We start from the raw sequence: 55449 nt of genomic DNA on the forward strand, positions 1-55449 counted from the left end.
GGCGCGCTCGCAGATTTCGATCTTGCGCGCGAAGGTATCGGCCTGCCCCACTTCGTCGAAGGCCATGACGATCACGGCGGCGCCGTAGCGACGGCACAGCTTGGCTTCGCGCAGGAATTTCTCTTCGCCTTCCTTCATCGAGATGGAGTTGACGATGGACTTGCCCTGCACGCACTTGAGACCGGCTTCGATGACTTCCCACTTGGAGGAGTCGATCATGATGGGCACGCGGGCGATGTCCGGTTCAGAAGCGATCAGGTTCAGGAAGCGCGTCATGGCGGCGACCGAATCCAGCATCGCCTCGTCCATGTTGATGTCGATGATCTGCGCGCCGTTCTCGACCTGCTGGCGGGCCACGGCCAGGGCTTCGTCGTACTGCTCGTTGAGGATCAGGCGGGCGAAGGCCTTGGAACCGGTGACGTTGGTGCGCTCGCCGACGTTGACGTACAGGGATTCATCATTGATGGTGAAGGGCTCCAGGCCCGACAGGCGCATCTCATGAGTGGCTTCCGGGACCTTGCGCGGAGCGATGGTGGCCACCGTCTCGGCGATGGCCTTGATGTGCGGCGGCGTGGTGCCGCAGCAGCCGCCGGCGACGTTGACGAAGCCGCTCTCGGCGAATTCCTTCAGCAGGGCCGAGGTGACGTCGGGGGTTTCGTCGAAGCCGGTGTCGCTCATCGGATTGGGCAGGCCGGCGTTGGGGTAGATGCAGACGTAGGTATCGGCGATGCGCGACAGTTCTTCGGCATAGGGGCGCATCAGGGCTGCACCCAGCGCGCAGTTCAGGCCCACCGTCAGCGGGCGGGCGTGACGGATGGAATTCCAGAAGGCGGTCACGGTCTGGCCCGACAGGATGCGGCCGGAGGCGTCGGTGACGGTGCCGGAGATCATGATGGGCAGGCGCTTGCCGCTTTCCTCGAAGAAGGTATCGATGGCGAACAGCGCAGCCTTGCAGTTCAGGGTATCGAAGATGGTCTCGACCAGCAGCACGTCGGCGCCACCTTCGACCAGCGCGCGCGTCTGTTCCAGGTACGCGGTCACCAGTTGATCGAAAGTGACGTTGCGCGCTGCCGGATCGTTGACGTCAGGAGAAATCGATGCAGTCTTGGGCGTGGGGCCAAGGGCGCCGGCCACGAAGCGCGGCTTGTCCGGGGTCGAATACTTGTCGCAGGCGGCGCGGGCCAGGCGGGCCGATTCCAGGTTCATCTCGTAGACCAGATGCGCCATGTGGTAATCGTCCTGGGCCACGCTGGTGGCGCCGAAGGTATTGGTCTCGATCAGGTCGGCACCGGCGGCCAGGTATTGCTCGTGGATTTCCTGGATGATGTGCGGCTGGGTCAGCGAGAGCAACTCGTTGTTGCCCTTGACGAACATCTCCTTGCCGGGAACGCTGAAGTCGGCAAAACGCTGGCCACGATAATCCTCTTCGGTCAGCTTGTAGCGCTGGATCATGGTGCCCATGGCACCATCGAGGATGAGGATGCGCTGCGACATCAGGTCGCGCAGCAGCAATTCGGTCTGGCACAGTTCGTTCGGCTTCATCTGGCGTTTTTCTCTGGTTGCGGCAACAATGCGGGCCTGTCTGCGGGACTGTCCACGCTTTGGCGGGACAAAAAAACCGGTCTGGACCGACCGGTTTTACAGGCAAAAATGAGAGCCAGATTATACGCGAAAGCGCCCTACCCCCCGAGCCAGCCGGCCTTTGCGGCTGGATTTGCTTGCAATCCATCAACTGTTGACAAAGATGACAGCGCCTCGCCCCATCCTCATCCTGACCGCCCTGGAAAGCGAACTCCAGGCCACTGACGCGCCCGATGGCGTAGAGCTGCTCTATTGCGGCGTCGGCAAGGTCAATGCCGCGCTGCATGCCACCCGGGCCATCCTGGAGCGGCAGCCGCGCCTGGTGATCAACTTCGGTACCGCGGGCAAGATCGATCCGCACCATGACGGCCTGCTGGAAGTGGCGGCAGTGATCCAGCGCGACATGGCGGCCATGCCGCTGGCGCCACGTGGCGTGACGCCGCTGATGAACCAGGAGCAGCAACCGCCGCGCCTGGAATCCGGCCATCCCGGCGTGCTGTGCGGCACCGGCGACAGCTTCGTCACCGCAGCCGACGACTGGCTGGTGGCGCAGGGGGTGGATCTGGTGGACATGGAGTTGTTTGCCATCGCCCGTGTCTGCCACCATTTCGGGCTGCCCTGGCGGGCCTTCAAGTTCGTCACCGACGGCGCCGACGACGATGCCGCCGATGACTGGCAGGCCCGCGTCCACCTGGGTGCGGAGCTGTTCTGGCGGCATCTGCCGCACGTGCTCAAGCAATACGCCTGAGCCCACCCGCTCAGGCGAAGCGGCCGCCTTCCAGCGGGAAGCCCTTCAGGAATTCCGCCGCCGGCAGGCGCTTGCCGCCGGGCTTCTGCAATTCGGTCAGCAGCAGTGCGCCTTCGCCGCAGGCCACCACGATCCCGCCCTGGGCATCGGCCGACAACACCTGGCCGGGTTCACCCTGCTGCGCCACGGTCACCGGACGCGCCTGCCACAGCTTGACCACGGTGTCGCCGAAGCGGCCGGTGGCACCGGGGAAGGGATTGAAGGCGCGGATGCGGCGCGCCAGTTGTTGCGCGCTCTGGCTGAAGTCCAGCGCAGCCTCTTCCTTGGCGATCTTGGCGGCGTAGTTGGCGCCCTCTTCCGGTTGCGGCGTGGCCGGCAATGCGCCCTGCTCCAGCTTTTCAATGGCTTCCACGATCATCCGGCCGCCCAGCGCGGCGAGCTTGTCATGCAGGCTGCCGGTGGTGTCCTCGTCAGTGATGGGCAGGCTTTCGATCAACATCATCGGGCCGGTATCCAGTCCTTCTTCCATCTGCATGATGGTGATGCCGGTCTCGGTGTCGCCGGCCTCGATGGCGCGGTGGATGGGGGCGGCGCCGCGCCAGCGCGGCAGGAGCGAGCCATGGATGTTGATGCAGCCGTAACGCGGGATGTCGAGCACGCTGCGCGGCAGGATCAGGCCATAGGCGGCGACCACCATCACGTCATGCGGGGTCGATTGCAGCAGCGCATGCGCTTCCTGCGCGACCTCGGGGTACTTGCCGTTCAGGCGCAGCGAGACCGGCTGCGCCACCGGCGTGCCGTGCTTCAGCGCGCATTGCTTGACCGGCGAGGCCTGCAGCTGCATGCCGCGTCCGGCCGGACGGTCAGGCTGGGTCAGGACCAGGGTGATCTCGTGACCGGCGGCGTACAGGGCTTCGAGAGCGACGGCGGCAAATTCCGGCGTGCCGGCGAAAATGATCTTCATGAAAAACTCCAGACGCGGCGCTGGGCGCCGCTGGGTCGGGTTGCTAGAGATTGCGGGGCTTGTGCGGGGCGCGGGCGAAGGCCATATCGTACAGCCAGTTCGGCAGCAGTCTGAGCAGCTTGGCCACCACCCCCATCTGCCAGGGAATGACGCGGTAGCTGACGCCTTCGGCGATGCTCTGTACGGCGCGTTCGGCGAAGCGCTCCACCGGCATCAGGAAGGGCATGCGATAGGTGTTCACGCGGGTCATGGGGGTGTCGATATAGCCGGGTGCGATGGTCACGACCTTGATGCCGGAGGTGCGCAATTCCACCCGTAGTGATTCGCAGTAGCTGATCACGGCAGCCTTGGAGGCGCTATAGGCCTCGGCACCGGGCAGGCCACGGATGCCGGCCACGCTGCCGATGCCGACCAGGCGGCAGCGGCGACGCTGTGCCTCGGGTTGTGCCTTCATGCGCGCCACGAAGGGCGTAAAGGTGGCGAAGGTGGCGGTGACATTGACGGCCAGGATGCGCTCGAAGGCGCGCAGGTCTTCCTGGTATTCGGTGAGCGTGCCTTGGGAGATGCCGGCGTTGGCGATGACCACGTCGGCGCCACCGAACTCGGTCATGAAAGACTCTGCGGCAGTGGCCAGGGCGGCGTGATCGGTGACATCGAGCGCATACACGCGATGCCGTTCAGGATGCGGCAGGCTGGCTCGCAAGGCCTCCAGCTCGGCGCCACGCCGTGCCACCAACCCCAGGACCGCGCCACGCTGTGCATAGGCGCGCGCCAGGGCCATGCCGATGCCGCTGGAAGCTCCGGTCAGGAAGACGCGTTCCTGGGCTGCGACGACGGGAAGGGTGGCCATGCCGGCTCCTGAGGGTATGTGAAGGGTTGCGACCGGTCGAACATGCCCGGGCTCAAATGACAACGGTCCGCGGCCTTGCGGACGCGGACCGCGCAGGACAGGTGAAGCTTACTTCTTTTTGGCTGCAGCGCCGCCGGCGGCCTTCTCGGCAGCGACCTTGGCTACCAGGTGATCCATCACCTGCAGGGCAGCGGCCTGCTGCATCGACTCGGGCTGGTTGGCCAGGGCCACACCGACCACGGCCGGCGAGGTCACATAACGGCCGTCGATGGCGATCATGGGCACGCCGTCGACCTTGTAGGCTTCCTGCAGCTGGGCGGCACGGCGGGCCTTGGTCTGCACGCCGAAGGAGTTGTACAGGTCGAGGAATTTCTGCTTGTCCAGACCGATCTTCTCGATGTAGGCCAGGATAGTCTTGTCGGTGTTGATGCGCTGGTTCTCGACGTGGATGGCGTGGAAGATCTTGGGGGTCAGCTCATCCGCCTTGCCCATGGCTTCCAGCGTGTAGTACAGCTTCTGCTGCGGCACGAAGGTATCACGGAAGGCCACCGGCACCTTCTTGAAGTTGATCTTGTCGCCTTGCTTCTTGACCCAGGCGGTCAGCGAGGGGTCCCATGCGGCGCAGTGCGGGCAGTCAAACCAGAAGAATTCGGTGACTTCGACCTTGTTGCCGGAGTCAGTCGGCTGGGCCTGTTCCAGCACGCGGTAGTCGCTGCCCACTTGCGGATTGGCCGGCGAGGCCGAGGCGCCGACGCTGGCGGCGAAGGCCAGTACGCCAAAGCTGACGGCTGCCAGCAGCTTTTGATGGAAACGCATGGTATTACCCTCTCTGATGGATAGTCGTTTGGAACCGGCCTGTGCGCCGGTCTGCACCCCGTGCCGGCCGGTCATCCCTTGCCGCCGGCACCGTGGGTGTGCTGTGGATTACTTGGGAATGCGCACGATGGCGGCATCGACCCCGTTATCGGACAGCTTGCTGCGCGTGCGGTTCATCGCTTCGGCGTGGTCGAAGGGACCGATGCGCACCCGATAGAGCACGCCGCTGTCGGCGGTACGTTCAGTGACGCGGGCTTCGAAACCGAGCAGGGCCAGCTTGGCGCGGGCGCTCTCGGCATCGGCCTGGTCGCGGAAGGCACCGGTCTGCAGGAAGTAGGTCCACTTGTCGTCGTTGCTGTCGTTCTTGGAGGCCGACGGCGCGGCGGCAGAGGGCTTGGCGTCCGCCGTCCTGGTGTCAGGCTGCTTGGCCGGCGGGGTCGCGGCCTGGGGTGTCGGCGCCACTGGCGGCACCGGCTGGGCAGCGGCGGTATTGGGCGGCACCGGGGTCTGCGACTGTTGCTGGTCGCGCGCGGCCTCGCGAGCGATGTCGCGGTTGCCGTAGAGCGGACGGTTGGGGTCGGCCGCCTGGGCCGGGGTCGGATCGGCCCGTTCGGGACGCACCACCTTGTTGACGAAGGGAATGGGCGACTTGGTGATCATCAGGGCCACGCCCACGGCGATGCCCAGGCCGACGATCAAACCCAGGATCAGGCCGAGCAGCGTGCCGCCGGCCTGCTTGTGATGTTTCGCGTTCAACGGTTTCACGTTTCTCTTTAGCTGCTTGTTTACATTCTGGCCGGGGCCGATACGCCCAGCAGGGCCAGGCCGTTGCGCAGTACCTGACGGGTGGCGGACAACAGCGCCAGGCGTGCGGACCTGGTTGGGACATCGTCGACCAGCACGCGTTCCGCATTGTAGTAGCTATGCAGTTCGCCTGCCAGATCGCGCAGGTAGAAGGCAACCTGGTGCGGTCCCAGCTCCTGCAGGGCATGCGCCAGCATGTCCGGGTATTCGGCCAGCTTGGCCAGCAGGGTCGCTTCACGCGGGGCGGTCAGCGGCGACAGGTCGGTCACGTCCTTGAGCTCATCCTCGTTGCCACCCCACTTGCCCAGCACGGTGCAGATGCGCGCATGGGCGTATTGCACGTAGTAGACCGGGTTTTCGTCGGACTGGGCCAGGGCCAGGTCGACGTCGAAGACGAACTCGGTATCGGCCTTGCGCGAGATGAGGAAGAAGCGCACCGCATCGCGGCCGCGGGTGAGGTCGCGTTCCTGGCCTTCGACGGCCTCGCCGGCCGACCATTCGATCAGGTCACGCAGGGTGACGTAGGAACCGGCGCGCTTGGAGATCTTGACCTCTTCGCCATTGCGCATGACGGTGACCATCTTGTGCAGCACGTAGTCGGGATAGCCTTGCGGGATGCCCACGCCGGCTGCCTGCAGGCCGGCACGCACGCGGGCGATGGTGCCGTGGTGATCGCTGCCCTGGATATTGATGACCTTGCCGTAGCCACGTTGCCACTTGTTGATGTGATAGGCGACATCGGGCACGAAGTAGGTATAGGTGCCGTCGGTCTTCTTCATGACGCGATCCTTGTCGTCGCCATAGTCGGTGGTGCGCAGCCACAGCGCGCCATCCTGCTCGTAGGTCTTGCCGGCCTTGACCAGCGCGTCCACGGCAGCAGCCACCTTGCCGTCGGCATAGAGCGAGGACTCCAGGTAGTAATTGTCGAACTTCACGCCGAAGGCCTGCAGGTCCAGGTCCTGCTCATGACGCAGGTAGGCGACGGCGAAGCGACGGATCGACTCGATATCTTCGACATCACCGCTGCCGGTGACGGGTTCGCCGTCGCTGGCGGCGACGGTCTTCTGGTCCAGGAAGTCGCGGGCGATGTCGGCGATGTAGTCGCCGTTGTAGGCCGATTCCGGCCATTGCGCATCGCCCGGTTTGAAGCCGCGGGCGCGCGCCTGCACCGAGCTTGCCAGCGTAGCGATCTGGACACCGGCGTCGTTGTAGTAGAACTCGCGCAGGACATCGTAGCCCTGCACGTCCAGCAGCGACGACAACGCATCGCCCAGCGCACCCTGGCGACCGTGACCCACGTGCAGCGGACCTGTAGGGTTGGCGGAGACAAACTCGACCAGCACCTTCTGGCCCGCGCCTGCAGTGCCGCGACCAAAGGCCTCGCCCTGTTCGTGGATCGCCTTCACCACCGCCTGCTTGGCGGCTGCGGCCACGCGCAGGTTGATGAAGCCCGGACCGGCGATCTCGACCGATTCCACCAGGCCTTCACGGGCCGGGTCGGCCATCACGGCGGCCACGATGGCTTGGGCCAGCTCACGCGGGTTCTTCTTGAGCGGCTTGGCCAGCTGCATGGCGATGTTGCAGGCGATGTCGCCGTGCGAGGCGTCACGCGGGCGCTCCAGGGTGATGGTCGGCGTCAGGCCGCTGTCGGCCAGCAGCGGCTGCAGGGCGGACGAGAACAGGTCGGAGATGCGTTGTTTCTGTTGTGCGAGCATGGGAATGAGGGGTAAAGCGGAAGCGGCCGTGGCGCTGGACCGGCTGTGAGGCGCCGCGCGGAGGGATCGCTTGCAATTGGTTGAGCAGCCGAGATTATACCGGCTAGGCGTACCGTGTTGGCTGCATGAACAAGCGGCTTGCGTGCAGTCCGGCGCCCTGCCGAGGCAAAGATGCCGGAATCACAACAAAAACCGGCCCGGGCCGTCTCAGATATCGACCGGATCGACTTCCAGCGACCAGCGCGCGCGGGTCTTCATCTGCCGCAACAAGGCCAGCCATTCCTTGAGGAAAGCCTGCAGTGTCGGACGCGAGGGACATTCGATCAGCAATTGGGCACGCTCGACATTGGCCACCCGCATCATGGTCATCGGGATCGGTTCGTTGATGGTGATGGCCGGGGCGTCCAGCAAGGTGGCCGCTTCCTTCAGGAAGTCCATGGCGATCTCCAGTTCGCGACCTTCGGCGCGCAACAGTGCCTGGTACATGAACGGCGGGAAATGCGCCTGGCGCCGCTCGTCCAGCAATTCACCGGCAAAGCCATCGTAGTCGTGGCGGATCACGGCCTGGTACAGCGGGTGATGCGGATAGCGGGTCTGGATCAGCACTTCGCCCGAACTGCCATCGGCCGACAGCCCGGCACGGCCGGCGCGGCCGGCCACCTGCATCAGTTGCGCGAACAGGCGCTCGCTGGCGCGGTAGTCGTGCGAGAACAGGGCGGTGTCGGGATTGAGCACGCCCACCAGGGTGAGCTTTTTGAAGTCATGCCCCTTGGCCACCATCTGGGTGCCGATCAGGATATCGACCTCGCCCCGGTGCACGCTGTCGAAAGCGCTCTGGGCCGAGCCCTTGAGGCGGGTGGAGTCGGCATCGATACGCAGGATGCGGGCCTCGGGGAAGATGCCATGCAGGCCCTCTTCGACCCGCTGGGTGCCGCGTCCCAACGGTTGCAGGTCGACGTTGCCGCAGGTCGGGCAGGCGCGTGGAATGTGCAGTTCCAGGCTGCAATGGTGGCAGCGCAGGCGCCGCTCGGGGCGATGCACCACCATGAAGGCATCGCAGCGCATGCAGTTGCTGATCCAGCCGCAGGCATCGCAGGCCAGCACCGGCGCATAGCCACGCCGGTTGAGGAACAGCAGCGACTGCTCGCCCTGCTCCAGGCGCTTGCGCACGGCCGCGATCAAGGTCGATGTCAGGCCGTCGACGGGCTTGTCGCGCTCCATGTCGATCACCTTGACGCTGGGCAGCACTGCCTGCAGGGCCGCGCGCTGGCGCAGTTCCAGGCGGCGGTAGCGGCCGGCCTGGGCGTGCTGCCAGGTTTCCAGCGAGGGCGTGGCCGAACCCAGCACCACCGGGATGCCCAGCTGGTGCGCACGCCAGACGGCCAGGTCGCGCGCGGAGTAGCGCAGGCCTTCCTGCTGCTTGTAGGAGGGGTCGTGTTCCTCGTCGATGACGATGAGCTTCAGTGACGGCAGCGACGACAGGATCGCCAGCCGCGTCCCCAGCACGATGTGCGCCTGCCCCAGGTGGGCCGCCAGCCAGTTGCGGGCACGCTCGCCCTCGGCCAGGCCGCTGTGCAGGGCGACCACGTTCAGATGCGGGAAACGTGCGCGGATGTTGCCTTCCAGCTGCGGAGTCAGGTTGATTTCCGGCACCAGCACCAGGATCTGGGCGGGGGCCGAAGCCGGCGTCGGCTGGCCAGGCTCAGGCGAACCGGATGAGCTGGGCTGCTCTGCCGCGCGACGCAGGATGGCGGCGGCGGCCTGCAGGTAGACCTCGGTCTTGCCGCTGCCGGTGACGCCATACAGCAGCAACGGGGCGAAACCCTCGGCACCGGCGATCGCATCGACCGCCTGCTGCTGGGACGGGTTCAGCGGCGGCGCGGCACCCAGTTGCAGCGGGTCCGGCGATGGGTCGGCCATCACAGGATCGACGATGGCTTCCTCCACCGTGGGGGCCACCGCCGCCTTTTTCCTGGACCTGGGCTTGGCCTTGGTCGCGGGCGCAAGCCGGCCCAGGGCCTTGAGTGCCTTGTCCAGCGCCACCGTGGTGAGGGCCCGCAGATTCTTGGGCAGCCCCGGCAGCATCACCTCACCCAGCGGACGCTGGTAGTAGTCGGCGGCAAAGCCGCACAGTGCCAGCCAATGCGCTGACATCGGCGGCAACTGGTGCCGCACGGCGATGACGTCCTTGATCTTGTCGGCCTGCAGGTCGGTCTGCGCATCCTGGCCGACGACCACGCCGACGGCTTCGCGGCGGCCGAAGGGGACCACCACCAGTTGGCCGATCGCCGGCAACGGCTCATCCGGCGAACTGGCCTTCCAGCGGTAATCAAAGACGGTATGCAGGGGCGTATCGAGCGCGACCTGAAGCAGACGTTGTTCCACGAACTTAATGTAAATCCTGAAAAACCGGCCTAAGCCCCGGTTTAATCGTCATTTTTCAACCTATCCACAAACCCTGTGGATAACTTTGGGGACAAATGCCTCTTGACATCGCCACGAGTAGACTGGGCGAGGCTTACGGCGCGCTGCCCAAATGCAGGGCAAAAAATTAGTCCAATAAAATCAATGACTTAAAATTGTTCGCCTTAGCACGGGAAAAAAATTTGCTTAGACGGTTTGTGCAAATGCGGCATGCCTTTTATGTGCATAAGTCTTGGTTTGCGGATCAGGCGAAGGGCATTTGTCAAGTGCTGGCTGACAAAAAAAACCCTGGCTTTTTCCTGCACCGACCTGCGCGTACTGTCCTACAAACTTAAAGTAATTCTTCAAATACTTCGATAAGCGGCGGTTTTGTAAACGCTTTTGCCCATTATGCACAGCGCCTGTGGATAACTTTGTTGACAAGTGCCTCTTGACAAGTCCGAGACCTAATACCACAGCGGCTTACGGACAGACCAGGCATTTATTCGAAAAAAATAAATCCATGAAAATCAAGGACTTACAAACACCGTCTTGCACTTGCCGTTCATATTCCAATAAGTTTGATTCTCAATCAGAAAACGCCGGCGAATGTGTATAAGTCAGGTCCGACCGGCAAGGATGTGCATATTAGCTTATCCCGCTGCACAGATATGAACAGATAACGACAGATACGCGCACGATCAGCCGCGCATGGCACGACTCATTTCCTGCACCGCCTGCGCCAGGGTCGCCACGGCTTGCGGCGGGGTGTGCTGGGAGATGCCATGGCCCAGGTTGAAGACGTGGCCACTGCCGGGGCCAGGACGTCCGAATGACTCCAGCAGCTTGCGGACTTCAGCGCGGATGGCGTCGTCGCCGGCGAAGAGGACGTTGGGGTCCAGGTTGCCTTGCAGGGCGACCTTGTCGCCCACACGGCGCCGTGCGTCGCCCAGGTTGACGGTCCAGTCCAGGCCTACGGCGTCGGCGCCGATGGCGGCGATCTGCTCCAGCCACAGGCCACCGCCCTTGGTGAAGACAATCACCGGAATCTGCTGGCCATCCTGCTTGCGCTGGAGCTGGCTGACCACCTGCTGCATGTAGGCCAGGGAGAATTGCTGGTAGATGCCATCGGCCAACGCACCGCCCCAGGTATCGAAGATCATCACGGCCTGCGCACCGGCGGCAATCTGAGCATTCAGGTAGGCGGCTACCGCAGCGGCGTTGGTCTTGAGGATGTGATGCATCAGGTCAGGGCGGCTGTAGAGCATGCTCTTGACCAGGCGGAAATCGTCCGAGCCACCACCTTCGACCATGTAGCAGGCCAGCGTCCAGGGGCTGCCGGAGAAGCCGATCAGCGGAACCCGGCCATCGAGCTCGCGCCGGATCTGGGTGACCGCCTTGAAGACGTAATCCAGGCGCTCCAGGTCCGGGGCCTGCAGCGCACGGATCGCGGCTTCATCGCGCAGGGGACGCTCGAACTTGGGACCCTCGCCCTCTGCGAAATAGAGACCCAGGCCCATGGCGTCGGGAACGGTGAGGATGTCCGAGAACAGGATGGCGGCGTCCAGGGGATAGCGTTCCAGCGGCTGCAGCGTGACTTCGGTCGCGTAGTCCGGGTTGGTCGCCAGGCCCATGAAGGAACCTGCGCGACTGCGGGTGGCGCGGTATTCGGGTAGGTAGCGGCCGGCCTGGCGCATCAGCCACAGCGGCGTGTAGTCGGTGGGCTGGCGCAACAAGGCTCGCAGGAAGGTATCGTTCTTCAGCGGAGCGAAGGTGGACTGAGAGGTGGACGGAGACGTGGAAGAAGACATGGTCGGCCTGCAATGCGCTCTGAGGACAATCCGGCATTATCGCATCCTACGGGCGGGGCTTCCGGGCTAATTGTCGCTATCGGCGTGCGCTGATATTGATGCAGGTCGTGGCAGCGGGTTTTGCTATGATGGCCCGGCTGGCGAAGTGCTCGCCCAGCCGGCCTTTCAAATCAACAAGAACCGCACAAGAACCGAACAGAGATCGGGCCGATCCCGCGCAATCATCCACAAGGAGAATCCATGAAGAACACTATCCGCGCCGTCCTGCTGGCAGGTCTGGCTGTGCTGTCACTGACCTTGTCATCGGCCCGCGCCGAGGACAGCGTCCCGGCGTCGCGCCTGGACCAGGTACTCAAGGCAGGCAAGCTGCGCATCTGCATGACCGGCGACTACAAGCCCTTCACCTATTACCGGCCCGACCAGACCTTCGAGGGCATGGATGTGGAACTGGGGCAGGCGCTGGCCAAGTCGCTGGGCGTAGAGGCGCAGTTCGTCAAGACCACCTGGAGCACGTTGATGAACGACTTCATCGCCCAGTGCGACATCGCCATGGGTGGGGTCTCCATCACGCTGGACCGCGCCCGCAAGGCCGCCTTCTCGGAACCCACCATGGTGGATGGCAAGGCCCCCATCATCCGCTGTGCCGACAAGGACAAGTTCCGTAACTTCGACATGATCGACCAGCCGGGTACCCGCGCCATCGTCAATCCGGGCGGCACCAACGAGCGCTTCGCCCGTGCCCGCTACAAGCGCGCCACGCTCCTGCTGCACCCGGACAACGTGACGATCTTCCAGCAGATAGTGGATGGCAAGGCCGACGTGATGGTGACCGATGCCAGCGAGACCCTGTGGCAATCCAAGCTGCATCCTGAACTTTGCCCGGTGACTCCGGACCAGCCGCTGCAGTTCGCCGAAAAAGCCTACCTGCTGCCGCGTGGCGATGTGGCCTTCAAGGCGTATGTGGACACCTGGCTGCACCTGGCCAAGGCCACTGGCGAATACCAGCAGATCTTCGACAAGTGGCTGAAGTAGTCCGCCGGCATCCCGATGGCCAGGCGCTCAGTCGAACTTGAGGTTCTTCAGTTCCGGCTTGGCATCGGGGAATTTCAGCTTCAGCTTCTGCAGTGTTTCCAGGACCACATTGGCCACCAGCAGGTTGCGATGGGTCTTGGAATCCGCCGGCACCACATACCAGGGCGCATGCAGGGTACTGGTGGCACGCAGCACCTCCTGATAGCGCTGCTGGTAGGCATCCCAGAACTTGCGCTCGGCCAGATCCTGGGGATCGAATTTCCAGTGCTTGTTGGGGTCGTCGATGCGGGATTGCAGGCGTGATTTCTGCTCGGCCTTGGAGATGTGCAGGAAGAACTTCAACACCACCGTCCCGGTTTCCCACAGCATGCGCTCGAAATCGTTGATCTGGCGATAGCGCCGCTGGCATTCCTTGTCATCGATCCAGTCATGGACGCGGGTGATGAGCACGTCCTCGTAATGGCTGCGGTTGAACACCGCAATCTCCCCTGCTACCGGTACCTGCGCATGTACGCGCCACAGGTAATCGTGTGCCAGCTCGATGGCCGTCGGCCCCTTGAAGTTGGCGATGCGGATACCTTGGGGATTGACGGCGGCGAACACGTCATTGACGGTGCCATCCTTGCCGCTGGTATCCATGCCTTGCAGGATCACCAGCACCTTGTGCTTGTGACCGGCGTAGAGCATCTGCTGCTGCAGGCCGATCTTGGCGGCCAGGGCCTGGACGGTGGCCTTGTCCTTTTCCTTGTCGCCGCTGGAGAGGGGCTTGTTGGAGGCATCGCTCTCTTTCAGGACGAACTTGGGATGGACGGTGAATGGTGGGCCGATCTTCTTTGCCATGCTGTCTCGCTTTGTCGTTATCAGTGAATGTCCGTATTGCAGGTGGAGCCCTTTACAGCACGCCGTGCAATTCCCCCATGGCGTGCTCGATCTTGATGCACTTGTCCATGACGACCTTCAGGCCTGCGGCGCGGGCGCGGGCCGCCGCTGCTTCATTGACGATGTCCAGCTGCATCCAGACGCAGTCGGCACCGATGGCGATGGCTTCTTCCACCACCGGTGGGATGTCGGCCGACTTGCGGAAGCAATCCACGATGCTCACCCTCAGGCCCTGCCCCGCCAAGGCCGTGCTGGCCTCCTGCAAACTGGCGTGACACTGTTCGCCCAGTATGGTCTGCCCGGCGTACATGGGATTGACTGCAACGATGCGATAGCCCGCCGACTGGAGGTAGGCGGCCACGTCGAAGCTGGCCCGCTCCGGGCGGTTGGACAGTCCGACCACGGCGATGATGGGCTTGCCATTGACGCGTGAGGACAGGGCGGCGGAGGAAGAAGGCGAGACGGCTGAAGACATGTGTGCTCCTGCTGAGGATGAATGGGCGCTCGGGGCCCATATCATCTAAATGATTTACGCACGCCGATTTGGTTCGCCACGGCGCATCGAAGGGCTCACTTTACCCGAACATGAGCATGACGGCAGGCGTGCCGCCAGGCAGCTTGATACAGGTTAAGTAAGGCAGCCAGAAGGAGGTACGTCTGGGACGGGAAAGGTCGGCTTGCGCCGCAAGATGCAGTACAGAGTACGGCGACCGATTCGCGACGAGCATGGATGAGCATGAAAAAAGGCAGCCGAGGCTGCCTTTCGATTTACTGCCTTGGTCCCCACCGGAGTGAGGACACGCCGAGTGATCAGCGCTTCTGACGCAACTTCTGGATCGCAGCCAGCTGTGCCACTGCGGCGGCCAGTTCGGCCTGGGCTGCGGCGTGGTCGATCTTGGAGTCGCGATTGACCAGCGCTTCCTCGGCCAGACGCTTGGCTTCGGCGGCCTTGGCTTCGTCCAGGTCGGCACCACGGATCGCGGTGTCGGCCAGCACGGTCACGGCGTCCGGCTGCACTTCCAGCAGGCCACCGGCCACGAACACGAATTCCTCGTGCGCCTGACCCGACACCTTGATACGGACAGCACCTGGCTTGATGCGCGTGATCAGCGGGGTGTGACGTGGGTAGATACCCAGTTCACCCGCTTCGCCCGGCAACGCGACGAATTCCGCCTCGCCGGAGAAGATTTCCTCTTCCGCCGAGACCACGTCCACGTGAATAGTATGTGCCATGTCGTTTCCTAGTCGATGGACCGCCACCGTTAAGGGTGGCGGCGCCGAAAATCAAAGAATGCTTCCCTGCCCTGCCCGCTCCGCCAAACAGCGGAACCGGCCGGAGCCGGTCAGTCTTAGTTGATCTTCTTGGCTTTTTCGATTGCTTCTTCGATGGTACCGACCATGTAGAACGCTTGTTCCGGCAGGTGGTCCAGTTCGCCGCTGGCGATCATCTTGAAGCCCTTGATCGTGTCCTTCAGCGAAACGTACTTGCCCGGGGAACCGGTGAACACTTCGGCGACGTGGAAGGGCTGCGACAGGAAACGTTGCATCTTACGTGCACGTGCCACCAGCAGCTTGTCTTCCGGAGCCAGTTCGTCCATGCCCAGAATCGCGATGATGTCGCGCAGTTCCTTGTAGCGCTGCAGGGTACCCTGGACCGCGCGGGCGGTCTCGTAGTGTTCCTGGCCGACCACTTGCGGGTCCAGCTGGCGCGAGGTCGAGTCCAGCGGATCGACGGCGGGGTAGATACCCAGCGAGGCGATGTCACGGGACAGAACGACGGTCGAGTCCAAGTGGGCGAAGGTGGTTGCCGGCGACGGGTCGGTCAAGTCATCCGCAGGGACGTAGACGGCCTGGATCGAGGTGATCGAGCCGGTCTTGGTCGAGGTGATGCGCTCTTGCAGACGGCCCATTTCTTCGGCCAGCGTCGGCTGGTAGCCCACGGCGGACGGCATACGACCCAGCAGCGCGGACACTTCGGTACCGGCCAGGGTGTAACGGTAGATGTTGTCGACGAAGAACAGAACGTCCTTGCCTTCATCACGGAAGCCTTCGGCGATGGTCAGGCCGGTCAGCGCCACGCGCAGACGGTTGCCCGGCGGTTCGTTCATCTGACCGTAGACCATGGCCACCTTGGAGTTGGCCGGGTTTTCCAGGTCCACCACCTTGGCTTCTGCCATTTCGTGATAGAAGTCGTTACCTTCACGGGTACGCTCACCAACACCGGCGAACACGGACAGACCGCTGTGCGCCTTGGCGATGTTGTTGATCAGTTCCATCATGTTCACGGTCTTGCCGACACCGGCGCCACCGAACAGACCGACCTTACCACCCTTGGCGAACGGGCAGACCAGGTCAATCACCTTGATGCCGGTTTCCAGCAGCTCTTGCGACGGCGACAGTTCGTCGTATGCAGGAGCCTTGCGGTGGATCGAAGCGGTTTGCTCGTGCGAGACAGGACCGCATTCATCGATCGGGTTGCCCAGCACGTCCATGATGCGGCCCAGGGTCGCGGTGCCGACCGGCACCGTGATTGCCTTGCCGGTGTTCGAGATGGTCAGGCCGCGGCGCAGACCGTCCGACGAACCGAGCGCAATGGTACGAACCACGCCGTCACCCAGCTGCTGCTGGACTTCCAGGGTCAGATCCGAACCTTCCAATTTCAAGGCATCGTAAACCTTGGGCATCGCATCGCGGGGAAACTCCACGTCCACCACAGCGCCGATACACTGAACGATTTTGCCATCAGCCATTTTCGTTCCTTCAATAGATAAAATTTAAATTCTGTTTCGCTGCGCTACGTTAGCTGATCAGCCAACTGCGGCCGCACCGGCGACGATTTCCGACAGTTCCTTGGTAATCGCGGCCTGACGAGTCTTGTTGTAGACCAACTTCAACTCGCCGATCACGCTACCGGCGTTGTCGCTCGCCGCCTTCATCGCCACCATGCGCGCCGATTGCTCGGACGCCATGTTCTCGGCGACGGCCTGATAGATCAGTGCTTCGACGTAACGCACCAGCAGCTCGTCCACCACGGATTGCACATCGGGCTCATAGATGTAGTCCCAGGAGTGCGCACCCTCGTCAGCCTTGAGCTTGTCGCTGGTCAGCGGCAGCAGCTGCTGCAGGGTGGCTTCCTGCTTCATCGTGTTGATGAACTTGGTGTACACCAGGTACACCGCGTCCAGCTTGCCTTCCTGGTATGCGTCGAGCAGCACCTTGACGGGGCCGATCAGCTTTTCCAGGTGAGGCGTATCGCCCAGTTGCGTCACGTTGGCGGCCACGCGGGCGCCGATACGATTCAGAAAACCCAGACCCTTGTTGCCAATGGCGACGGTCTCGATGGACTTGCCTTGGCCTTCCAGTTCACGGAACTTGGTGGTCAACAGACGCAGCGAGTTGGTGTTCATGCCGCCGCACAGACCCTTGTCGGTCGTGACGACGATGAAACCAACGCGCTTGGCCGTATCCTGCTGGACCATGAACGGGTGCACGTACTCCGGATTGGCCTGCGACAGGTTGGCCGCAATGTTGCGGATCTTGTCGCTGTACGGGCGGGCTGCGTGCATCCGGTCCTGCGCCTTGCGCATTTTGGATGCCGCGACCATTTCCATCGCCTTGGTGATCTTCTTCGTATTTTCTACGCTCTTGATCTTGCCACGTATCTCTTTACCTGTAGCCATGAGTAAGACTCCTTATAGCTTCAGTAAAAATTAGTACGCGCCGGATTTCTTGAAGTCAGCGATGGCGGCCGCCAGGGCTGCTTCAGCATCCTTATCCAGTTGCTTGGTGTCTTCGATCTTCTTGAGCAGGTCAGCGTGGCTGGTCTTCATGAAGTTGTGCAGACCGGCTTCGAAGGCCAGTATCTTCTTCACTTCGACGTCGTCCATGTAGCCCTTGTTGACGGCGAACAGGGTCACGGCCATGATCGAGATCGACTGCGGGGTGTACTGAGCCTGCTTCAGCAGTTCGGTCACACGTGCACCGCGGTCCAGCTGCTTGCGGGTGGCTTCGTCCAGGTCGGAAGCGAACTGCGCGAAGGCAGCCAGTTCACGGTACTGTGCCAGGTCGGTACGGATACCGCCGGACAGATTCTTGATGACCTTGGTCTGGGCAGCACCACCGACGCGCGACACCGAGATACCGGCGTTGATCGCAGGACGGATACCGGCGTTGAACAGCGAGGTTTCCAGGAAGATCTGGCCGTCGGTGATCGAGATCACGTTGGTCGGAACGAAGGCCGACACGTCACCCGCCTGGGTTTCGATGATCGGCAGTGCGGTCAGGGAACCGGTCTGGCCCTTGACTTCACCGTTGGTGAACTTCTCGACGTAGTCGGCGTTCACGCGGGCAGCACGTTCCAGCAGGCGGCTGTGCAGGTAGAACACGTCGCCAGGGTAGGCTTCACGGCCCGGCGGACGGCGCAGCAGCAGCGACACCTGACGGTAGGCCACGGCTTGCTTGGACAGGTCGTCATAGACGATCAGGGCATCTTGACCGCGGTCGCGGAAGTATTCGCCCATGGCGCAACCCGAGTAGGCCGAAACGTATTGCATCGCAGCCGATTCGGAGGCGGTAGCGGCCACGACGATGGTGTATTCCATCGCGCCGTGCGCTTCCAGTGCGCGCACCACGTTCTTGACCGACGAAGCCTTCTGGCCGATCGCGACGTAGATGCAGGTCATGTTCTGACCCTTTTGATTGATGATGGCGTCGATCGCGACAGCGGTCTTGCCGGTCTGGCGGTCGCCAATGATCAGCTCGCGCTGGCCGCGGCCGACGGGCACCATGGAGTCGATCGACTTCAGGCCGGTCTGCATCGGTTGCGACACGGACTGACGCGCGATCACGCCCGGAGCGATCTTTTCGATCGGGGCGGTCAGCTTGGCGTTGATCGGACCCTTGCCGTCGATCGGCTGGCCCAGTGCGTTGACCACGCGGCCCTTCAGTTCAGGGCCGATGGGCACTTCCAGGATGCGGCCGGTGCACTTGACAACGTCGCCTTCGGAAATGTGTTCGTATTCGCCCAGGATAACGGCGCCCACCGAGTCACGCTCCAGGTTCAGCGCCAGGCCGAAGGTGTTGCCCGGGAATTCCAGCATCTCACCTTGCATCACGTCGGACAGACCATGGATACGGCAGATACCGTCGGACACGGAAATGACCGTGCCCTGATTGCGAATCTCAGCGGTATCGCCAAGGCCTTGGATCCGGCTCTTGATCAGCTCGCTGATTTCAGATGCGTTGAGTTGCATACTAACTCCTAAAAATTGTTCTTTCGCTTAGCCAGCCAGAGGCACTTACGCGGCCAGAGCAGCTTGCAGCTGCTGCAGCTTCGCGCGCACGGAGGTATCGAACACTTCATCGCCGACCACAACGCGCACACCACCGATCAGGCTGCTGTCCACCGTCACCGAAGGGTTCAGCTTGCGGCCGAACTTCTTCTCCAGTGCCGAGACCACATCCTTGACCTGGGCATCGCTGAGCTCGAAGGCGCTGACGATGTTGGCATCGGCCGAACCTTCCGATGCGTTCTTGAGCGCATGGAATTGTTGGGCGATTTCCGGCAGCAGCACCAGACGGCCATTGTCAGCCAGCGTCTTGACGAAGTTCTGCGCCTCGACGGACAGCGGGGTCTTCAAGGCGGCAGCGAAGACGTCAGCCAGCTTGTCATGGGATACGGAAGGGTTCTGCGCCAGGGCCTGCACCTCAGGATGCGCTGCCACCTGGGCCATCTCGTCGACGAGATCGGACCAGGCTGCCAGGCTGCCTGCCTTGGCCACACGGAACAAGGCTTCAGCGTAAGGACGAGCGATCGTTGCGAGTTCGGCCATATTACAGCTCTGTCTTCAGTTGATTCAGCAAGTCGGCGTGGGCCGCAGCATTCACTTCGCGCTTGAGGATGTGTTCCGCGCCCTTGACGGCGAGCGTTGCGACCTGGCCGCGCAGTTCTTCACGCGCCTGGTTCACTTGCTGTTGGGCGTCGGCACGCGCAGCGGCGACGATGCGGGCTGCTTCTTCAGCGGCCGTCTTCTTCGCTTCTTCGATGATCAGCTGAGCGCGCTTTTCGGCTTCGCCGATACGCTTCTGGCCTTCATCACGTGCCGATGCCAGTTCGCCCTGGATGCGCTTTTCGGCGGCGGCCAGATCGGCCTTACCGCGGTCAGCGGCTGCCAGCCCGTCCGCAATCTTCTTGGCGCGTTCGTCGAGCGCCTTGATCAACGGCGGCCACACGAATTTCATCGTGAAGCCGGCGAGGATGAAGAAGACCACGAACTGCGCAATCAATGTTGCATTTAAGTTCACGGTAATTTCCTTCTCAGAATAACGAGTGCCGGAACCAATCGTCCGGCAGATGAGAATCGGCTATGAAGCGCGAATTACTTGGCGATGAACGGATTTGCGAATGCGAACAGCATGGCGATACCAACGCCGATCAGGAAGGCGGCGTCGATCAGGCCGGCCAGCAGGAACATCTTGGTTTGCAGGGTGTTCATCAGTTCAGGCTGACGTGCGGATGCTTCGAGGTACTTACCGCCCATGATCGCGATACCGATACAAGCGCCGATAGCACCCAGGCCAATGATCAAACCGCAAGCCAGAGCAACGAAAGAGACATCAGTCATGACAATTCCTTAAGAAAAGTTAATTAAATACAAAACCAAAAAACAAACTGAAAAACAGGTACTGCAAGCCTTGTGTTAGTGCGCTTCGTGCGCCTGGCCCAGGTAAACCAGTGTCAACATCATGAAGATGAATGCTTGGAGCAACACGATCAGGATGTGGAAAATTGCCCAGATAGAACCGGCGATCACATGGCCGATGAAGCCGAATGCGGTCGCGGTCGATCCCAGCAATGCGATCAGCAGGAACAACAGTTCGCCTGCGTACATGTTGCCGAACAGTCGCATGCCCAGGGACACGGTCTTGGCGGCGAATTCGATGATGTTCAGCAGCAGGTTGAACGGCGCCAGGTAGATGCCGAACGGTGCTGCGAACAGTTCGTGGATGAAGCCACCGGCACCCTTGATCTTGACGCTGTAATACAGCATCAGGGCCAGCACGCCCAGGGCGATGCCCAGGGTGCCGTTGAGGTCGGCGGTCGGAACGATGCGGTGGTGCATTTCACCCAGGCCGAACAGGCCCAGGATGCCGGAGGCCAGGTCCACCGGCAGGAAGTCCAGCGAGTTCATCAGGGCAACCCAGACGAACACGGTCAGTGCCACCGGAGCGATGAAGGTGCGGTCGCCATGCACGATGGCCTTGGACTGGTCTTCGACCATTTCCACGACCATCTCGACGAAGGCCTGGAAGCGGCCCGGCACGCCCGAGGTCGCCTTGCGGGCGGCCAGGAACATGAAGAAGCAGGCAATCACGCCGCAGAACACGGACCAGAAAATGGTGTCCACGTTCAGGATCGAGAAATCGACGATCTTGGTCTGGTGATGGGTGGAAAGGTGTCCAAGGTGGTGGACAATATATTCAGAGGCTGTCGGCGCGTGCTCAGCGGCTTCTACGGTCATGGTCGGTGTCTAAACAGTAAAATGAAATAACTCTTAAGCACCACGATGAAGCTCAGCAGAAATGCGAGCCAATTGACACCGTGGTACAACCAAACGGTCGCGCCCATGAGCGCAAACGTCGTAGCAATCTTGATAAATTCCCCGAAGAAAAAGGCCATCGGGTTGGTACCACCGGGTTTCTGTGCACTGACATGGAGTCGCAGGGCAAACAGGGCGTTGGGGACGACACAGCAAATCCCGCCCAGCAGAGCAGACCAAAGCGCCGAAAGTCCACCCAACATGCCTGCGACCAAAGCAGCGACGACCGTGGCTACGAGCTGCAAGAGAATGATGCGCAGCATATCTATCCAATATCGTGCATGCGCCGCACCCCTTAAGGGCAGACGGCAGCTTAAAAGCCCGGCGATTATAAAGGTTCGTTTTCCGGTAAGTCAAACCTTTTGCGGCCAGATCGGGGCCTTATCTGGGGCACTTCGCGGCGAGTTGTGGCAAAAAGGCAGCCACTTCGATTTTTTGCACTGCAACAAGAACGATTGCTGATCCATGCATGGCAGCCATCCTCTTTTCGCGCGGAGCGGGTTCTCCCCTGCTGACTGTTTGTTCAGGTTTGCACAAGCTGCACTGAAATTGCTGGCAAGAATGCACAAAAGGCCAAAAACGGCGCCGGTTTTGCGAACAGCGCCCAATTTAATCAAAAATGTCCTGCAGGGCCAGAAAAATATCCCGCAAATTCAATGATTTACGGAAATTAGCCGGGCGCTCGCAATCGAGCGGCGATTGTACTGACATTTTGTCAGGAAGTTGGAAGTTGTCAGACGACCAAGCTCGCGTTCGAGGTCATATGTTGCAGCACAGCGAAGCAACTCAAGAAACGTGAGCCCGGACCGCGACGGGCAGGATCGGCCCGCCTGGCATGCAGTAGAAATACGGTCTTCAGATCAGGCCCAGGTTCAGGCCCTTGAGTGTGGCTGCAGCCCGCGTAGAACAATGCAGCTTGCGGAAAATGCTCTCCACGTGGGTACGCACCGTGGACGGGCTGATCTGCATCACCCGGGCGGCTTCCTTGTTGCTTTCACCAAGGCTGATGCGCCGCAACACCTCGACCTCGCGTTCCGACAGCAACCCTTTGCGGACCGGCACGGGCAAGGAATTGCCGGCGTCGCCTGCGGCGGCAGCGAGCACCCAGCGCACGGCATCGGCGTCGAACAGGCCGTCCGCCGCCTGCTGAGTGAGCAGGTCGGCAGCCTCGCCCATGGTCAACGCGGCCCGCCATGGGCGGCGGGCGCAGAGCGCGGCGTGGGCGGCAGCCACCGCCAGCAGGCGCGCGGGTTGGCCGAGGGTATCGCGGTCCAACCCGCGGAAATAGCCCGTGCCATCCAGGCGCTCATAGAGTTGGGAGGCCAGGGCCGTGTGCTCGCGCAGGGCCGGAATCAATGCGCCGGCGCGCGCCGTCCAGTAGGGTGCCAGGCGGATGCGCTCCCAGTCGTCCACGCCAGGACGCCCCGCGCGCTCCCAGATGGTGTTGGAAACGGAAACCCGACCGATGCCGTGGAGCAAGGCGGCACGCACCAGCCCTTGCTGTTGCAAGGGTGGCAGACCCGCCAGCGCGGCAGCCCGCGCAGCCAGTTCGCTGACGCGACGCGAATAACCGGTCAACCAAGGCAGCTTCAGTTCGATCAGGTCCGCCACGATGCTCAGCGGCACCTCATGGGCGGGCAGCTCACCAGAGGATGCCAGCGTGTCCTGCCCGTCCAGCACAGCCAGCCATGCGCCGGCCTGCGCTGCCACGCGTTCTGCCAACGGTGCCGGGTATTTGATGCCGCCGGAGGCAAGCACCATGCGGATGGCACTGTCGGTACCGTGCGTGCGGCCCAGGATGTCGAGGTCGCCCGCCAGGCTGGTGTAATACACCAGCGCCGGCACCTGGTCGCCGCTCCTTGTTGTTGTGGCGCCCCGCTGCCGTCGAAGTGCTCCCAGACATGGCGCAGTCCGGCCTCCACCGCGGGCGGCAGGCCCAGCATGCCGGCCACATCGCCGGCGACCTCGCAATGGATGCGCGCCAGCGGTTCGATATTGGAAAAGGTCAGCGGATGGTCTGGCGGCAAGCCATGACGCAGCATGGCCTCCCGACCACCGACGTCGTCGCCCAGCAGGTTGGCGAAACCTGCGGCATTGGCGGTGCAGCCCGACCAGCGCAGCAAGGCCACCAGGCGCGCATGCAGGATGTCTTGCGCACCGGCGCCGTCCAGCTGTGCCACCTGGGCCGCCAACCGTGCGGCGCGCTGCGACTGGGCGGGGGGTTGCCCCATGCTGAGATCGCCCACCAGCGCCAGGACATGCACTGCCACCTCGGCGGAAATCATCGGAACACCGCAGGCAAGCGGATCGGAGGCAGCCAGATCGCTGGCTGGGGCAGGCGCGGCACTGCCGGATGAAATGACGTCGGGAAGCATCCCGACACTGTAGCGGCAACTCCGAGCCTGAGGCAATCAACTCTTCGGTTAATGGGCAGGGCCGGCATGAGGGGCCACTATCGCCGCGCACACCCGCTGCCACCCCGGGTCGGTCAATTGACCGATACCGGTGGCCGGAGCGCATTCCTATACTGGCCTCACTGAAACGAACACCCCAACCACCTTCCCAAGGAGAACATCATGAAAGCAACTTCCCGCCTCTTCAGCCTCAAGACCGGCCTCGGCATGCTCGCCGTCGCCGCCGCCTTCACCGGCAGCAGCGCCATGGCTGCCGAACCTGCCGAAAAGCCATCGGTGGTGATCGTCCACGGCGCCTTCGCCGACGGCTCCGACTGGGCCAAGGTGATCCCGTTGCTGCAAGCCAAGGGTATCAAGGTCACTGCCGTGCAGAATCCGCTGACCTCGCTGGCCGACGACGTGGCTGCAGCCAAGCGCGCCATCGACAACCAACCGGGCAAGGTGGTGCTGGTCGGCCACTCCTGGGGCGGCACCGTAATCACCGAGGCCGGCAACAATGACAAGGTCGCCAGCCTGGTGTATGTGGCCGCCTTCGCACCGGACGCCGGCCAGGCCACCGGCGATCTGGGCAAGGACCTGCCGGTTCCCCCGGGCATTGCCAAGCTGTCCGTGGACAAGGCCGGCTTCGCCAGCTTGCCGCCGGCCGCTCTGGCCGCTGACTTTGCCCAGGATGTGCCGGCCAAGCAGGCTGCCGTGATGGCCGCGACCCAAGGTCCGATCGCCCTGAAAGCCTTCGGCGACAAGGTCGAGACCGCCGCCTGGAAGACCCGTCCCAGCTGGTACATCGTCAGCAAGAACGACCGCATGATCCAGCCCGACCTGGAACGCGCCTTCGCCAAGCAGATCAACGCCAAGACCACCGAACTGCCGACCAGCCATGTGCCGCAGCAATCGCGTCCGGCCGACGTGGCCAAGGTGATCCTGGATGCCGTGGCGGCCACCAAGTAAGCAGGCTGCCCCCCCTGCCCCGGCTGCTTCGGCCGGGGCAGCGGCACACCCGGCTGCCTTGCCGGATTTCAGCGCATGCAGACCGAGCCGGCGGACGATTGCGTCCAAATGCTGCGAACCGACCTGCGACTCTGACATAATCGCGCTATCCCGTACCAATCAACAGGACCAGCATGATTACCCTCGTCAACCTGCAGGTTGTCTGCCGCCGTCAACCCTGCTGAACCGGGCCGCCCCATGATTTTCATCACTGGCGGTGCCGGCTTCATCGGCAGCAACTTCATCCTCGACTGGTTGACGCAGAGCACGGCCGAACCCGTGCTCAACATCGACAAGCTGACCTACGCCGGCAATCCCTATAACCTGGATGCGGTCGAGAAAGATACGCGCTATGCCTTTGTGCAAGCCGATATCTGCGATGAGACAGCGATGGCTACCTTGCTCTCGCGCTACCGCCCACGCGCGATCATTCACTTCGCCGCCGAAAGCCACGTCGATCGTTCCATCCGCAGTCCCGACGAGTTCATCCGTACCAACGTCAATGGCACCTTCAATCTGCTCAACAGGGCGTTGCAGTATTGGCTGACGCTGCCGGGCCCGGAAAAAACGGACTTCCGCTTCCTGCACATCTCCACCGATGAAGTCTATGGCAGCCTGGCGCCGGAAGATGCGCCATTTACGGAAGCTTCACCGTATGCGCCCAATAGCCTCTACTCGGCGTCCAAGGCGGCATCCGACCATCTGGTGCGGGCCTATCATCAAACCTATGGATTGCCGACGCTGACCACCAACTGCTCCAACAACTACGGGCCCTTTCACTTCCCGGAAAAGCTGATCCCGCTGGTCATTTCCAACGCCCTCGCGGGAAATCCCCTTCCTGTCTACGGCGACGGCATGCAGATCCGGGACTGGCTGTTCGTGACCGATCACTGTGCCGCATTGCGAACAGTTCTGGCCAACGGTACGGTAGGCGAGACCTACAACATCGGCGGGGGCAACGAACATACCAATCTGCACGTGGTGCACACCCTCTGCGATATCCTGGATGAACTCGCGGCGCGACCGCAAGGCAGCTATCGCGACCTGATCACCTTCGTCAAGGACCGGCCCGGACATGATCGTCGCTATGCCATCGACGCAGGAAAGATCAAACGCGAACTGGGCTGGCAACCGGCGGAATCCTTCGAGACCGGCATCCGCAAAACGGTGCAGTGGTATCTGGCGCATGGTGAATGGGTACGCCAGGTGCGCTCGGGCGATTACCTGAACTGGCTGCGGCAGCAATACGGCGATCATCCACCGGGAGCACTGATATGAGCGATACGACCCCGCCGGTGCGCCGCAAGGGCATCATCCTCGCCGGAGGCTCTGGCACGCGGCTTTACCCGGCCACCCAGGTTGCCTCCAAACAGCTCATGCCGATCTACGACAAGCCGATGGTGTACTACCCGCTATCGAGCCTGATGCTGGCCGGCATCCGAGATATCCTGCTCATTTCCACTCCGCGCGATACGCCGCGCTTTGCCGAACTGCTGGGAGACGGCCGGCAATGGGGCCTGCAGATCCGTTATGCGGTACAGGCCTCGCCCGACGGACTGGCGCAGGCTTTCCTGATCGGCCAGGATTTCATCGGCAATGATCCTTGTGCGCTCATTCTGGGAGACAACATATTCTACGGACGCGACCTGGAACCGCCGATGCGCCAGGCCAATGCTCGCACCGATGGCGCGACCATCTTTGCCTACCATGTACAGGATCCGGAACGCTACGGTGTGGTCGAATTCGACCCGTCACGCCGGGTAATCGGCATCGAAGAAAAACCGGCGCAGCCGAAATCCAATTTCGCAGTGACCGGCCTCTACTTCTACGACAACCAGGTGGTCGACATTGCCCGCACCATCCGCCCCTCGGCGCGTGGGGAGCTGGAAATCACCGATATCAACCGCAGCTACCTGGCAAGTGGGCAATTGCATGTGGAACTGATGGGACGCGGCATCGCCTGGCTCGATACCGGCACCCATGAATCGCTGCTGGATGCAGGCCAGTTCATCGCCACCATCGAAAAGCGTCAGGGCCTGAAAGTCGCCTGCCCGGAAGAGATCGCCTATCGTCGAGGCTATATCGATGCCCTCCAGCTGGAGAGGCTTGCCGAGCCGTTGAAGAACAATGCCTATGGCAAGTATCTGCTTCAGCTGCTGACCGAAATGAGTTATTAACTGCCATCGCGGCTACCATTCCATGCTGGTCACCCCCACTCCCCTAGCGGGCCTGATGCTGATCCAACCCCAGGTCTTCAGCGACAGTCGCGGCTTCTTCTACGAAAGCTTCAACGAGCGCGACTTCCGCGCACGGACCGGGGCCGATGCCCGTTTCGTACAGGATAACCACTCCCTCTCCGCGCGCGGTGTCGTGCGCGGTCTGCACTACCAGCTCCCGCAGGCACAGGGCAAGCTGGTGCGGGTCACCCGGGGTGCAGTGCTGGATGTAGTGCTTGATATCCGTCGCAGCTCGCCTACTTTCGGTCAGTGGTTCAGCCAGGTGCTGAGCGCAAGCAACAAGCTGCAACTCTGGCTGCCTGCGGGATTCGCGCATGGATTCTCGGTCCTGGAAGATGAGACCGAATGCCTTTACAAGACCACCGATTACTGGATTCCGGAACAGGAACACACCATTCTCTGGAATGACCCGGCGTTGGCCATCGATTGGCAACTGCAAGGGGAACCTATCCTGTCCGACAAGGATAGAAACGGGATTCCGCTGGCGCAGGCCGCGGTGTTCGAATGAAGCGCTTGCGCATCCTGCTCACTGGCGCATCGGGGCAGGTGGGCCAAGCGTTGGCGCAACGACTGTATGGCGCAGAACTATTCACTCCCACACGCTCCGAGCTGAATCTTGAAGACAGTGCGGCCATCCTCCGCTACGTGGACCGGACCCGTCCCGACCTGATCATCAATCCGGCGGCCTACACTGCTGTCGACAAGGCCGAAAGCGAACCTGAGGTGGCCATTGCCATCAACGCCGTCGCCCCCCGGGTACTGGCGCGCGCGGCCCGGCACCACGGTATCGGGCTGATTCACTTCTCGACCGATTATGTGTTTGATGGCATGCAGTCTGAACCCTACCGGGAAGATGACCTGACGGCACCACTGAACGTCTACGGTCGCAGCAAGCGGGATGGTGAGATCGCCGTGCTGGAAGAGTGCGATGCCGCCTGGATACTGCGAACGAGCTGGGTCTATTCTGCCCACGGCCGCAATTTCCTGAACACCATCCTGCAACTTGCGCAGCAGCGCAGGCAGTTGAACATTGTTGCCGACCAGTGGGGAGCGCCGACCTGGGCTCGCACGATAGCCGACGTCGTAGCGCGCATGCTGGGGGACGACGGCAGGATGACGCTGAGCTCTCGCATGCAACACACCCGCGGCGTGTATCACCTCAGCTCGCGCGGCGCCACCAACTGGCAGCAGTACGCCTGCCGCATTGTGGAAGCCATGCCTGCCCTGGGCCTGCAGGCACAGCTATCGCCCGCCGAGGTGGCGCCCATTTCGAGTGCGGCGTATCCGACGCCGGCGCAACGTCCGAGCAATTCCCGCTTGTGCACGGACAAGCTCACGCGCGTTTTCGGCATCATTCTTCCCGACTGGGACCAGGCGCTGGATGAGTGTCTGCGCGAAATGAAACAAGAAATGGGACAAGACTAAGCGTCAATGCCGTGCGGCCCATCCGCAGCCTGCAGGCTGAGAGACATATCAAACATCTCACAATGTCGACCTGCGCCGGCTGGACATTGATATCGCGCAAAGTATTTGCCGTATAAGCAAAGGATAATATTTCCCAGCAGAATACGTTGCAGTTTTGATAATTTTGTATCGCGTGGGTGTCTGCTTTGCCGGAATGACCAATCCTTTTCAAGACTGGCTGAAGGCGCTTCCGACAGGACGGCCCGACATTGCAGGGCACAGGGCGGCGGGCAGGTGACGGCGAAGGGGAGAAAGTGGCGCGGCTGGCGGGGATCGAACCCACGACCCTTGGCTTCGGAGGCCAATACTCTATCCACTGAGCTACAGCCGCGCTGACGGGGCGAACCCCGGAAAGGCCTGAAGGATACCCCCTTTCCCTCTGGACGTCCATGGCACTGGCGGTTTTTCCGTGTCAAACGGAAAGCATTGTGACTATAATCAAGAGTTCGGCGAGAGAGCGCAATGAAAGCCCTGCCTGATCCTAGTTCCACGCAATGCCAGGCGATACAAAGGGAACCGACGTTTTCCGCCCCAATTTCGAGGAAACATTACGGAGGGACGCCAATGAGCTCAGCTCAGCATGAACACGAGTCGGCAATCAAGACTCCCAAGCAATTGATCGCAGCGGTAGTCGCAGGTTTTATGGTCCCCATCGTGTGCATCGTGCTACTGGTGCAGTACGTGACCAACGGCCAGAAGACCGGTGCCGGCTCCGACAGTCAGACGCCCGAGATGATCGCGGCGCGCATCAAGCCCGTCTCCGATGACGGCTTCACTTTCCGCGATGCCAACGGCCCCAAGCAACTGCTTTCGGGCGAAGAAGTCTACAAGACCACCTGTGCCGCCTGCCATGGCGCCGGCGTGGCAGGTGCCCCCAAGGTGGGGGATGCCGCTTCCTGGCAAGCCCGGATCGCACAAGGCTATGACACCCTGGTCACGCACGCCATCAACGGTCTGCGCGCCATGCCCGCCAAGGGCGGCAACCCGGACCTGGACGATGTGGAAATCCAGCGTACCGTGGCCTACATGGCCAACCAGTCCGGCGGCAAGTTCAAGGAACCGGAAGCAAAGGCGCCCGCCGCCGCTGAAGGTGCCGCACCCGCTGCAGACACACCTGCCAAGTAAGACCTGCATCCCACCGGAAATCATACGTCCGCAAAAAAAATCCCCGAATCGAATTCGGGGATTTTTCATTTGCGGCCGCCCTGTCATGCTGCCAAGGCGCCAGTTGCCGGCGGTGCGCATGGCACCTTCCAGCTGGCCATCTCAAGCTCAATAACGCGGCGGAGGCGGCGGGGGATAGCCACCCGGCGCATAGCCTGCAGGAGCTTGCTGGGCGGGTGCTGCAGCCTGTTGCTCGGCCACGAAGATTTCCACACGACGGTTCTTGGCGCGGTTGGCATCCGAATTGTTGGGCACCAGCGGCTCATGTGAACCACGCCCCATGATCACGAAACGATTGGCCGCTACGCCGCGCGAGCTCAGGTAGTCGCGGGTACGGGCTGCACGCTGTTGCGACAGCGGGTCGTTGATGGCATCACTGCCGGTGTTGTCGGTGTGGCCAACGATGGTGACCGTGGTCGCCGGATTTTCCACCAGCGTGGCGGCGAAACGATCCAGCACCGGACGCATCTCGGGCTTGATGTCGGCACGACCCGTATCAAAGGAGATGTCACTCGGGATTTCCAGCTTCAGGCGGTTGTCCGCAGTCTGGGTGACCTGCACGCCAGTGCCCTGGGTTGCCTGTTCCATGGCGCGCTTCTGGTTTTCCATACGGTTGGACCAGATGTTGCCCGCTACCGCGCCGATGGCGCCACCAATGGCCGCACCACCCAGGGCGCGTCCGCCACCACCACCACCGGTGGCTGCGCCGATGATGCCACCCAGGCCGGCACCGATACCTGCACCGGTAGCCGTGCCACGTTGCGTCGGGCTCATGTCGGCGCAGCCGGAAAGCGCCAGCACACCGGCGATCGCCGCAATGGAGAGTTTCTTCATGTCATGTCCTTTCTTGTCTTTTAGTTTTGTCGTCCGGGCCATTAGCCGGTCTTCCTCAGAGCATTCGCCGACCCGATATGTTCCTGCTTGGGAGATACACCCGCCAAATTACAAAGGCATCCGGATGAACGGATGCCTTTGGGTGAAACGGCCGGTGCAAACAGAACCAAACAGAACTAGTCAGGCTGCGACGGTCCTTCCAGTTCCACCGTCTCGTTGCCGCCCGACCCGCCGCGCTGGCTGAAATAATAGGCCAGCCCACCCACGGCGGCGATGACGCCTCCCATCATCAGCGGCTTGCGCAGCCAGCGACGCGACAGCAGCGAAGCACCTGTCATCAGCAATGGCGTCACCGTCTGCAGATTCAGGTTGCCCAGCCCGCCGCTGCTGATCGACTTGATCGACTGCACCGTCTTGCCGCCGCCAAACAGCGAAGCGGCAAAATGGCCAACGCGGCTCAAGGCCCCCTTGGCCAGCGACTCGGCGCTGAGATTTTCGCGCACCACCTCACGCGACTCCATCACGCCCAGCCGATACAGCGCACCCTGCGCCAGTACCTTGCGCTTGCGCTCCTCATGGGTCATGCCGTGATCCAGGTCTGTCATGCTGTCCTCGTTCTGATGGAAAACTTGCACTTACAACAGCGCATCACGATCCTTGCGCAGCTCGGTCATGGTCTGCGGCAGCGAAAGCTTGCCCTGCTGCAGCACCGAGCGGGCGTACCACACCAGCCCGACCGTCGCCGCAGTAAAAAAGGCGCCCAGCAGGGCCAGGATCTTCCAGCCCCAGGCGTCCCAGGCCAGCATCACGATCAGCACCGACCAGAAGGCGATGGCAAACCACAAGCCCACCGCCGCCAGCACGAAGATGACAGCAAAGCGCAGCAGGTTGGCACCGATTTCGGACATCTCCAGCGATGCCAGCTCGATACGGCTGATGATCAGGCCGAGCAGGTTCTTGGCCAGGCCCAGGAGCCCCGCCGTCAATCCGGGGTGGGCGGCCTGGGCGGTGGAGGCCGCCGGACTTTCCTTGTGGGGCGTCGCCATCGGCGCGGCGCTTACTTGCTGCGACCGATGACCAGGCCCACCAGCAGGCCCAGCCCGGCCGAAATGGCCACGGCGCGCCACGGATTTTCGTGGACATAGTCGTCGGTCTTGGCAGCCACTTCCTTGCCCTTCTCGATGGCGGCAGCCTGCGCGCCCTGGGCCGCTTCGGCAGCAGCTTCCAGCAGGGTCAGGCCCTTGGCGCGCAATTCGTCAGCCTTTTCACCGGTGGCAGCAGCGGCCTCGGCGAACAATGCCTGGGCGTCCTTGACCAGGGTCTTCATGTCGTTGCGGACGGTCTTCAGTGCGGGGGATTGAGGCATTTAAATTCTCCTTTTTTGCCGGTTATGGAAAAGACTAGCAAGTCGTCGCATCCCTTTCGCCACTTGCCCCATGTCCAGGCTGAGGCGAGCAGGTTTGCTGCGTTGCGACGAGCTTTTGATTCTACAGAGTCCGCTCCCTGGCGGATAGCGCCTTGCCAGCCTGCTGCACATGCATTGGAGCAGGCTTGCGCCAGCGCAAACTGGTTCGATGATGCGGTGGACGTTAGGTTCCGGCGGATTCTCCCGACACAGGGCGTGTCGAGAGGCCATCAGAACCAGAACCGGCCGACCATCAGAAGCGGGTTTCCCGAGCGGCACGCAGGAAACTGTCAAGGATGGGGGTGCAATCCAGCAGCTCGGCTCCACCGGCGCGGTGGAATTCCGGGTGCCACTGCAGGCCCATCACGAACGGCGCCTTGCGATAGCGGATGGCCTCCACGATCTGGTCCGGGCCCGATACCGCTTCCACCGACAGGTCGCGCCCGAGGTCACGTACCGCCTGGTGGTGAATCGAGTTGACGATGGCATTCTCGGTCTTGACCATCCCTGCCAACGACGAGCCCTGGGGGAAATGCAGCGCGTGATAATTGCTGTCGTACTGGTCATTGACGTGCAGGATGGCGGTCGGCACATCGGTAGCGATGTCCTGATACAGCGTGCCGCCGAAGGCCACGTTGATCAGCTGGCAACCGCGGCAGATCCCCAGCACCGGCTTGCCGGCCTCGATGAACTCGTGCAGCAGCTCCAGTTCGTACATGTCGCGCACCCGGTCACCGCTCCACTCCGGGCGCGTGGCAGCCTGGGCATAGCTCTGCGGCGAGACGTCGGCCCCACCCTGCAAGACCAGCCCATCGAGGTGCTTGGCATAGTCCCGCAGGCGGATATTGCTGGGGTGGACCAGGCCATTGGTATTGACGGTCGGGATCATGAAGACCAGCACATCGCGCGACATGACCCACTGCGCGATCGATTCCTCCAGATATTGCAGGGTCTTGCTGCGCAGGCCCTTGGCACCGCTTTCCGGATGGAAGATACGGGCTGACACGCCGATCTTCAACGTCCTCTGCATGACCCGGCGACCGGCCTTGTCTGACAGCTGGCGCAGGCGCGCCGTGAGGAAACGCCAGGTCTGCGCCCAAGGCGCGTCGCCGGCATGATGGGGCGGCGGGGGCAAGGAGGAATAGGGACTTTGCTGCGGACTTTGCTGTGCCTGTGCCTGGGTTGCTTCCGCTGCAGGCTGGGCACCAGGTCCAGGCTGCACGGAAGCGGCGGCAGCAGCAGCAGCAGCAGCAGGATCGACCGGCGTAGGCACTACGGGCTGGACCACGGGGCTGGCGGCAACGCTCACGGTGGAGCCCGCTACCGGCGGCGTCCCGGCAGGATTCTGGGAGGCGGCCGGCGCCCCGGAGGCGTCGGCGGAGAAAGGCTTGGCCGCGGCCGTACCCGGGGTGCGGTCGGGCGGCAGGTTGGCTTCGGAATCTTGGATGTCGGACATGGCTGCAATAAGTGATCTGGATGGATGAACTGCCGCGCGCTTCATGGGCCACGCGCATGGCGACAATCTACGACAGAGGACCCGGGGAGTGGCTGAGTATAAGCGCATTGCCCGGCTTTGGACACCTGTCGCCCGGCAAGGCGGCTATGCCTGCGGCAGCTGGTGCCGGCAAGCAGTTTCATACAAGCCGCCGCTCCCGCTTTCATGGCACACTCCTTTCCCTCGTACTGGCAGACAACACAAAGGCCGTGCATGTTCCGGCCAATTTCACCGGATCTGCCAGGCCCGGCCAGATCAACCGTCCAGCTCCGCCACCATGTCCAAGGTCCTGATCCTCTACGCCCATCCCGCTGCCGAGCTTTCGCGCACCAACCGCCTCATGCTGGAAGCCGCTGCCCGGTTACCCGAGGTACGGGTCCACGATCTCTATGAGCATTACCCGGACTTCCACATCGACATCGAGCACGAACAGCAACTGTTGAGCGAGGCCGAACTGATCGTGATGCAGCATCCCATCCACTGGTACAGCATGCCGGCGCTGCAGAAGGAATGGCTGGACCGCGTGCTCGCACGTGGCTGGGCCTTCGGCCACGATGGTCACGCGCTGCAGGGCAAGCGATTCTGGCTGGTGGCCTCCACTGGCGGCGAGACCGCCTCCTACAGCAGTGACGGCCGCCACGGCCACCGCTTCGAGGACTTCCTCCCGCCTTACCAGCAGACAGCCCGACTGTGCGGCATGCAGTGGGTGGAACCGCTGATCCTGCACGGCGCCCACCATATCCCACCGGTGCAATTCCAGCACCACGTAGAACGCTATCTGGAGGGCTTGCAGGCATGATGCTCCGCACCCGCCCTCCGCACCCGACCCCATTTCTGAAAACTGGACGCTCCCATGGATGAACAACTGCTCATCGCCCTGGTTTATCTGCTCGCCGCGGTGGCCGCCGTACCCATCGCCAAGCGCCTGGGTCTGGGCGCCGTGCTGGGCTACCTGCTGGCCGGCATCGTCATCGGCCCCTGGGGACTGGGGCTGATCACCGAGGTCAAGCACATCCTCGAATTTTCCGAGTTCGGCGTGGTGCTGCTGCTGTTCCTGATCGGCCTGGAACTCGATCCCAAGCGCCTGTGGGCCTTGCGCCGCTCCATCTTCGGCTGGGGCAGCGTGCAGGTCGCCAGTGTCTCGCTGGCCCTCTTCGCAGCGGCCCTGGCAGCCGGCGTACCCTGGCGCATCGGTCTGATCGCCGCACTGGGGATGTCGCTCTCTTCCACCGCCATCGCACTGGCCACGCTGGGCGAACGCAAGCTCACCGCCACCCCGGCCGGCGCCGCCGGCTTTTCCATCCTGCTGTTCCAGGACATCGCCGCCATCCCGATGATGGCCGCCGTTCCCCTCCTGGGCGTGGCGGCCAGCCAGGGCAGCGGCCAGGGCTGGTTGCATGCTGGCCAGGTGGCCCTGGTGATCGCCCTGCTGATCTTCGGTGGGCGCGTGCTGATCCGCCCCATCCTGCGCATCATCGCCAAGACCGACATGCGCGAAATCTTCACCGCCTTCGCCCTGCTGCTGGTGATCGCCACCTGCCTGCTGATGCAGTCGGTAGGCATGTCGATGGCACTGGGGACCTTCCTGGCCGGCGTGCTGCTGGCCGATTCCGAATACCGTCACGCGCTCGAAAGCGACCTGGAACCCTTCAAGGGCCTGCTGCTGGGCCTGTTCTTCATCGCCGTGGGCATGTCGGTGGACTTCGGCGTGTTCCTCGCGCAGCCCTGGCGCATCATCGGCATGGTGCTGGGCTTTCTGGCCATCAAAACCAGTGTGATGTGGGTCCTCGGCCGCTGCTTCGGCATTCCCCGCGGACAGCAATTGTTCTTCGCCTTCCTGCTCTCCCAGGGTGGGGAATTCGCCTTCATCGTCTTCGGCGCGGCGGTCACCGCCAAGGTGCTCACGCCCGAGATCTCTTCCATGCTGGTGGTGGTAGTGGCCTTGTCGATGCTGATCACGCCGCTCATGCTCCTGGTGCACGACCGCCTGCTGGTGCGCTGGCTGGAAGGCGGCAAGCGCCGTCCGGAAGACAAGATCGATCCGCAGGACCATCAGGTCATCATCGCCGGCTTCGGTCGCTTCGGCCAGATCGTCGGCCGCCTGCTGGCCGCCAATGGCATCGGTGCCACCGTGCTGGACCATGACCCGGACCAGATCGATTTCCTGCGCAAGTTCGGCTTCAAGGTGTTCTACGGCGATGCCACCCGCATCGATCTGTTGCGTACCGCCGGTGCCGACAAGGCGCGCGTACTGGTGATCGCCATCGACGATGCGCAAGCCGCGCTGGAGATGGTGGACAAGGTCCGCGAAGAATTCCCGCACCTGCAGATCGCGGCCCGCGCCCGCAACGTCACCCATCTCTACGACCTGATGGATCGCGGCGTAACCGTCCTGGAGCGCGAAACCTTCGAGAGCGCCCTGCACATGGGCCGGCAGGTGCTGCAGCAGCTGGACTTCGGCGCCTATCGCGCCCGCGAGGCCGCCATGAAATTCCGCGCCCATAATCTCAAGACCCTGGAAGCGCTCTATCCGCACTACAAGAACCAGGCGCAGATGGTATCGATGGCCGTGCAGGCTCGTGAGGAACTGGAGGCCATGTTCGCCGGCGACCGCGAGGCGCTTGAGCGCGATCACTCGCACGACCAGTGGCGCCAGGAGCCCCCCGCACCGCCCGCGCCATAAAAAAAGGCCGGACACGCTTGCGCACATCCGGCCAAATCCCTCACTGCTTACTGCTTACCACTTACTACAAGACTACCTACTGCTCACTACTCACTGCGTACTACTGACTGCTCACCGGTACTACCCACTGCAAAAACGTCAAATCATTTATATCAATTCAGCGCCAGCGGCACGAAGATCTTCTCGTCGCCGCGCTCCACCAGCAGCGCCACATTCTTGCCGGCCTCGGTGGCCAGCTTGCGCAACTGGGGCACGCTCGTGACCGGGGTGCCATTGAGCGCCAGGATCACGTCTCCGCTCTGGATGCCGGCTACGGCCGCAGGTCCGCTGGCGTCTTCCACCAGCAAGCCCTTCTGACCGCCGAGTTGAGCCTGCTCATCCTTGTCCAGCGGACGCACCGCCAGCCCCAGGCGCCCCTGGTCATCGCTCTTGCCCGGCTTGGCATCGTTCTTGGCCTGCTTCATCTCGCCCACCGTCACATTGAGGGTGCGCACCTTGCCGGCCCGCATCACTTCCATCGGCTTGCTGCTGCCCGGGGTGGCGTCGGCCACCAGCGTGGGCAGATCCACCGAGTGATCAATGGCATGACCATCGAAACTCAGGATCACGTCGCCCGGTTGCAGACCCGCCTTGTCGGCCGGACTACCCTTCTCCACCGAGCTGATCAGGGCACCCTCGGACTTCTTCAGACCGAAGGAATCCGACAGCGCCTGGTTCAGGTCCTGCACTGAAACCCCGAGGCGGCCGCGTGTCACCTTGCCATGCGTGACCAGCTGCTGCTCCACCTTCATCGCCACATCGATCGGGATCGAGAACGACAGGCCCTGGAAGCCACCGGTCTGGCTGTAGATCTGCGAATTGATGCCGATCACCTGACCATTCAGATCGAACAGCGGGCCACCCGAGTTACCCGGGTTGACCGCGACGTCGGTCTGGATGAAGGGAACATAATTGTCGTCCGGCAGGCTGCGCGACTTGGCGCTGATGATGCCGGCGGTGGCGGTATTGTCGAAGCCGTAGGGCGAGCCGATGGCCAGCACCGGCTGTCCAACCTTGACCCGCGACGGGTCGCCGATCTGCACCGTCGGCAGGTTCTTCGCATCGATGCGGATGACGGCGATATCGCTCTGCTTGTCGATGCCCAGCACCTTGGCCTTGAACTCGCGGCGGTCGGTCAGCTTGACCACCACCTCCTGGGCACCATCGACCACGTGGGCATTGGTCAGGATCAGGCCATCAGGCGAAATGATGAACCCCGAACCGAGACCATGCATCACCCGTGGTTGCTGCGGCATCTGCAGCTGCGGCCCGAAGCGCTTGAAGAATTCGGAGAATGGGTCATTGGGGTCCACACCGTTGTCGTCATCGTCGGACACCTTGCGTGCCTTGCCGGTCACGCTGATGTTGACCACGGCCGGGCCGTAGCGCTGCACGATGCCCGAGAAATCGGTGGCCGCCGCGACCACCGGTCCGGCCGGGGCAGCGGACGCGGGGCTGGCCGCCACCAGCGGGGCACTGACCGCGGCCGCCTGCGCCGATGGCAGGTCGGCGCCACGAAAATAGACATAGCTGCCGCCGACCACTGCGGCAATCATGACGGCCAAAGTGTTACGAACAAAAACAATGCGACGGCTCATCTTCTTCTCCTTGATCGAACGCGATATCGATGGTCGGGCCGGTTCACCACACTTGTGGGACCCACTTGCCTCAACCGTTGGAGTGAAGATTAAGCAGTGAAAATTAAGGCAGACTTAAGGCAGAAAAAAGAAGCATCCTGCCTCGCAGGTGGCCTGCCTGGCGTCGCCTAGGCAGGCAGCAGGACGAAGTCGACCCTGGCCTGCAAGCCCTTGCCGGTATTGACCAGGGTCACCGGTACGCGGTGCAGGTCGGCGATCTGGCGCACGATGGCCAGTCCCAGGCCGCTACCGAAGGCGGCACGATTGCTGCTGGCATCCTGCGCACCGTGTGGCCGCTGGGCGCGATAGAAACGATCGAAGACACGCGGCAATTCGCTCTCGGCGATACCCGGTCCGCTGTCCTGGATGACGACCGTGCAACGACCGGCAACGGACAGATCGACGCCGACATCGACCACGCCGCCCGCGGGCGTGTAGCGCAAGGCGTTATCCACCAGATTGTTGAAGAGAATGCGCAGGGCATCGGCATTGCCTTGCACCTGCAGCGGCCGGCCATCATCACCTGTATCCGATAGCCCCAGATCGATGCCGCCATGCTCGGCCACCGACGACAGGTCACCTACCACGGTGGCCAGCAGCGCGCGCAGATCGACCATCGCAAAGCCCATGGCATCGGGTTCCTGGCGCGCCAGGGTAAGCAACTGGTGCACCAGGTGGGAGGTCCGCTCCAGGCCGCTCTTGAGGTCCGCGAAAGCAGCCCGGCGCTCCTCCTCATCGCTGGCACGCTCGGCCAGTTGCGCCTGCAGACGCAGGGCGGTCAGCGGCGTGCGCAATTCATGGGCGGCGTCGGCGACGAAGGCGCGCTGGGTTTCGGTGGAATGCTTCAGGCGCGCCAGCAAGTCATTCAAGGCATGCGTGAGCGGCTGGATTTCCTGCGGCATGCCCACGTCCGACAAGGGCTGCAGCGAATTCATGTCGCGCGCGGCCACTTCGGCGGCGGCCTTGCGCACCGGCGCCAAACCACGACTGACCGCCACCCACGACAACACCCCGATGAGGGGGAACAGCAAGAGCAAAGGCACCACCGTCTTGACCGCCATCTGCGCGGCGATCTCGTCGCGTGCGCTCTGCGGCTGCGCCACCTGCACCACGGTACTGCCGATCTGCGCGCTGTAGACGCGCCACATGCCATTGGGCCCGCGCACATTGGCAAAGCCCAGTTCGGCCTGGCGCGGCATGGCGCCACGGGCATGCGAGTGGTAGATGACGGAGCCACGACTGTCCCAGATCTGCATCATGATCTCGTCCTCCAGCTCAGGGAACTGCTGCCCCGGCGAGATCGGCGAGAAGGCCTGGCGCGGCAGCGAGGCCGCGATCTGGCGCATCTGGTAATCAAAGATCTGGTTGGCCTCGCCACGCGCCTGGAAGTACAGCGCCACACCGGCCAGCACGATGATGGAGAACAGGCCCAGTCCCAGCCACAGCAACAGCTTGTTGCGGATCGATTTCATGCCGGCACCAGGTAACCCACGCCGCGCACGTTCTTGATGAAGTCGCTGCCGACCTTCTTGCGCAGCGCGTGGATATGCACCTCGACGGCATTGCTCTCGATGCTGTCGTCCCAGCCGTAGAGTTTCTCTTCCAGCTGCGCCCGCGACAGCACCACGCCGGGACGATCCATGAAGGCCTGCAGCAGCGTGAATTCACGCGCCGACAGGTTGACCGGCTTGCCGCCCACGGTGACTTCGTGGGTGGCTGGATTCAGTACCACCTCGCGCACCTGCACCAGACTCTCTGCCCGCCCTGCCTGACGACGTGAAAGGGCGCGCATGCGGGCCGACAGTTCTTCCAGGTCGAACGGCTTGATCAGGTAATCGTCGGCCCCGGCATCAAGCCCGGCCACGCGGTCGGCCACTGCGTCACGCGCCGTGGTGATGAGCACCGGAATGCCATTGCCGCGCTCGCGCAGCGTGCGCAACACCGCCAGGCCATCCTTTTGCGGCAGGCCCAGGTCCAGCAGCAACATAGCGTAATCCTCGGTCCGCAGGGCAACGTCGGCCGACTTGCCGTCCTGCACCCAGTCGATGGCAAAACCGTCCTGGCGCAAACCCTTGCGCACGGCTTCGCCCACCATGGGATCGTCTTCCACCAGCAATACGCGCATGTCGCAGGCTCCTTGTCGGATTCAGAGTAGCTTCGCCAGCAGGAACACCACCACCGAGATCAGGATGGTCGAGGCAAAGGGCAGCGAAAAGATGCGGCCGAACAGACGGAAGCGCAAGTCCCCCGGCAAGCGGCCGATGCCCAGCTTCTCCAGCCAGGGCAGCAAGGTCGAGAACACGATGACCGAGAGAAAGATGACGACGATCCAGCGTATCAAGCGCTTCTCCTCAGAGTCGGTGGGTGCGGTCGTGACGCAGCATGCGGGCCGGCCATTCGACATTCTTGCCGATGGCCAGTACCTTGAACAGCTCGCCCATCTCGGCCGGGGAAATCAGTTTCTGCATGCCATTGGCCAGCGGCAGGTAACGCAGGCTGTCCTCGGGCGAAGTACGCAGCAGCAGCTCGCCGATGCCGGCATTGAGCAGGAATGCGCCCTGGCTGGTATAGGCCAGCACTTCGGCCCCCTCTTCCACCGCGGCCACCGCCATCGCGGTGAAATCGACGTGGGCCGTGATGTCCTGGAGGCCTGGCCAGTAGAACGGATCAGGGTGGGCATGATGGCGGTAGTGGCACATCAGCGTCCCCTGGTCACGATCCTGCAAATAGTATTCCGCAGCCGGGAATCCGTAATCCGGCAGGATCGCCAGGCCACCTGCGCCCCGGGCCAGCATGCGACCCAGCGTATGCATGAAACCGATGGCCACTGGCGCCAGTTCGGTGAGATAGCCCTGCGGCAGTTCATCCGCATCGGGAATCTGGGCCACCGGCAGGTCGGCCACTGTACGGTCCGCGAAGTGCAGGCGGCCCTGGGCATCACATGCCACGCCGCGCTCCAGCCAGCCCTCGGCCGCCTTCACGGCCAGCCGCACCGGCATGGCATCCAGCACCTCATTGCCCACCACCACACCGGAAAAGCTTTCCGGCAAGGCATCGAGCCACTCCACCACCGGCGCGAAAGCGGCCAGCGTTGCCTGTTGCTGCGCACGCAACTGCGCCGAGATTTCCACGATGAAATATTTTCGCGGCAAGGCCTCCCGCAACTGCAATTCGCTGAGGATGTCCCGCGCCAGCTTGCCGGTACCGGCGCCGAATTCCAGCAGCACGTTGTCCACCTCGGGACTGGCGGCGATCACCTCGGCGGCCAGGTGGGCCAGCGTGGCGCCATACAGGGGCGAGATTTCCGGCGCGGTTGTAAAATCCCCCTCTTTGCCCAGCTTGGCCGAACCACCGCTGTAGTAGCCCACCTGGGGTGCATACAGGGCCAGATCCATGTAACGTTCGAAGGAAATCCAGCCACCGGCGGCAGCGATCTCGCCGGCGATCAGTTGCTGGAGGGTGTGCGAGGCCGACTGTGCGTCGGCGCCTGGTTCGGGTAGTTGCAGTTGCATGGGCCGTATTGTATTGGAGTATCGGACTATTGGAGACCTGGAGCATGAGCTCATCCACTTCAGCCGGCGTCGCGCTGGTCACTGGCGCGGCGCGGCGCATCGGCAGGCATATCGCCCTGGCACTGGCGCGGGCCGGCTGGGACGTGGCCGTCCACTACAACCGTTCGCGCGAAGAGGCCGACACCCTGGTGCGCGAGATCGAAGCCCTGGGACGCCGGGCGCTGGCCGTGCATGCCGAGCTGGGCGACCAGGCCCAGGTGAGCAGCCTGCTGGCCCAGGCTGCACCGCTGGGACGCATCCGTTGTGTGGTCAACAACGCCTCGCTGTTCGATTTCGATGACGCCGCCAGCTTCGGCAACGAACGCCTGCTGCGCCACATGAGTGCCAATGTCGGCGCCCCGGTGTTGCTGGCGCAGGCCTTGTACGAGGCCACGGCGGAGGGCGAACAAGCCGTCGTGGTCAACCTGCTGGACCAGAAACTGTACAATCCCAATCCCGACTTCCTGTCCTACACCCTGTCCAAGGCTGCCCTGCACAGCGCCACCACCCTGCTGGCGCAGGCACTGGCGCCCAAGGTCCGGGTGGTGGGCGTGGCGCCCGGCCTGACCATGGTCTCTGGCGACCAGACCGAGCAACAGTTCGACCGGGCGCACACCGTCACGCCCCTGGGCCGTGGCAGCACCCCCGAGGACATCGCCGCTGCCGTCTGCTACGTGGCCTCGGCGCGGGCCGTGACGGGTACCACCCTGCTGGTCGATGGCGGCCAGCATTTGCTTCCCCTTTCGCGCGACGTCATGTTCGTGGCGAAATAACCTTTACATTTCTGATCATGCTCTTCCTGTCCCATCCTTCCCTGCAAGATTGCCGCCGCGTGTTCCTGCGCAACTACGAGGTGTTCATCAACATCGGCGTGCACGAGTTCGAAAAGAAGGGTGAGCAGCGCATCCTGATCAACGTCGATCTCTACGTCCCGCTGGCCGATACCACCCCCACCGCCGACCATCTCGACGAAGTGGTCGACTATGACTTCATCCGCTCCACCATCGCCCAGCGCATGGCACGCGGCCACATCCACCTGCAGGAAACCCTGTGCGACGACGTGATGACGGCCATGCTGGCCCATCCCAAGGTGCGGGCGGTCCGTGTCTCCACCGAAAAGCCTGACGTCTATCCGGATTGCGATTCGGTGGGCGTCGAGACATTCCGTATCAAGACCGCGGGCTGATCCGATCCGCCGCATTCCAACCTTCCTCCGCTGGCAGCACGACCAGAACCCCGCCTGATGCGGGGTTCTGTGTTTTTCGAGAATTACATACGGTTTTACACTTCCGTCCCGCTACCAAGGTGGTAGCATGTTACGGTGTGTCGATGCGCATCATTGCCCTCTCCACCTTACGGACTTTCTGGAACGCACACCCTGCCGCGGAGACTTCGCTGCGAGCATGGCACGCCCTGGCCAGCCGGGTGAACTGGAAGACCCCGGCCGACATCAAGGCGGCCTATCGCAATGCCAGCTTCACCAGAAACAACCGTGTGGTGTTCAATATCAAGGGCAACGACTACCGGTTGGTGGTCGCTGTACGCTACGACAAGGAATTGATCTACATCCGCTTCGTCGGCACGCATCGCCAGTATGACGCCATTGATGTGGAAACGATTTGAAGGAATGTCACATGCAACTCAAACTGATACGTACCCGCAAGGACTACCGCGCTGCACTGGCCGAAGCGGAGCGTCTGTGGGATGCTCCGGCACGTTCGCAGCAAGCCGATCAACTGGATGTACTTACCCTGCTGATCGCCCATTACGAGCGCTCGCACTTTGCCATTGGTGATCCGGACCCCATCGACTTCCTGCTGCATGTCATGGAGGCGCGTGGCCTGACGCGTAAGGATCTGGAGCCCTACCTGGGACCACGTGGTCGCGTCTCCGACATCCTCAACCGGGTGCGTCCGATGACCCTGGACATGATCCGCAAGCTGAGCGCCGGCTTGAACCTCCCGGCCGATCTGCTGATCCAGCCCTATCCCGTCAGGTCGGCGACCGGTGAACCGATCAGCGCCTGATCCCAACAAGAAAAATGCCGTCCAGCTTGCGTTGGACGGCATTGATCCTGAGTGACAGGCTTGGCAGGAATAAGCTCAACTACATCCCCATATACCTGCCCGCCCGGTGATTCAAGGCAATCACCAGATTGGCAGTGACCGCACCCAGGATGGACGCCAGCAAGACCCGCGGCGTTACCACCAACAGCGAACACAGCACGATCACCACGTCCACGCCCATCTGCAGCTTGCCGGCACGCAGGCCGTAACGGTCCTGCAGGAACAGCGTAACCACGTTGATTCCACCGAGGCTGGCGCCATGGCGGAACAGCATCACGAATCCCACCCCCATCAACAGGCCGCCCAGCACCGCACTGTAGAACAGGTCCAGCTTGCCGTAGCTGATGAAGTGCGGATGCATCAACGAAAAGCCGGAGACCAGCGCCACCGCGCAGAAGGTCTTGCCGGTGAAGCGCCGGCCCATCCTGCGGAAAGCGAAGTAATAGAACGGGATGTTGATGACGAAGAACACCACGCCAAACGGCAGGCCGGTCAGGTAATGCGTGAGGAAGGCCAGGCCGGCGGTGCTGCCGGTCAACAGGCCCACCTGGCTGTACATGTTTACCGCCAGCGAGACGAAGAGCGTGCCGGCCACCAGCGCCAGCACGTCTTCATAGCTCTTGTGGCGGATGTCGGCCGCAACCAATGCGGCCTTGCCTGCCACTTCAGCCACGCAACACCTCGGCCATGGTCTCGGCCACGCGTGCAACGTTGCTGTCGTTGAGGCCGGCCACGCAGATGCGGCCCGTGCCGACAGCGTAGACACCGAACTCTTCGCGCAGACGGTCCACCTGGGCGGACGTCAGGCCGGTGTAACCGAACATGCCGTTCTGGCGCAGCAGGAAGGAAAAGTCCTGATCCGGAACCGCGCTCTTGAGTTGCGAGGCCAGCTTGACGCGCATGTCGCGCACCCGTACCCGCATCTCCTCGACTTCGGCGCGCCATTGCGTGGCCAGCTTGTCGTCGCCCAGCACATGCGCCACCAGCAGCGCACCATTGCGCGCCGGGCTGGAGTAGTTGCGACGCACGGTCAGTTTCAGTTGGCCCAGCACATTGGCCGCCTGGCCTGCCTGCGGGCAGAACACCGACAACGCACCGATGCGCTCGCTGTAGAGCGAGAAGATCTTGGAGAAGGAATTGGAGAGGAAGAACGGAATCTGCCGACGCACCGCCTCGCGCACCGGCCAGATGTCTTCGTCCAGGCTCTCGGCGAAGCCCTGGTAGGCCAGGTCGAAGAAGGGCAGCAGACCGCGCTTTTCGAGCACATCGACGATCTGTTCCCACTGCGCGCGGGTCGGATCGACGCCGGTCGGATTGTGGCAGCAGGGGTGCAGCAGCACCACCGCGCCCTTGGGCAGGGAATCCAGCTTGGCCAGCATGCCCTCGAAGTTCAGGCCCTTGGTCTGCGCATCGTAGTAGGGGTAACGCTCGGTCTTGAAGCCGGCGCCTTCGAAGATGCCGACGTGGTTGTCCCAGGTCGGGTCCGGCAGCCAGATGGTGGGCTGCGGGAAGAAACGCGCGATCAGGTCGGCACCCACCTTCAACGCACCCGAGCCGCCCAGGGTCTGCACGATGGCCAGATGTTCCGCCGAGGGCAGATCCGCACCGAAGAGCAGCTTGGCCACCGCCTGGCGATAGGCGGCATGGCCTTCCATGGGCAGATAGACGTAGGGCGCGCCGGCTTCGGCCACCGCCGCGGCAGCGGTGCGCACCGAGGGCAGCACCGGCACCACGCCACGGCCATCGGTATAGATGCCGATGGAAAGGTTGACCTTGTTGCTGCGCTCGTCGCGCTGGAACTGTTCCATCAGGCTCAGGATGGGATCGCCGGCATACGGCGGGAGATGCGAAAACATGAGGACCTCGTCAGATTGAGAAACGCCGATGCCGGTGCAGCCGAGCTTCACCGGCAAAACCGCCATGGTAGCGCGGCGCGGGGAAAATTTCCCGCTTTGCGTTGGCGTGATCGCCGGTTCACAGGACTTTCTTCAGGCACGGGTAGCAGAAAATGCGGCCTGAATGCCACGTTTTGCGCAAGGCGCACTGCCCGAACGCGCCCCGCCCATGGCACGAACCGGCGCTGCATGAGAAAATGCCGGTCCTCCGCCCGTGCCCAGCCATCTTGCCTGTTTGTCAACCGGCAGACTTTGCGTTGGCGCGGCAGCAACAGCCTACCGATTGAAGGAATTCCCCCATGAACGACATTGCGGCCGCAGTGCAACTGTCCGACCTGACCCAGCTGTCCGGGCTGGATGAGCCGTCCACGCCGGCTGCCGGCGCGCATGCGGAAGTGACGGCACGCGGTTCGCGCCGCTTCGAGATCCTGGAAAAGGGCATCCGCCGCATGACCGGCCGTGCCATCGCCGACTTCGACATGATCCGCGACGGCGACGTCATCATGGCCTGCATGTCCGGCGGCGCCGACAGCTACACCATGCTGGAGACCCTGCGTTACCTGCAGACGGTGGCACCGGTGAAGTTCGAGATCATCGCCGTGAACCTGGACCAGAAGCAGCCGGGTTTCCCCGAGCACATCCTGCCCGCGTATTTCGAGCGCATCGGCGTGTGCTACCGCATTGTCGAGGAAGACACCTACAGCATCGTCAAGGACAAGATCGCCCCCGGCAAGACCACCTGCTCCCTGTGCTCGCGCCTACGCCGTGGCATCCTGTACCGCGTGGCCAAGGAACTGGGCGCCACCAAGATCGCCCTGGGCCATCACCGCGACGATATCCTGCATACCTTCATGCTGAACATGTTCTACGGTGGCAAGATCAAGACCATGCCGCCCAAGCTGATCGCCGACGATGGCGAGAACGTGGTGATCCGTCCGCTGGCCTATGTGCGCGAGCCGGATATCAAGAAGTACGCGGCCGCCATGGAATTCCCCATCATCCCCTGCAACCTGTGCGGATCGCAGCCCAACCTGCAGCGCCAGGCCATGCGCGAAATGCTCAATGAGTGGGAAAAGACCAATCCCTTGTGGATCAAGAGCATGTTCACGGCCATGGCCAACATCACGCCATCGCATATGCTGGACCGTAGCCTGTTCGACTTCGGCAGCTTCCAGCCGGTTGCAGGCAAGCAGGCCACAGGCGACACCCTGTTCGATCGCGACGACCAGCTCGACCAAGGGCAATCGGTGGTCAGCCTGCTCTGATTCCCGGCCCGACTGGCGTCGTTCTCACGCTTGCCACACCCGCTGCAAGACTTAGGATGACGAGACACCGCGTATCACCTCATTACCCGGAAGCCCGCCTGCAAAGCGGCTTCTGCGGCCAGCGCGGGCGCCAGCCAAACCCAAAAAAGTAAATTTTTGTTGTCATCCGGCTATAGTCGGGGATTGGACGACAAATACCCTCCTCTTCCACGCTTGAAGGCGAAAAACCGCATGTTCTAATCTGACCCATCGTAGTGAGCTGCCGCGAGGGCTCGCTGCCAGGTCAGAATAAAGACAACCATGCAGTCGTGGTTTCGCAGGGAAAACGTGATCCCGACACGGAAAATACCGGGAGGCCGAGCCGCCACCGACGTGCCGGCCGCCGCGTGAAACATCGCACCCACGCCTCTGCACCCGAACGACTCTCCGCCCTACGTGTAAGAGGCTGCCTGATGGCTCATTTTTGGCGCGACAAGCGCGTTTTCATCACCGGTCACACCGGCTTCAAGGGAAGCTGGCTGACTCTTTGGCTGCACCTGATGGGCGCCAAGGTCAGCGGCTATTCGCTGCCGGCGCCGACCAATCCCAGCCTGTTCCACCTGGCGCGGCTGCACAATTGCGTGCAGACCACCACCGGTGACGTGCGCGATCCCAAGCACCTGGCAGAAACGCTGGCGGCGGTGCAGCCGGACATCGTCTTCCACCTGGCCGCCCAGCCGCTGGTACGCGACTCCTACAGCACGCCCCTCGATACCTACGCCACCAACGTGATGGGGACCGCACACCTGCTGGAAGCAGTGCGCCACACTCCGTGCGTGCGCTCGGTGGTGGTGGTCACCAGCGACAAATGCTATGAAAACCGTGAATGGCTGTGGGGCTATCGCGAGGACGACCCGATGGGTGGCCACGACCCCTACAGCAGCAGCAAGGGCGCGGCCGAACTGGTGACCTCGGCCTATCGCCGTTCCTTCTTCGCCAAGGACCCGGAGAACCCGGTCGGCATCGCCAGCGTGCGCGCCGGCAATGTCATCGGCGGCGGCGACTTCGCAGCCGACCGGCTGGTGCCTGATTTCGTCCGTGCATTGGAAAGAAACGAGGCCGTGAGCATCCGCAACCCGCATGCGGTACGCCCCTGGCAGTTCGTGCTGGAGCCACTGTCGGGCTATCTGCAGATCGCCCAGTTGCTCTATGAGCACGGCGGCAAGTATGGCGAGGCCTGGAACTTCGGCCCGGCCGACACCGATATGCAGACCGTCAGCCAGCTCTGCGCCACCTTCAATCATTCCTTGCAGAAGAATGACGTGATGCCGGTGGAGGTAAGACTGGAGCCGCAACCGCAGGGCCCGCATGAGGCCGGCACGCTGCGGCTGGACATTTCCAAGGCCCGCCAGCGCCTGGACTGGATTCCCAAGATGGAGCTCTACACCGCGCTGGAGCTGACTGCGCAATGGTATGCCGGCTACCTCAACAACGAGGATCTGCGCAGCCTGAGCGAGAATCAGATCGCCTTCTACCAGAGTCTGACATAATCTCCGGGTTACGCACCCGGAGAACTGTCAGCTCATGAACATCCTCGTCACCGGCGGCGCCGGTTATATCGGCTCGCACACCTGCGTGGAACTGCTCAATGCAGGCCACGAAGTCATCGTCTTCGACAACTTCTGCAACAGCAGCCCGGAATCGGTCAAGCGGGTACAGCAGATCAGCGGCAGGCAGGTCTCCCTGGTCAAGGGCGACATCCGCAATCGCGACCAGCTCGAGAGCGTGCTGCGCGAATTCAAGTGCGATGCGGTCATCCACTTCGCTGGCCTGAAGGCCGTGGGCGAATCGGTGGAAAAGCCGCTGATGTACTACGACAACAACGTGGTCGGCACAGTGCGCCTGCTGGAAGCGATGGAAGCGACCGGCGTGAAGACCATCGTGTTCTCCTCCTCGGCCACGGTCTACGGTGACCCGCAATACCTGCCGCTGGATGAAGCCCATCCGCTGTCGGCCAGCAACCCCTACGGCCGCAGCAAGATCGTCATCGAGGATATGCTGCGCGACTATTACCGCGCCCATCCCGACTGGAAGATCGCGCTGCTGCGCTATTTCAATCCGGTTGGCGCGCACGAGAGTGGCCTGATCGGGGAAGACCCCAACGGCATTCCCAACAACCTGATGCCCTTCGTGGCGCAGGTCGCCATCGGCCGCCGTGAGAAACTCAATATCTGGGGTGGCGACTATGCCACACCCGATGGCACGGGCGTGCGCGACTTCATCCACGTCGTGGACCTGGCCCATGGCCACGTCGCTGCCCTGCAGGCACTGACCACGCCGCAATGCTTCTCGGTCAACCTCGGCACCGGCATCGGCTACAGCGTGCTGGACGTGGTCAAGGCCTACGAAAAAGCCTGCGGCAAGACCTTGCCCTATACCATCGCCGATCGCCGTCCTGGCGACATCGCCTCCTGCTACGCCGATCCGGCACAGGCCAGGGAAAAGCTCGGCTGGGAGGCCCGCCTCGGTCTTGACGCCATGTGCGCGGATTCGTGGCGCTGGCAACAGAAGAATCCCAACGGCTTCAAGGACAGCGCCACCTGACTCCGGTCAAAGGCGACTCAGCTGCGTTGCCGCAGGGACTGGACCGTGTCCGCGATGGCCTGGCGCAAGCCGCGCACTGGCGGCGCGCCCAGTGCCTGGGCCTTGGAGATATCGGGAATGTAGCGGTTGCGGCCCGGATTGTCGGCAACGGCCTTGGCCATGATGCGTACCGGCTTGTCCGGTGCAACCAGCTCTCGCACCAATCCGGCCAACTCGGCCACCGTCACCGCCTCGGACGAACCCACGTTGTAGGCCTCGCCGGCCTTGCCATCGCGCAGCAAGAACATCAGCCACTGCGCAAGATCGGCCTGGTGCATGTAGGAACGCACCGGGCTGCCATCCCCACCGACCACAATTTCCTGCCCGTACAAGGCATCTCGGATGAAGTTGCCGATGGCGAAATGCGCGTTCAACGGCAGGTCCTCGCCGACAAAGGCGAAGCAGCGTGCCACTACCGCCTCGAACCCGTATTGCGCCGCATACAGCGCGCACAGGTGCTCCGCCTGGCGCTTGGCGAGGCTATAGACATTACCGGGATTGAGCGGGTCGGGCATGCTGTGCAGATGTTCCGGCATCGCCACCATGTCGGCAGGCTGCGGCCCATAGGCACCACCTGAACTGGTCAGCAGGAAGCGCGAGGCGCCGGTGGTTGCCGCCAGCTCCAGCATGTGGCGCGTGCCCGCTGCGATCTGGTCGTACCGTTCCAGCGGCGTCAGCCTCGCTGCATCGGTGGAATCAGCCGCAGCATGCAGGATGTGACTAAAACGGTCGGTGTGCGGCAAGGTCTGCGGCGACAGGATGTCGCCCTCGTGAAAGCGCAGCCAGGACAAGCCATCGAATTCCGGATGCCGGTCGAGAAAGCGCCGCGGCGCGCGACTGAGCACGACGATCTGGGTGAAGTCCGGCGTGCCGCTCTCCAGTGCCCTGCCAAGGAAATGGCGCAGCAGTGCCTTGCCGAAAAAACCCGTCCCGCCAGATATCAGCAATTTCATTGATTCTCCTTTCATGTTGCGCCCGCCCGCATGATCGTCGCGGATATCAGAACACCAGCACCTTCTGTGCCCCAGCTTCGGCCAGCATTCGTCCTATCGACTCGCCCCCCCACGATACGGTCACCACAATGGGCAGTCCGGCATGCTCGCGGAGCGCGGCATCACGGTCCATGAAACGGTATTGCCCGGCATAGGCCGATTGCGACAGCGCTTCCCAACGTGCATCGATCACGGCACGCACCCGGCAGGCAGACAGCGGCCCGCCGGCCGCGCGTGAGCGGAAGAAATTATCGCCAAAACCATAGACCACGATCTCCTGCCCGGGAACAAACTGCGCCGCCATCCTGCCTGCGCGGTCGCGCTCTTGCGCAAGATAGGAGGCCAGCGCCTGCGGCAGGCCATGCCGCGCCTCCAGACCAGCCGCGCTGTCGCCCCCTGCTGCGCCGATGACATAGCAGGCGGGGAAGGGATTGCCATCCTTGTAGGTGAAATCCTGGCGACCAGCCTGGCGGATTTCCAGACCCCAGCTTCGTACTACATCCGACAAGGATGCCAGGGAGAAATGATTCACGTGCAGGCGATCGAAGTAATAGCAAAACTCCCGGCGCGGCGCGGACGCGTAATGCGCCGCATCCGGTACCTCGATGTAGATCTTGCCGCCCGGCGCGAGCTTGCCGACGATGGCGGAAAAATCCTCGAGATCGACGATGTGTTCCAGCACGTGCGACAGGATGATCACGTCAAACTGTTGATCGATTTCCTGCCACGAACGATTGAAGCGGATGCGCGGATGCGCGCCACGCCCACCCGGCGCATCCTCCTTGACGTTGGGGTCGCTGCCGGCATAGCGATGCTGCGGAAAACGCGCCACCAGGGTGCGCAACAGGCCCGCCTCGCCACATCCCACGTCGAGGACATCCAGCGCCTCCGGACCACCGAGGATGGCGGCCAGGGTATCGGCCTGCGTGACATAGCGCCTGGCGTCCAGCTCGGAAATCTCCGCGTGGACCGACATCTGGTCATTGGTATTGGCGGCGTAATAGCGGTCATAGGCTTGCGCATCGACCGGTGCCACGTAGGCGAAATCGCAGGCTGCACAGACGGATACCGTAATGTCGGAGGGCAGCCCTGCACGCTGCGACAATGAGAGCGACAGCAAGGGTTGCTCGGGCAGGGTGCCGCAAAGGGGACATGCGCACAGGGGTGGGCGTGTCCAATGGCGGGTATCGGAATCGGGATGGTCCATGAGGCGTCAAGTCCAGGTCGGAAAACAAGGCGGGAGCGCAGTGCCCGGCACCGCGCTGCGCATCATCAATAGAAATAGAACGACGAGTCGTCCATCAGATCGGAGTAGTGACGCAGTCCCACCTTGTAGTCCGGACGAATCCGCTTGACCTCGTCAAGCAGTTTCCAGAGGTCGGACGCCCGGTGATAGGCACACACGCATAGCTTGGGCCGCTGCGCCCGGATGGTGTCGGCCGCGCCCTTGAGCGCTGCTTCCTCGGCACCTTCGATATCAAGCTTGAACAGCGTCACCGGCCCGGTGATGATGTCGTCCAGGCGTATGGTCTGGATGTAGGAGACGATGTCATTGGGGATGGGACTATCGATCTCCTGCAGCAGGTCGAACGACATCGCGGGACGATAGGTGAATTTCTGGTACGACGACGACAGGCCGAGATTGTAGAAAAACACCTCGGGCCGGTCGGCATGTCGTTTCAGGCCATCGTAATACGCCGGCAACTCCGGTTCGAACAGGTAGGCATGGGTCACTTTGCCCAGGCGCTCCAGGCTGTCGCCGTTGAAGGCGCCGGCATCGACGTAGTAGGCCATGTCGGCTGGCTGGACAAAATCCGCATCGAGGTATTCATCGGCGAAAGGCGACTTGATGGCATCAGCCACCTGGGTGGCCAAAGTACGGCGCATCCGGATCAGACCGTCGAAGACCTGGCGCGAACGCTCGTCGTCCAGTGCCAGGAAGGCCGAGATGAAACGCATGGCGTCGGTGTCGAGTACGTCGACGAAGGAGCGGAAATCGCTCTCCGCATTATGCGAGGTACGCAGTGCGAACATCAGTTCGTGCATGTTCTTCACATGCTTCCAGCCCAGCCCGTGCAACTGCGCCATGATGACATTGCTGTAGCGACCGCTGGCCACGACCACCGACTCGTTCTCGCCATCGATCTGCCCGGGACCACCGATGAGGATGCCATCGATGCGCTTGCCATGCTTATCGCTACTATTATCGATGAAGCCCTTCACCTCGATCCCGCGTTCCACGCAGAACCGCGCAACCTTCGCCCCCAGCTTGTGGGCACCGAAGATGTACAAACCACGGTCCACACTGAATGCCCCTGCCAGCGCCGCCTCCAGCGTGGCGCTGGCAGCCGGGCGATTGGCATCGGCCAGGGCCAGGATCTCGGGATAGCGATGCAACTGTCTGAGCAGCTCGAACTTCTCCCGCGCCGCCAGCACCACATGCTCGCCACACTCCGAGAGGCGTTGGTCGCCAAGGCGGAACGGCAGCACGACCGCGCCGCCATCGGGCCGGGCGATGCTCAGGAAGTAATCCGTGTCGGCCTGCAGATCGGTGGCGTTCATGCCGGCTGCGTCAATTCCCTTGAACATTCTTTCCTCGCGATGAAATGGAGGGCGCCGGGTGACGACGCCGCAATGCCTGATGCCTAGGCCGACGGTACGTTGAAATAGCGCTCGGCCAGACTCTCGCGTCCCCGTGGACGGATGACGAGTCCCGTCGGCCCGTTGTAGACCACGCTGTCCGCCGGAATCTCACGATCGAACACCAGCGTATTGGCACCGATGGAAGAGCGCGCGCCGATGGGCTTGTTACCGATGATCTGCGCGCCAGCGGTCAATGCCACACATTCACCGATCTTCAACTCCGGATCAGTATTGACGGTCACGTTCTGCAGTATCACCAGGAAATTGGAATACTGCGCATGGCCGAGCACGCTACCCACCGGATGGTTGAGGAAGAAGATCTCGGGCAGCGCCAGCTTGTAGGAGCAGAACACGCCGTTGAGCGCCTGGTTCAGCAGCATCAGCTTGTCGCACAAGGGTTGATTCTGCGACCGCTTCCAGAGGCTGTTGCCCATGAAATACAGCAAATGGCAGTACTGGCCCGAATGCAGGTGCGACAACTGCACCTTGCCATCGACCACGAAGCCGCGGATCGAGACGAACTTCAGGCAATACTCCAGCCGCTGCAAGGCCTCATCGAAGGCGGCATCGACATCCGCGCCGGCAAACGCGTAACGGTCAGGAAAAAAACGGTCGAGCTGCTGGCCCATGTAGGCCTTGAACTCCTCTACCGGCATGGACAGATCCATCATCGCGCAGGGCCCTCCCCGGCAACGGCCGGCCGTGGCAGTGGCAGTTCGTATTGGGCGCGTGCGAGATCTTCCGGCACTCCCATGTCGATGAAATAGGCATCGGTCTGCATGCCGTAGATGGCTGCCGTATCGAGCTTGCCGGCCAGCACATCGAGCTCGAAGCTGAAGGCGGCATCGGTGCTGTCAGCGAACACGCGGGCATGGACGTGATAGACGCCGGAGTTGATCAGACCCGCCTGGCCCACACCCTTTTCCCGAAAACCCAGCACGCGTGCAGCCTGGTCAATCTCGACGCGCCCGAAGCGAGAGGTATCGGCCATGTACTTGAGCGCCATGGCAACATCGGCCGCCTTGTCACGGGCGAAAGCAGCCAATGCACCGGCATCCAGGTCGAGCAAGGTGTCGCCGTTGACGACGATGGCTTCTTCAATCTCGTGCGAGCGCATGGCATGACGGATCGCGCCGCCGGTTCCCAGCGGCTGCGGCTCCACCGAATAGGCCACGGGGACACCACGCCACTGGCTGCCATAGAGCGCCCTGATCTTTTCCCACTGGAAGCTGACGGCCAGCACCAGCTCACTGGCACCACCCTCCACCAGCCGGTCCAGCACGTAAGACAGGAAGGGACGGCCGGCCACGGGAATCATGGGCTTGGGCGTCTCCCGGGTGAGCTCGCCCAGGCGGGTTCCCAGTCCACCGCACAGGACGATGGCCTTCATACCGGCTCCGGCCGGAAGATCCGTTGTTCGATGTGCGCACACAGGGCATGTTCGATGACCAGGTGACATTCCTGGATACGCGGCGTGGAGGCCGACGGCACGCACAGGCAATGATCGGACAGGGCCTTGAGCTTGCCACCCGATTGTCCGGTGAGGCCGACGACCTTGATGTCCTTCTGGCGGCAGGCCTCGATGGCGTGCAGGATGTTTTCCGAATTGCCACTGGTGGAAATGGCGATGAACAGGTCGCCTGCACACCCATTGGCCAGCACCTGACGGGCGAACACTTCCTTGTAGCCATAGTCATTGCCGATGGCCGTGAGGATGGAGGAATCGGTGGTCAGCGCGATGGCCGATAGAGGCGGCCGGTCGAAATAGAATCGGCTGACAAGTTCGCCGGCAAAATGCTGGGCATCGGCCGCACTGCCGCCATTGCCGGCGATCAGTATCTTGTTGCCGCGTTGATAGGTCTGCACGCACAGCTCGCCGATGGCCTGCAACTCGGCATTGAGGGCGGCATCCCCCAGGAAGGCCTGGAAGACCTGCAGCGATTCCTGCATGTGCAGGGACAGTCCATTGGATGAGTTACCAGACACTTCTGCCTCCATCGACGACCAGGTTGGTTCCATTCAGATAGCTTGATGCATCCGAGCAGAGGAAGGCAATCGCGCCACGATATTCGTCAGGACGGGCCATGCGCCCCATGGGAATGAGCTTGACCAGCTTGCTGACGAACACATCGTTCTGCCCGGCGTACACACCGCCCGGTGAAAGCGAATTGCAGCGCACGCCCTGCTCGCACCAATAGGTGGCCAGGTACTTGGTCAACCCGATCAGGCCGTGCTTGACCACCGAGTAGGTCACCGGCTTGACCGGCTGCAGATGCGGCGCGCGGCCCTCGACCTGGTACAGCCGCTGATCCGGCGCGATGACCCCGAGGTCGGAGGCGATATTGACGATCACCCCGCCACCGGCCTGCGCCATGTGCGCACCGAATACCTTGGAACAGTTGAAAGCGCCGCCCAGACCGACATCGATATCGAGCTGCCATTGATCGGAAGGGAAATTTTCCAGACGCGAGAAATTCATCCCGTCCGCATCTTCCACCTTGGGATTGCGGGCAGCGTTGTTGATCAGGATAGCGATTGCGCCGTGCTGCTGGAGGATGGCCTCACGCGCGGCCTGTACCTGGTCCAGCCGGGTGATGTCGGTCTGCAGGACCAGCACATCGATGGCGAACTCGTCGCGCAGCGCGCGGGCGTTTCTTTCCAGGCCGGCGGGGTCGATATCGAGCAATACCGGCTGCCCTCCCAGGCTGGCAATAGTCGCTGCGTGCTGGTAACCCAGCATGCCACCACCGCCGGTGATGACAGCGACTTTGCCTTGCAGGTCGAACAGGTCTTTGCTGGAAACGGAATTGGACATAGCCTTGATCTTTGCCACAGAGAAAATGAAAGGACGCTCG

General features: G+C 62.6%; 57 protein-coding genes and 1 tRNA gene (1 of these 58 running past the window's edge). 17 read left to right on the forward strand and 41 right to left on the reverse strand.

The window, feature by feature from the left end; translation table 11 throughout:
* Nucleotides 1–1542, reverse strand: partial view of a methionine synthase gene (gene metH, locus BTM36_RS10580; protein WP_006461352.1) — the start only. It extends 2202 nt beyond the left edge of the window; only the first 1542 of its 3744 coding nucleotides appear in the window; its start codon is at nucleotides 1540–1542; the stop codon falls past the left edge of the window.
* Between the two features lie 202 nt (nucleotides 1543–1744).
* Here metH and BTM36_RS10585 point away from each other — a divergent pair, with 202 nt between their 5' ends.
* Complete coding sequence (locus BTM36_RS10585; protein WP_077236233.1) at nucleotides 1745–2329, forward strand: 5'-methylthioadenosine nucleosidase; 585 nt, start codon at nucleotides 1745–1747, stop codon at nucleotides 2327–2329.
* 10 nt (nucleotides 2330–2339) lie between these two features.
* On the opposite strand, the gene fmt is transcribed toward BTM36_RS10585, so the two are convergent.
* The 7 genes from fmt to hemE form a co-directional block, all read right to left on the reverse strand.
* Nucleotides 2340–3293, reverse strand: coding sequence for a methionyl-tRNA formyltransferase (gene fmt, locus BTM36_RS10590; protein WP_077236234.1), 954 nt, complete (start codon nucleotides 3291–3293; stop codon nucleotides 2340–2342).
* A gap of 43 nt (nucleotides 3294–3336) precedes the next feature.
* Nucleotides 3337–4143 carry an SDR family oxidoreductase gene (locus BTM36_RS10595; protein ID WP_077236236.1) on the reverse strand — a complete coding sequence of 269 codons (807 nt, stop codon included), beginning with the start codon at nucleotides 4141–4143 and terminating at the stop codon, nucleotides 3337–3339.
* Nucleotides 4144–4251: 108 nt separating this feature from the next.
* Nucleotides 4252–4959 (reverse strand): thiol:disulfide interchange protein DsbA/DsbL, encoded by a 708-nt coding sequence (locus BTM36_RS10600; protein WP_077236238.1) that lies wholly within the window; start codon nucleotides 4957–4959, stop codon nucleotides 4252–4254.
* A 108-nt stretch (nucleotides 4960–5067) separates the two neighbouring features.
* A complete protein-coding gene (locus BTM36_RS10605; protein WP_077236239.1) occupies nucleotides 5068–5724 on the reverse strand; it encodes an SPOR domain-containing protein in 657 nt (218 codons plus the stop codon).
* A 20-nt stretch (nucleotides 5725–5744) separates the two neighbouring features.
* Nucleotides 5745–7478 carry an arginine--tRNA ligase gene (gene argS / locus BTM36_RS10610; protein WP_077236240.1) on the reverse strand — a complete coding sequence of 578 codons (1734 nt, stop codon included), beginning with the start codon at nucleotides 7476–7478 and terminating at the stop codon, nucleotides 5745–5747.
* A gap of 207 nt (nucleotides 7479–7685) precedes the next feature.
* Complete coding sequence (locus BTM36_RS10615) at nucleotides 7686–9863, reverse strand: primosomal protein N' (RefSeq protein WP_077236241.1); 2178 nt, start codon at nucleotides 9861–9863, stop codon at nucleotides 7686–7688.
* A gap of 719 nt (nucleotides 9864–10582) precedes the next feature.
* Nucleotides 10583–11692 carry a uroporphyrinogen decarboxylase gene (gene hemE / locus BTM36_RS10620; protein WP_077236242.1) on the reverse strand — a complete coding sequence of 370 codons (1110 nt, stop codon included), beginning with the start codon at nucleotides 11690–11692 and terminating at the stop codon, nucleotides 10583–10585.
* Between the two features lie 240 nt (nucleotides 11693–11932).
* On the opposite strand from hemE, the gene BTM36_RS10625 reads away from it, so the two are divergent.
* A complete protein-coding gene (locus BTM36_RS10625; RefSeq protein WP_077236243.1) occupies nucleotides 11933–12724 on the forward strand; it encodes a transporter substrate-binding domain-containing protein in 792 nt (263 codons plus the stop codon).
* A 27-nt stretch (nucleotides 12725–12751) separates the two neighbouring features.
* Here the strand turns inward: BTM36_RS10625 and BTM36_RS10630 are convergent, their stop codons facing one another.
* The 13 genes from BTM36_RS10630 to BTM36_RS29430 all read right to left on the reverse strand — a co-directional run bounded on the left by BTM36_RS10630 (nucleotide 12752) and on the right by BTM36_RS29430 (nucleotide 23486).
* Nucleotides 12752–13564: a polyphosphate kinase 2 family protein gene (locus BTM36_RS10630; protein ID WP_077236244.1), complete on the reverse strand. Its 813-nt coding sequence runs from the start codon at nucleotides 13562–13564 to the stop codon at nucleotides 12752–12754.
* Nucleotides 13565–13616: 52 nt separating this feature from the next.
* On the reverse strand, nucleotides 13617–14078 hold the full coding sequence (locus BTM36_RS10635; RefSeq protein ID WP_006461341.1) for a CoA-binding protein: 462 nt from the start codon (nucleotides 14076–14078) through the stop codon (nucleotides 13617–13619).
* Between the two features lie 335 nt (nucleotides 14079–14413).
* Complete coding sequence (locus BTM36_RS10640) at nucleotides 14414–14836, reverse strand: F0F1 ATP synthase subunit epsilon (protein WP_006461340.1); 423 nt, start codon at nucleotides 14834–14836, stop codon at nucleotides 14414–14416.
* A 116-nt stretch (nucleotides 14837–14952) separates the two neighbouring features.
* On the reverse strand, nucleotides 14953–16353 hold the full coding sequence (gene atpD / locus BTM36_RS10645) for a F0F1 ATP synthase subunit beta (protein WP_006461339.1): 1401 nt from the start codon (nucleotides 16351–16353) through the stop codon (nucleotides 14953–14955).
* A 57-nt stretch (nucleotides 16354–16410) separates the two neighbouring features.
* Nucleotides 16411–17283: a F0F1 ATP synthase subunit gamma gene (atpG, locus tag BTM36_RS10650; RefSeq protein ID WP_077236245.1), complete on the reverse strand. Its 873-nt coding sequence runs from the start codon at nucleotides 17281–17283 to the stop codon at nucleotides 16411–16413.
* Between the two features lie 30 nt (nucleotides 17284–17313).
* Nucleotides 17314–18855, reverse strand: a complete 1542-nt coding sequence (gene atpA / locus BTM36_RS10655) for a F0F1 ATP synthase subunit alpha (RefSeq protein ID WP_006461337.1) — start codon at nucleotides 18853–18855, stop codon at nucleotides 17314–17316.
* Nucleotides 18856–18900: 45 nt separating this feature from the next.
* Nucleotides 18901–19434: a F0F1 ATP synthase subunit delta gene (locus tag BTM36_RS10660; RefSeq protein ID WP_077236246.1), complete on the reverse strand. Its 534-nt coding sequence runs from the start codon at nucleotides 19432–19434 to the stop codon at nucleotides 18901–18903.
* Between the two features lies 1 nt (nucleotide 19435).
* A complete protein-coding gene (locus BTM36_RS10665; protein ID WP_006461335.1) occupies nucleotides 19436–19906 on the reverse strand; it encodes a F0F1 ATP synthase subunit B in 471 nt (156 codons plus the stop codon).
* A 74-nt stretch (nucleotides 19907–19980) separates the two neighbouring features.
* Nucleotides 19981–20226, reverse strand: coding sequence for a F0F1 ATP synthase subunit C (gene atpE, locus BTM36_RS10670; RefSeq protein WP_006461334.1), 246 nt, complete (start codon nucleotides 20224–20226; stop codon nucleotides 19981–19983).
* A gap of 75 nt (nucleotides 20227–20301) precedes the next feature.
* Nucleotides 20302–21123, reverse strand: coding sequence for a F0F1 ATP synthase subunit A (gene atpB / locus BTM36_RS10675; RefSeq protein WP_006461331.1), 822 nt, complete (start codon nucleotides 21121–21123; stop codon nucleotides 20302–20304).
* Entirely contained in the window at nucleotides 21120–21464 is a 345-nt protein-coding gene (locus BTM36_RS10680) for an ATP synthase subunit I (RefSeq protein WP_077236247.1), read from the reverse strand. The genes atpB and BTM36_RS10680 overlap by 4 nt, the downstream gene beginning before the upstream one ends.
* 592 nt (nucleotides 21465–22056) lie before the next feature.
* On the reverse strand, nucleotides 22057–22911 hold the full coding sequence (locus tag BTM36_RS29425; protein WP_306460537.1) for an HD domain-containing phosphohydrolase: 855 nt from the start codon (nucleotides 22909–22911) through the stop codon (nucleotides 22057–22059).
* Nucleotides 22818–23486: a hypothetical protein gene (locus BTM36_RS29430; protein ID WP_306460536.1), complete on the reverse strand. Its 669-nt coding sequence runs from the start codon at nucleotides 23484–23486 to the stop codon at nucleotides 22818–22820. The genes BTM36_RS29425 and BTM36_RS29430 overlap by 94 nt, the downstream gene beginning before the upstream one ends.
* 291 nt (nucleotides 23487–23777) lie before the next feature.
* On the opposite strand from BTM36_RS29430, the gene BTM36_RS10690 reads away from it, so the two are divergent.
* From BTM36_RS10690 to rfbD, 5 genes are all read left to right on the forward strand, one after another.
* Nucleotides 23778–24563 (forward strand): alpha/beta fold hydrolase, encoded by a 786-nt coding sequence (locus BTM36_RS10690; protein WP_077236248.1) that lies wholly within the window; start codon nucleotides 23778–23780, stop codon nucleotides 24561–24563.
* Nucleotides 24564–24800: 237 nt separating this feature from the next.
* Complete coding sequence (gene rfbB / locus BTM36_RS10695; protein ID WP_077236249.1) at nucleotides 24801–25880, forward strand: dTDP-glucose 4,6-dehydratase; 1080 nt, start codon at nucleotides 24801–24803, stop codon at nucleotides 25878–25880.
* Nucleotides 25877–26779: a glucose-1-phosphate thymidylyltransferase RfbA gene (rfbA, locus tag BTM36_RS10700; RefSeq protein WP_077236250.1), complete on the forward strand. Its 903-nt coding sequence runs from the start codon at nucleotides 25877–25879 to the stop codon at nucleotides 26777–26779. The genes rfbB and rfbA overlap by 4 nt, the downstream gene beginning before the upstream one ends.
* Before the next feature lie 22 nt (nucleotides 26780–26801).
* Nucleotides 26802–27347 carry a dTDP-4-dehydrorhamnose 3,5-epimerase gene (rfbC, locus tag BTM36_RS10705; RefSeq protein WP_077236251.1) on the forward strand — a complete coding sequence of 182 codons (546 nt, stop codon included), beginning with the start codon at nucleotides 26802–26804 and terminating at the stop codon, nucleotides 27345–27347.
* Nucleotides 27344–28264 (forward strand): dTDP-4-dehydrorhamnose reductase, encoded by a 921-nt coding sequence (gene rfbD, locus BTM36_RS10710; protein ID WP_077236252.1) that lies wholly within the window; start codon nucleotides 27344–27346, stop codon nucleotides 28262–28264. The genes rfbC and rfbD overlap by 4 nt, the downstream gene beginning before the upstream one ends.
* A 294-nt stretch (nucleotides 28265–28558) precedes the next feature.
* Here the strand turns inward: rfbD and BTM36_RS10715 are convergent.
* Nucleotides 28559–28634, reverse strand: a tRNA-Arg gene (locus BTM36_RS10715).
* Between the two features lie 233 nt (nucleotides 28635–28867).
* Between BTM36_RS10715 and BTM36_RS10720 the strand changes: the two genes are divergently transcribed.
* Nucleotides 28868–29428: a cytochrome c5 family protein gene (locus tag BTM36_RS10720; protein ID WP_077236253.1), complete on the forward strand. Its 561-nt coding sequence runs from the start codon at nucleotides 28868–28870 to the stop codon at nucleotides 29426–29428.
* Between the two features lie 147 nt (nucleotides 29429–29575).
* Here the strand turns inward: BTM36_RS10720 and BTM36_RS10725 are convergent, their stop codons facing one another.
* The 5 genes from BTM36_RS10725 to BTM36_RS10745 form a co-directional block, all read right to left on the reverse strand.
* On the reverse strand, nucleotides 29576–30301 hold the full coding sequence (locus tag BTM36_RS10725; RefSeq protein ID WP_006461322.1) for an OmpA family protein: 726 nt from the start codon (nucleotides 30299–30301) through the stop codon (nucleotides 29576–29578).
* Between the two features lie 176 nt (nucleotides 30302–30477).
* Complete coding sequence (locus tag BTM36_RS10730) at nucleotides 30478–30906, reverse strand: hypothetical protein (RefSeq protein ID WP_077236254.1); 429 nt, start codon at nucleotides 30904–30906, stop codon at nucleotides 30478–30480.
* A gap of 30 nt (nucleotides 30907–30936) precedes the next feature.
* On the reverse strand, nucleotides 30937–31347 hold the full coding sequence (locus BTM36_RS10735; protein ID WP_006461320.1) for a phage holin family protein: 411 nt from the start codon (nucleotides 31345–31347) through the stop codon (nucleotides 30937–30939).
* 11 nt (nucleotides 31348–31358) lie between these two features.
* A complete protein-coding gene (locus tag BTM36_RS10740; protein ID WP_077236255.1) occupies nucleotides 31359–31667 on the reverse strand; it encodes a YqjD family protein in 309 nt (102 codons plus the stop codon).
* Between the two features lie 292 nt (nucleotides 31668–31959).
* Entirely contained in the window at nucleotides 31960–33162 is a 1203-nt protein-coding gene (locus BTM36_RS10745; protein WP_077236256.1) for a gamma-glutamyl-gamma-aminobutyrate hydrolase family protein, read from the reverse strand.
* Nucleotides 33163–33478: 316 nt separating this feature from the next.
* Between BTM36_RS10745 and BTM36_RS10750 the strand changes: the two genes are divergently transcribed.
* The gene (locus BTM36_RS10750; protein ID WP_077236257.1) at nucleotides 33479–34000 is read left to right on the forward strand and encodes an NAD(P)H-dependent oxidoreductase; all 522 of its coding nucleotides are present in this window, start codon (nucleotides 33479–33481) and stop codon (nucleotides 33998–34000) included.
* A gap of 54 nt (nucleotides 34001–34054) precedes the next feature.
* Nucleotides 34055–35884: a glutathione-regulated potassium-efflux system protein KefC gene (gene kefC, locus BTM36_RS10755; RefSeq protein WP_077236258.1), complete on the forward strand. Its 1830-nt coding sequence runs from the start codon at nucleotides 34055–34057 to the stop codon at nucleotides 35882–35884.
* A 152-nt stretch (nucleotides 35885–36036) separates the two neighbouring features.
* On the opposite strand, the gene BTM36_RS10760 is transcribed toward kefC, so the two are convergent.
* From BTM36_RS10760 to BTM36_RS10780, 5 genes are all read right to left on the reverse strand, one after another.
* The gene (locus BTM36_RS10760) at nucleotides 36037–37521 is read right to left on the reverse strand and encodes a DegQ family serine endoprotease (RefSeq protein ID WP_077236259.1); all 1485 of its coding nucleotides are present in this window, start codon (nucleotides 37519–37521) and stop codon (nucleotides 36037–36039) included.
* A gap of 167 nt (nucleotides 37522–37688) precedes the next feature.
* Nucleotides 37689–39032, reverse strand: a complete 1344-nt coding sequence (locus BTM36_RS10765; RefSeq protein ID WP_077236260.1) for an ATP-binding protein — start codon at nucleotides 39030–39032, stop codon at nucleotides 37689–37691.
* Entirely contained in the window at nucleotides 39029–39685 is a 657-nt protein-coding gene (locus BTM36_RS10770; RefSeq protein WP_006461313.1) for a response regulator, read from the reverse strand. The genes BTM36_RS10765 and BTM36_RS10770 overlap by 4 nt, the downstream gene beginning before the upstream one ends.
* A 21-nt stretch (nucleotides 39686–39706) precedes the next feature.
* Nucleotides 39707–39901, reverse strand: a complete 195-nt coding sequence (locus BTM36_RS10775) for a DUF2905 domain-containing protein (protein WP_006461312.1) — start codon at nucleotides 39899–39901, stop codon at nucleotides 39707–39709.
* A gap of 10 nt (nucleotides 39902–39911) precedes the next feature.
* Nucleotides 39912–41072 (reverse strand): class I SAM-dependent methyltransferase, encoded by a 1161-nt coding sequence (locus tag BTM36_RS10780; protein ID WP_077236261.1) that lies wholly within the window; start codon nucleotides 41070–41072, stop codon nucleotides 39912–39914.
* A 44-nt stretch (nucleotides 41073–41116) separates the two neighbouring features.
* Between BTM36_RS10780 and BTM36_RS10785 the strand changes: the two genes are divergently transcribed.
* The 4 genes from BTM36_RS10785 (at nucleotide 41117) to BTM36_RS10800 (ending at nucleotide 43138) form a co-directional block, all read left to right on the forward strand.
* The gene (locus tag BTM36_RS10785) at nucleotides 41117–41884 is read left to right on the forward strand and encodes an SDR family oxidoreductase (protein WP_077236262.1); all 768 of its coding nucleotides are present in this window, start codon (nucleotides 41117–41119) and stop codon (nucleotides 41882–41884) included.
* Nucleotides 41885–41901: 17 nt separating this feature from the next.
* Complete coding sequence (locus tag BTM36_RS10790; protein WP_006461309.1) at nucleotides 41902–42297, forward strand: dihydroneopterin aldolase; 396 nt, start codon at nucleotides 41902–41904, stop codon at nucleotides 42295–42297.
* Between the two features lie 143 nt (nucleotides 42298–42440).
* The gene (locus tag BTM36_RS10795) at nucleotides 42441–42734 is read left to right on the forward strand and encodes a type II toxin-antitoxin system HigB family toxin (RefSeq protein WP_077236263.1); all 294 of its coding nucleotides are present in this window, start codon (nucleotides 42441–42443) and stop codon (nucleotides 42732–42734) included.
* Nucleotides 42735–42745: 11 nt separating this feature from the next.
* A complete protein-coding gene (locus BTM36_RS10800; RefSeq protein WP_077236264.1) occupies nucleotides 42746–43138 on the forward strand; it encodes a type II toxin-antitoxin system HigA family antitoxin in 393 nt (130 codons plus the stop codon).
* A 79-nt stretch (nucleotides 43139–43217) separates the two neighbouring features.
* Here the strand turns inward: BTM36_RS10800 and BTM36_RS10805 are convergent, their stop codons facing one another.
* Nucleotides 43218–43850, reverse strand: a complete 633-nt coding sequence (locus BTM36_RS10805; RefSeq protein ID WP_077236265.1) for a YitT family protein — start codon at nucleotides 43848–43850, stop codon at nucleotides 43218–43220.
* Nucleotides 43843–45033, reverse strand: coding sequence for an amino acid aminotransferase (locus BTM36_RS10810; protein ID WP_039873775.1), 1191 nt, complete (start codon nucleotides 45031–45033; stop codon nucleotides 43843–43845). Before BTM36_RS10810 ends, BTM36_RS10805 begins: the two co-directional genes overlap by 8 nt.
* Before the next feature lie 338 nt (nucleotides 45034–45371).
* Here BTM36_RS10810 and ttcA point away from each other — a divergent pair, with 338 nt between their 5' ends.
* The 3 genes from ttcA to galE all read left to right on the forward strand — a co-directional run bounded on the left by ttcA (nucleotide 45372) and on the right by galE (nucleotide 48920).
* Nucleotides 45372–46337 carry a tRNA 2-thiocytidine(32) synthetase TtcA gene (gene ttcA / locus BTM36_RS10815; RefSeq protein WP_217349578.1) on the forward strand — a complete coding sequence of 322 codons (966 nt, stop codon included), beginning with the start codon at nucleotides 45372–45374 and terminating at the stop codon, nucleotides 46335–46337.
* Nucleotides 46338–46789: 452 nt separating this feature from the next.
* Nucleotides 46790–47866, forward strand: a complete 1077-nt coding sequence (rfbG, locus tag BTM36_RS10820; RefSeq protein ID WP_174616835.1) for a CDP-glucose 4,6-dehydratase — start codon at nucleotides 46790–46792, stop codon at nucleotides 47864–47866.
* A 34-nt stretch (nucleotides 47867–47900) separates the two neighbouring features.
* Complete coding sequence (gene galE / locus BTM36_RS10825; protein WP_006461302.1) at nucleotides 47901–48920, forward strand: UDP-glucose 4-epimerase GalE; 1020 nt, start codon at nucleotides 47901–47903, stop codon at nucleotides 48918–48920.
* 17 nt (nucleotides 48921–48937) lie between these two features.
* Here galE and BTM36_RS10830 read toward each other — a convergent pair whose 3' ends face one another.
* The 7 genes from BTM36_RS10830 to BTM36_RS10860 all read right to left on the reverse strand — a co-directional run bounded on the left by BTM36_RS10830 (nucleotide 48938) and on the right by BTM36_RS10860 (nucleotide 55409).
* Complete coding sequence (locus BTM36_RS10830) at nucleotides 48938–49912, reverse strand: NAD(P)-dependent oxidoreductase (RefSeq protein WP_077236266.1); 975 nt, start codon at nucleotides 49910–49912, stop codon at nucleotides 48938–48940.
* A 46-nt stretch (nucleotides 49913–49958) separates the two neighbouring features.
* Nucleotides 49959–51158 carry a class I SAM-dependent methyltransferase gene (locus BTM36_RS10835; protein ID WP_077236267.1) on the reverse strand — a complete coding sequence of 400 codons (1200 nt, stop codon included), beginning with the start codon at nucleotides 51156–51158 and terminating at the stop codon, nucleotides 49959–49961.
* A gap of 65 nt (nucleotides 51159–51223) precedes the next feature.
* Nucleotides 51224–52540, reverse strand: coding sequence for an FkbM family methyltransferase (locus tag BTM36_RS10840; RefSeq protein ID WP_077236268.1), 1317 nt, complete (start codon nucleotides 52538–52540; stop codon nucleotides 51224–51226).
* A 56-nt stretch (nucleotides 52541–52596) separates the two neighbouring features.
* Nucleotides 52597–53265 (reverse strand): hypothetical protein, encoded by a 669-nt coding sequence (locus tag BTM36_RS10845; RefSeq protein ID WP_139347121.1) that lies wholly within the window; start codon nucleotides 53263–53265, stop codon nucleotides 52597–52599.
* On the reverse strand, nucleotides 53262–53984 hold the full coding sequence (locus BTM36_RS10850) for a nucleotidyltransferase family protein (RefSeq protein WP_168189772.1): 723 nt from the start codon (nucleotides 53982–53984) through the stop codon (nucleotides 53262–53264). The genes BTM36_RS10845 and BTM36_RS10850 overlap by 4 nt, the downstream gene beginning before the upstream one ends.
* Nucleotides 53981–54544, reverse strand: coding sequence for an SIS domain-containing protein (locus BTM36_RS10855; protein WP_006461296.1), 564 nt, complete (start codon nucleotides 54542–54544; stop codon nucleotides 53981–53983). Before BTM36_RS10855 ends, BTM36_RS10850 begins: the two co-directional genes overlap by 4 nt.
* A 25-nt stretch (nucleotides 54545–54569) precedes the next feature.
* Entirely contained in the window at nucleotides 54570–55409 is an 840-nt protein-coding gene (locus BTM36_RS10860; protein ID WP_006461295.1) for an SDR family oxidoreductase, read from the reverse strand.
* Between the last annotated feature and the right edge of the window lie 40 nt (nucleotides 55410–55449).

It is taken from the genome of Herbaspirillum sp. VT-16-41 (assembly GCF_001994935.1).
Classification (GTDB): Bacteria; Pseudomonadota; Gammaproteobacteria; order Burkholderiales; family Burkholderiaceae_D; genus Herbaspirillum; species Herbaspirillum frisingense.

What these genes read in the sequence shown, in the direction of transcription:
- BTM36_RS10585 (WP_077236233.1), top strand. Translation starts at nt 1,745, where the DNA reads ATGACAGCGCCTCGCCCCATCCTCATCCTGACCGCCCTGGAAAGCGAA.
- fmt (WP_077236234.1), bottom strand. Translation starts at nt 3,293, where the DNA reads ATGAAGATCATTTTCGCCGGCACGCCGGAATTTGCCGCCGTCGCTCTC.
- BTM36_RS10595 (WP_077236236.1), bottom strand. Translation starts at nt 4,143, where the DNA reads ATGGCCACCCTTCCCGTCGTCGCAGCCCAGGAACGCGTCTTCCTGACC.
- BTM36_RS10600 (WP_077236238.1), bottom strand. Translation starts at nt 4,959, where the DNA reads ATGCGTTTCCATCAAAAGCTGCTGGCAGCCGTCAGCTTTGGCGTACTG.
- argS (WP_077236240.1), bottom strand. Translation starts at nt 7,478, where the DNA reads ATGCTCGCACAACAGAAACAACGCATCTCCGACCTGTTCTCGTCCGCC.
- hemE (WP_077236242.1), bottom strand. Translation starts at nt 11,692, where the DNA reads ATGTCTTCTTCCACGTCTCCGTCCACCTCTCAGTCCACCTTCGCTCCG.
- BTM36_RS10625 (WP_077236243.1), top strand. Translation starts at nt 11,933, where the DNA reads ATGAAGAACACTATCCGCGCCGTCCTGCTGGCAGGTCTGGCTGTGCTG.
- BTM36_RS10630 (WP_077236244.1), bottom strand. Translation starts at nt 13,564, where the DNA reads ATGGCAAAGAAGATCGGCCCACCATTCACCGTCCATCCCAAGTTCGTC.
- BTM36_RS10635 (WP_006461341.1), bottom strand. Translation starts at nt 14,078, where the DNA reads ATGTCTTCAGCCGTCTCGCCTTCTTCCTCCGCCGCCCTGTCCTCACGC.
- BTM36_RS10640 (WP_006461340.1), bottom strand. Translation starts at nt 14,836, where the DNA reads ATGGCACATACTATTCACGTGGACGTGGTCTCGGCGGAAGAGGAAATC.
- atpD (WP_006461339.1), bottom strand. Translation starts at nt 16,353, where the DNA reads ATGGCTGATGGCAAAATCGTTCAGTGTATCGGCGCTGTGGTGGACGTG.
- atpG (WP_077236245.1), bottom strand. Translation starts at nt 17,283, where the DNA reads ATGGCTACAGGTAAAGAGATACGTGGCAAGATCAAGAGCGTAGAAAAT.
- atpA (WP_006461337.1), bottom strand. Translation starts at nt 18,855, where the DNA reads ATGCAACTCAACGCATCTGAAATCAGCGAGCTGATCAAGAGCCGGATC.
- BTM36_RS10660 (WP_077236246.1), bottom strand. Translation starts at nt 19,434, where the DNA reads ATGGCCGAACTCGCAACGATCGCTCGTCCTTACGCTGAAGCCTTGTTC.
- atpE (WP_006461334.1), bottom strand. Translation starts at nt 20,226, where the DNA reads ATGACTGATGTCTCTTTCGTTGCTCTGGCTTGCGGTTTGATCATTGGC.
- atpB (WP_006461331.1), bottom strand. Translation starts at nt 21,123, where the DNA reads ATGACCGTAGAAGCCGCTGAGCACGCGCCGACAGCCTCTGAATATATT.
- BTM36_RS10680 (WP_077236247.1), bottom strand. Translation starts at nt 21,464, where the DNA reads ATGCTGCGCATCATTCTCTTGCAGCTCGTAGCCACGGTCGTCGCTGCT.
- BTM36_RS29430 (WP_306460536.1), bottom strand. Translation starts at nt 23,486, where the DNA reads ATGATTTCCGCCGAGGTGGCAGTGCATGTCCTGGCGCTGGTGGGCGAT.
- BTM36_RS10690 (WP_077236248.1), top strand. Translation starts at nt 23,778, where the DNA reads ATGAAAGCAACTTCCCGCCTCTTCAGCCTCAAGACCGGCCTCGGCATG.
- rfbB (WP_077236249.1), top strand. Translation starts at nt 24,801, where the DNA reads ATGATTTTCATCACTGGCGGTGCCGGCTTCATCGGCAGCAACTTCATC.
- rfbA (WP_077236250.1), top strand. Translation starts at nt 25,877, where the DNA reads ATGAGCGATACGACCCCGCCGGTGCGCCGCAAGGGCATCATCCTCGCC.
- rfbC (WP_077236251.1), top strand. Translation starts at nt 26,802, where the DNA reads ATGCTGGTCACCCCCACTCCCCTAGCGGGCCTGATGCTGATCCAACCC.
- rfbD (WP_077236252.1), top strand. Translation starts at nt 27,344, where the DNA reads ATGAAGCGCTTGCGCATCCTGCTCACTGGCGCATCGGGGCAGGTGGGC.
- BTM36_RS10720 (WP_077236253.1), top strand. Translation starts at nt 28,868, where the DNA reads ATGAGCTCAGCTCAGCATGAACACGAGTCGGCAATCAAGACTCCCAAG.
- BTM36_RS10725 (WP_006461322.1), bottom strand. Translation starts at nt 30,301, where the DNA reads ATGAAGAAACTCTCCATTGCGGCGATCGCCGGTGTGCTGGCGCTTTCC.
- BTM36_RS10730 (WP_077236254.1), bottom strand. Translation starts at nt 30,906, where the DNA reads ATGACAGACCTGGATCACGGCATGACCCATGAGGAGCGCAAGCGCAAG.
- BTM36_RS10735 (WP_006461320.1), bottom strand. Translation starts at nt 31,347, where the DNA reads ATGGCGACGCCCCACAAGGAAAGTCCGGCGGCCTCCACCGCCCAGGCC.
- BTM36_RS10740 (WP_077236255.1), bottom strand. Translation starts at nt 31,667, where the DNA reads ATGCCTCAATCCCCCGCACTGAAGACCGTCCGCAACGACATGAAGACC.
- BTM36_RS10745 (WP_077236256.1), bottom strand. Translation starts at nt 33,162, where the DNA reads ATGTCCGACATCCAAGATTCCGAAGCCAACCTGCCGCCCGACCGCACC.
- BTM36_RS10750 (WP_077236257.1), top strand. Translation starts at nt 33,479, where the DNA reads ATGTCCAAGGTCCTGATCCTCTACGCCCATCCCGCTGCCGAGCTTTCG.
- kefC (WP_077236258.1), top strand. Translation starts at nt 34,055, where the DNA reads ATGGATGAACAACTGCTCATCGCCCTGGTTTATCTGCTCGCCGCGGTG.
- BTM36_RS10760 (WP_077236259.1), bottom strand. Translation starts at nt 37,521, where the DNA reads ATGAGCCGTCGCATTGTTTTTGTTCGTAACACTTTGGCCGTCATGATT.
- BTM36_RS10765 (WP_077236260.1), bottom strand. Translation starts at nt 39,032, where the DNA reads ATGAAATCGATCCGCAACAAGCTGTTGCTGTGGCTGGGACTGGGCCTG.
- BTM36_RS10770 (WP_006461313.1), bottom strand. Translation starts at nt 39,685, where the DNA reads ATGCGCGTATTGCTGGTGGAAGACGATCCCATGGTGGGCGAAGCCGTG.
- BTM36_RS10780 (WP_077236261.1), bottom strand. Translation starts at nt 41,072, where the DNA reads ATGCAACTGCAACTACCCGAACCAGGCGCCGACGCACAGTCGGCCTCG.
- BTM36_RS10785 (WP_077236262.1), top strand. Translation starts at nt 41,117, where the DNA reads ATGAGCTCATCCACTTCAGCCGGCGTCGCGCTGGTCACTGGCGCGGCG.
- BTM36_RS10790 (WP_006461309.1), top strand. Translation starts at nt 41,902, where the DNA reads ATGCTCTTCCTGTCCCATCCTTCCCTGCAAGATTGCCGCCGCGTGTTC.
- BTM36_RS10795 (WP_077236263.1), top strand. Translation starts at nt 42,441, where the DNA reads ATGCGCATCATTGCCCTCTCCACCTTACGGACTTTCTGGAACGCACAC.
- BTM36_RS10800 (WP_077236264.1), top strand. Translation starts at nt 42,746, where the DNA reads ATGCAACTCAAACTGATACGTACCCGCAAGGACTACCGCGCTGCACTG.
- BTM36_RS10810 (WP_039873775.1), bottom strand. Translation starts at nt 45,033, where the DNA reads ATGTTTTCGCATCTCCCGCCGTATGCCGGCGATCCCATCCTGAGCCTG.
- ttcA (WP_217349578.1), top strand. Translation starts at nt 45,372, where the DNA reads ATGAACGACATTGCGGCCGCAGTGCAACTGTCCGACCTGACCCAGCTG.
- rfbG (WP_174616835.1), top strand. Translation starts at nt 46,790, where the DNA reads ATGGCTCATTTTTGGCGCGACAAGCGCGTTTTCATCACCGGTCACACC.
- galE (WP_006461302.1), top strand. Translation starts at nt 47,901, where the DNA reads ATGAACATCCTCGTCACCGGCGGCGCCGGTTATATCGGCTCGCACACC.
- BTM36_RS10830 (WP_077236266.1), bottom strand. Translation starts at nt 49,912, where the DNA reads ATGAAATTGCTGATATCTGGCGGGACGGGTTTTTTCGGCAAGGCACTG.
- BTM36_RS10835 (WP_077236267.1), bottom strand. Translation starts at nt 51,158, where the DNA reads ATGGACCATCCCGATTCCGATACCCGCCATTGGACACGCCCACCCCTG.
- BTM36_RS10840 (WP_077236268.1), bottom strand. Translation starts at nt 52,540, where the DNA reads ATGTTCAAGGGAATTGACGCAGCCGGCATGAACGCCACCGATCTGCAG.
- BTM36_RS10845 (WP_139347121.1), bottom strand. Translation starts at nt 53,265, where the DNA reads ATGATGGATCTGTCCATGCCGGTAGAGGAGTTCAAGGCCTACATGGGC.
- BTM36_RS10850 (WP_168189772.1), bottom strand. Translation starts at nt 53,984, where the DNA reads ATGAAGGCCATCGTCCTGTGCGGTGGACTGGGAACCCGCCTGGGCGAG.
- BTM36_RS10855 (WP_006461296.1), bottom strand. Translation starts at nt 54,544, where the DNA reads ATGCAGGAATCGCTGCAGGTCTTCCAGGCCTTCCTGGGGGATGCCGCC.
- BTM36_RS10860 (WP_006461295.1), bottom strand. Translation starts at nt 55,409, where the DNA reads ATGTCCAATTCCGTTTCCAGCAAAGACCTGTTCGACCTGCAAGGCAAA.